This is a genomic window from Kitasatospora sp. DSM 101779 (genome assembly GCF_025655475.1).
GTDB lineage: Bacteria > Actinomycetota > Actinomycetes > Streptomycetales > Streptomycetaceae > Kitasatospora.
This window is the reverse complement of the sequence record NZ_JAHTIK010000001.1, coordinates 1,677,734-1,723,258: the sequence shown is the minus strand read 5'-3', so window position 1 is coordinate 1,723,258 and position 45,525 is coordinate 1,677,734. Positions and strand designations below refer to the sequence as shown.

Annotated in this window: 42 protein-coding genes and 1 pseudogene; 18 read left to right on the top strand and 25 right to left on the bottom strand. The window is 74.2% G+C overall.

Translation table 11 applies throughout. The features are described from left to right. Nucleotides 1-118: 118 nt before the first annotated feature. The 8 genes from KSNIM_RS08030 to KSNIM_RS07995 form a co-directional block, all read right to left on the bottom strand. Complete coding sequence (locus KSNIM_RS08030; protein WP_263102526.1) at nt 119-1,579, bottom strand: aminopeptidase P family protein; 1,461 nt, start codon at nt 1,577-1,579, stop codon at nt 119-121. Nucleotides 1,580-1,798: 219 nt separating this feature from the next. Then, nucleotides 1,799-2,173, bottom strand: coding sequence for a hypothetical protein (locus tag KSNIM_RS08025; protein WP_263102525.1), 375 nt, complete (start codon nt 2,171-2,173; stop codon nt 1,799-1,801). A 59-nt stretch (nt 2,174-2,232) separates the two neighbouring features. After that, nucleotides 2,233-2,667, bottom strand: coding sequence for a roadblock/LC7 domain-containing protein (locus KSNIM_RS08020; protein ID WP_263102524.1), 435 nt, complete (start codon nt 2,665-2,667; stop codon nt 2,233-2,235). A 37-nt stretch (nt 2,668-2,704) separates the two neighbouring features. Beyond that, nucleotides 2,705-3,703 carry a transcriptional regulator gene (locus KSNIM_RS08015; protein ID WP_263102523.1) on the bottom strand — a complete coding sequence of 333 codons (999 nt, stop codon included), beginning with the start codon at nt 3,701-3,703 and terminating at the stop codon, nt 2,705-2,707. Then, nucleotides 3,700-4,083, bottom strand: a complete 384-nt coding sequence (locus KSNIM_RS08010; protein ID WP_030268693.1) for a hypothetical protein — start codon at nt 4,081-4,083, stop codon at nt 3,700-3,702. Before KSNIM_RS08010 ends, KSNIM_RS08015 begins: the two co-directional genes overlap by 4 nt. A 167-nt stretch (nt 4,084-4,250) precedes the next feature. Then, entirely contained in the window at nt 4,251-5,648 is a 1,398-nt protein-coding gene (locus KSNIM_RS08005) for an MFS transporter (RefSeq protein WP_317633999.1), read from the bottom strand. Continuing rightward, entirely contained in the window at nt 5,645-6,319 is a 675-nt protein-coding gene (locus KSNIM_RS08000; protein WP_263102522.1) for a winged helix-turn-helix domain-containing protein, read from the bottom strand. The genes KSNIM_RS08005 and KSNIM_RS08000 overlap by 4 nt, the downstream gene beginning before the upstream one ends. 64 nt (nt 6,320-6,383) lie before the next feature. After that, on the bottom strand, nt 6,384-7,895 hold the full coding sequence (locus KSNIM_RS07995) for an FAD-dependent monooxygenase (protein WP_263102521.1): 1,512 nt from the start codon (nt 7,893-7,895) through the stop codon (nt 6,384-6,386). Nucleotides 7,896-8,031: 136 nt separating this feature from the next. Here KSNIM_RS07995 and KSNIM_RS07990 point away from each other — a divergent pair, with 136 nt between their 5' ends. Continuing rightward, nucleotides 8,032-8,658, top strand: coding sequence for a TetR/AcrR family transcriptional regulator (locus tag KSNIM_RS07990; RefSeq protein ID WP_263102520.1), 627 nt, complete (start codon nt 8,032-8,034; stop codon nt 8,656-8,658). 235 nt (nt 8,659-8,893) lie between these two features. Here the strand turns inward: KSNIM_RS07990 and KSNIM_RS07985 are convergent, their stop codons facing one another. The 3 genes from KSNIM_RS07985 to KSNIM_RS07975 form a co-directional block, all read right to left on the bottom strand. Continuing rightward, complete coding sequence (locus tag KSNIM_RS07985) at nt 8,894-11,260, bottom strand: immune inhibitor A (RefSeq protein WP_263102519.1); 2,367 nt, start codon at nt 11,258-11,260, stop codon at nt 8,894-8,896. 175 nt (nt 11,261-11,435) lie between these two features. Next, on the bottom strand, nt 11,436-11,765 hold the full coding sequence (locus KSNIM_RS07980; RefSeq protein WP_263102518.1) for an ArsR/SmtB family transcription factor: 330 nt from the start codon (nt 11,763-11,765) through the stop codon (nt 11,436-11,438). Nucleotides 11,766-11,809: 44 nt separating this feature from the next. Next, nucleotides 11,810-12,184 carry a hypothetical protein gene (locus tag KSNIM_RS07975; RefSeq protein WP_263102517.1) on the bottom strand — a complete coding sequence of 125 codons (375 nt, stop codon included), beginning with the start codon at nt 12,182-12,184 and terminating at the stop codon, nt 11,810-11,812. A 468-nt stretch (nt 12,185-12,652) separates the two neighbouring features. On the opposite strand from KSNIM_RS07975, the gene KSNIM_RS07970 reads away from it, so the two are divergent. Further along, on the top strand, nt 12,653-15,490 hold the full coding sequence (locus tag KSNIM_RS07970) for a DEAD/DEAH box helicase (protein WP_263102516.1): 2,838 nt from the start codon (nt 12,653-12,655) through the stop codon (nt 15,488-15,490). 87 nt (nt 15,491-15,577) lie between these two features. Here the strand turns inward: KSNIM_RS07970 and KSNIM_RS07965 are convergent, their stop codons facing one another. The 3 genes from KSNIM_RS07965 to KSNIM_RS07955 all read right to left on the bottom strand — a co-directional run bounded on the left by KSNIM_RS07965 (nt 15,578) and on the right by KSNIM_RS07955 (nt 18,512). Then, on the bottom strand, nt 15,578-16,489 hold the full coding sequence (locus KSNIM_RS07965) for a 5'-3' exonuclease (protein ID WP_263107866.1): 912 nt from the start codon (nt 16,487-16,489) through the stop codon (nt 15,578-15,580). Nucleotides 16,490-16,546: 57 nt separating this feature from the next. Beyond that, entirely contained in the window at nt 16,547-17,608 is a 1,062-nt protein-coding gene (locus KSNIM_RS07960) for a cation diffusion facilitator family transporter (RefSeq protein ID WP_263102515.1), read from the bottom strand. A gap of 175 nt (nt 17,609-17,783) precedes the next feature. Then, nucleotides 17,784-18,512, bottom strand: coding sequence for a gamma-glutamyl-gamma-aminobutyrate hydrolase family protein (locus KSNIM_RS07955; RefSeq protein ID WP_263102514.1), 729 nt, complete (start codon nt 18,510-18,512; stop codon nt 17,784-17,786). Nucleotides 18,513-18,704: 192 nt separating this feature from the next. Here KSNIM_RS07955 and KSNIM_RS07950 point away from each other — a divergent pair, with 192 nt between their 5' ends. Both KSNIM_RS07950 and KSNIM_RS07945 read left to right on the top strand, forming a co-directional pair. Then, entirely contained in the window at nt 18,705-19,310 is a 606-nt protein-coding gene (locus tag KSNIM_RS07950; protein WP_263102513.1) for an SDR family oxidoreductase, read from the top strand. A 73-nt stretch (nt 19,311-19,383) separates the two neighbouring features. Then, nucleotides 19,384-20,448, top strand: coding sequence for a DUF2510 domain-containing protein (locus KSNIM_RS07945; RefSeq protein WP_263102512.1), 1,065 nt, complete (start codon nt 19,384-19,386; stop codon nt 20,446-20,448). 28 nt (nt 20,449-20,476) lie between these two features. On the opposite strand, the gene KSNIM_RS07940 is transcribed toward KSNIM_RS07945, so the two are convergent. Continuing rightward, entirely contained in the window at nt 20,477-21,697 is a 1,221-nt protein-coding gene (locus tag KSNIM_RS07940; RefSeq protein WP_411543673.1) for an amino acid deaminase/aldolase, read from the bottom strand. A gap of 487 nt (nt 21,698-22,184) precedes the next feature. On the opposite strand from KSNIM_RS07940, the gene KSNIM_RS07935 reads away from it, so the two are divergent. Continuing rightward, complete coding sequence (locus tag KSNIM_RS07935) at nt 22,185-22,928, top strand: SseB family protein (protein WP_263102511.1); 744 nt, start codon at nt 22,185-22,187, stop codon at nt 22,926-22,928. Nucleotides 22,929-23,088: 160 nt separating this feature from the next. Here the strand turns inward: KSNIM_RS07935 and KSNIM_RS07930 are convergent, their stop codons facing one another. After that, complete coding sequence (locus KSNIM_RS07930; RefSeq protein WP_030268655.1) at nt 23,089-23,460, bottom strand: DUF1844 domain-containing protein; 372 nt, start codon at nt 23,458-23,460, stop codon at nt 23,089-23,091. Between the two features lie 419 nt (nt 23,461-23,879). Here KSNIM_RS07930 and infC point away from each other — a divergent pair, with 419 nt between their 5' ends. From infC to KSNIM_RS07885, 9 genes are all read left to right on the top strand, one after another. Next, nucleotides 23,880-24,617, top strand: coding sequence for a translation initiation factor IF-3 (gene infC, locus KSNIM_RS07925; RefSeq protein WP_263107864.1), 738 nt, complete (start codon nt 23,880-23,882; stop codon nt 24,615-24,617). Between the two features lie 129 nt (nt 24,618-24,746). Continuing rightward, nucleotides 24,747-24,941: a 50S ribosomal protein L35 gene (rpmI, locus tag KSNIM_RS07920; RefSeq protein WP_263102510.1), complete on the top strand. Its 195-nt coding sequence runs from the start codon at nt 24,747-24,749 to the stop codon at nt 24,939-24,941. A gap of 103 nt (nt 24,942-25,044) precedes the next feature. Continuing rightward, a complete protein-coding gene (rplT, locus tag KSNIM_RS07915; RefSeq protein ID WP_263102509.1) occupies nt 25,045-25,431 on the top strand; it encodes a 50S ribosomal protein L20 in 387 nt (128 codons plus the stop codon). 164 nt (nt 25,432-25,595) lie between these two features. Beyond that, nucleotides 25,596-26,471, top strand: coding sequence for a TrmH family RNA methyltransferase (locus KSNIM_RS07910; RefSeq protein ID WP_263102508.1), 876 nt, complete (start codon nt 25,596-25,598; stop codon nt 26,469-26,471). A gap of 47 nt (nt 26,472-26,518) precedes the next feature. Beyond that, entirely contained in the window at nt 26,519-27,622 is a 1,104-nt protein-coding gene (locus KSNIM_RS07905; protein WP_263102507.1) for an ATP-binding protein, read from the top strand. Between the two features lie 233 nt (nt 27,623-27,855). Further along, nucleotides 27,856-28,977, top strand: coding sequence for a phenylalanine--tRNA ligase subunit alpha (gene pheS / locus KSNIM_RS07900; RefSeq protein WP_263102506.1), 1,122 nt, complete (start codon nt 27,856-27,858; stop codon nt 28,975-28,977). Next, entirely contained in the window at nt 28,977-31,490 is a 2,514-nt protein-coding gene (pheT, locus tag KSNIM_RS07895) for a phenylalanine--tRNA ligase subunit beta (protein ID WP_263102505.1), read from the top strand. The genes pheS and pheT overlap by 1 nt, the downstream gene beginning before the upstream one ends. A gap of 261 nt (nt 31,491-31,751) precedes the next feature. After that, a complete protein-coding gene (locus KSNIM_RS07890) occupies nt 31,752-32,630 on the top strand; it encodes a chitosanase (protein ID WP_263102504.1) in 879 nt (292 codons plus the stop codon). 97 nt (nt 32,631-32,727) lie between these two features. Beyond that, nucleotides 32,728-33,462 (top strand): hypothetical protein, encoded by a 735-nt coding sequence (locus tag KSNIM_RS07885; RefSeq protein ID WP_263102503.1) that lies wholly within the window; start codon nt 32,728-32,730, stop codon nt 33,460-33,462. 449 nt (nt 33,463-33,911) lie between these two features. Here the strand turns inward: KSNIM_RS07885 and KSNIM_RS07880 are convergent, their stop codons facing one another. The 3 genes from KSNIM_RS07880 to KSNIM_RS07870 form a co-directional block, all read right to left on the bottom strand. Next, on the bottom strand, nt 33,912-34,367 hold the full coding sequence (locus KSNIM_RS07880; protein WP_263102502.1) for a hypothetical protein: 456 nt from the start codon (nt 34,365-34,367) through the stop codon (nt 33,912-33,914). A gap of 101 nt (nt 34,368-34,468) precedes the next feature. Continuing rightward, nucleotides 34,469-34,696 (bottom strand): hypothetical protein, encoded by a 228-nt coding sequence (locus KSNIM_RS07875; RefSeq protein ID WP_263102501.1) that lies wholly within the window; start codon nt 34,694-34,696, stop codon nt 34,469-34,471. A gap of 109 nt (nt 34,697-34,805) precedes the next feature. After that, nucleotides 34,806-35,675: a 3-hydroxybutyryl-CoA dehydrogenase gene (locus KSNIM_RS07870; protein WP_263102500.1), complete on the bottom strand. Its 870-nt coding sequence runs from the start codon at nt 35,673-35,675 to the stop codon at nt 34,806-34,808. A gap of 232 nt (nt 35,676-35,907) precedes the next feature. On the opposite strand from KSNIM_RS07870, the gene KSNIM_RS07865 reads away from it, so the two are divergent. Beyond that, nucleotides 35,908-36,726 (top strand): SDR family NAD(P)-dependent oxidoreductase, encoded by an 819-nt coding sequence (locus tag KSNIM_RS07865; RefSeq protein ID WP_263102499.1) that lies wholly within the window; start codon nt 35,908-35,910, stop codon nt 36,724-36,726. Between the two features lie 9 nt (nt 36,727-36,735). Here the strand turns inward: KSNIM_RS07865 and KSNIM_RS07860 are convergent, their stop codons facing one another. The 5 genes from KSNIM_RS07860 to KSNIM_RS07840 form a co-directional block, all read right to left on the bottom strand. Next, nucleotides 36,736-37,746: a ketopantoate reductase family protein gene (locus tag KSNIM_RS07860; RefSeq protein ID WP_263102498.1), complete on the bottom strand. Its 1,011-nt coding sequence runs from the start codon at nt 37,744-37,746 to the stop codon at nt 36,736-36,738. A 63-nt stretch (nt 37,747-37,809) separates the two neighbouring features. After that, nucleotides 37,810-38,574 (bottom strand): alpha/beta fold hydrolase, encoded by a 765-nt coding sequence (locus KSNIM_RS07855; protein ID WP_263102497.1) that lies wholly within the window; start codon nt 38,572-38,574, stop codon nt 37,810-37,812. Next, complete coding sequence (locus KSNIM_RS07850) at nt 38,567-39,430, bottom strand: arylamine N-acetyltransferase family protein (protein WP_263102496.1); 864 nt, start codon at nt 39,428-39,430, stop codon at nt 38,567-38,569. Before KSNIM_RS07850 ends, KSNIM_RS07855 begins: the two co-directional genes overlap by 8 nt. Nucleotides 39,431-39,490: 60 nt before the next feature. Continuing rightward, nucleotides 39,491-40,144: a GNAT family N-acetyltransferase gene (locus KSNIM_RS07845; RefSeq protein ID WP_263102495.1), complete on the bottom strand. Its 654-nt coding sequence runs from the start codon at nt 40,142-40,144 to the stop codon at nt 39,491-39,493. A 92-nt stretch (nt 40,145-40,236) separates the two neighbouring features. Continuing rightward, the gene (locus KSNIM_RS07840) at nt 40,237-41,214 is read right to left on the bottom strand and encodes a DMT family transporter (RefSeq protein WP_263102494.1); all 978 of its coding nucleotides are present in this window, start codon (nt 41,212-41,214) and stop codon (nt 40,237-40,239) included. Between the two features lie 113 nt (nt 41,215-41,327). Between KSNIM_RS07840 and KSNIM_RS07835 the strand changes: the two genes are divergently transcribed. Then, nucleotides 41,328-42,710 (top strand): PLP-dependent aminotransferase family protein, encoded by a 1,383-nt coding sequence (locus KSNIM_RS07835; protein ID WP_263102493.1) that lies wholly within the window; start codon nt 41,328-41,330, stop codon nt 42,708-42,710. A 363-nt stretch (nt 42,711-43,073) separates the two neighbouring features. Here KSNIM_RS07835 and KSNIM_RS07830 read toward each other — a convergent pair. Further along, nucleotides 43,074-43,586 (bottom strand): annotated as a pseudogene (locus KSNIM_RS07830) (GNAT family N-acetyltransferase); the annotation flags it as partial. A gap of 169 nt (nt 43,587-43,755) precedes the next feature. On the opposite strand from KSNIM_RS07830, the gene KSNIM_RS07825 reads away from it, so the two are divergent. After that, nucleotides 43,756-45,339, top strand: coding sequence for a serine/threonine-protein kinase (locus KSNIM_RS07825; protein WP_263102492.1), 1,584 nt, complete (start codon nt 43,756-43,758; stop codon nt 45,337-45,339). Next, on the top strand, nt 45,339-45,525 hold a 187-nt coding region (locus tag KSNIM_RS07820; RefSeq protein ID WP_263102491.1), incomplete at its 3' end, for a hypothetical protein. The genes KSNIM_RS07825 and KSNIM_RS07820, both read left to right, overlap by 1 nt.

Sequence of the window (45,525 nt, the reverse complement as noted above, 5' to 3'; positions counted from 1 at the left end):
GGGGACGGGTGCGGGTGCGGGTGGGGGAGCGGGTGAAGGAGGGGACGGGTGCGGGCGGGGCGCCGAGGACCGGCGCCCCGCCCGTGGTGGGAGTTCGGGGGACGGAGGTGTCCGTCCGTCAGCCCAGCAGGGTGCCCATCCACTCCTCGATGCCGGTGACCGTGCGCGGCAGTGCGGCCGACATCAGCCGGGCGCCGTCCGCGGTGACCACCAGGTCGTCCTCGATCCGGATGCCGATGCCGCGCAGCTCCGGCGGCAGCGTCTCGTCGTCGGGCTGCAGGTAGAGGCCCGGCTCCACGGTGAGCACGTGGCCCTCCTCCAGGCGGCCGTCCAGATAGGTCTCGGCGCGCGCCCTGCCGCAGTCGTGCACGTCCAGGCCGAGCATGTGACCGCTGCTGCAGAGCGTGTACCGGCGGTGCAGGCCGCTGTCCGACCGCAGTGACTCCTCGGCGGACACCTTCAGCACGCCCCACTCGGCGAGCCCCTCGGCGATCACCGTCATCGCCGCCCGGTGGAAATCGCGGAAACTCGCTCCTGGCCGGACGGCTGCCATGCCCGCGTCCTGCGCGGCCAGGACCAGCTCGTAGACGTCCCGCTGGGCGCTGGTGAACCTGCCGCTCAGCGGCAGGGTGCGGGTGATGTCCGCGGTGTAGAGGGAGTCGGTCTCCACGCCGGCGTCGAGCAGCAGCAGTCGGGACGGGTCGAGCGGCCCGTCGTTGCGGATCCAGTGCAGCACGCAGGCGTGCGCGCCCGAGGCGACGATCGTCTCGTACCCGGTGCCGTTGCCCTCCAGCCGGGCCCGCCGCTCGAAGGTGCCCTCCAGCCAGCGCTCGCCGCGGTGGTGGCGGAGGGCCTCGGGCAGGGCGCGGACGACGTCCTCGAAACCGGCCGTGGTGTGGTCCACCGCGAGTTGGAGCTGGTCGACCTCCCAGGCGTCCTTGACCAGGCGCAGCTCGGAGAGCACAGCGGCCAGCCGGTCGTCCCCGGCGGTGCGGTCCGCGGCCGGGCGGCCGGTCAGCGCGTCCACCGCAGGATCCACCCCGGCCAGCACCCGGGCCTGCGGGCCGACGGACTTAGCGAGCGCGTCCAGGTGGACGGTGCGGATGCCGGTCAACTGCTCGGCCTCGGCGAGGTCCGGCCGCCGTCCGACCCAGAACTCACCGTAACGGCGGTCCCGGTAGAACTCGGAGCCGCCACTGCGCGGCGAGCGCGGGCGGACGTGCAGCACCGCCTCGCCGTCGGGCTCGATCACCAGCACATGGCCGACCTGCTCCTCGCCGGTGAGGCCGGTGAGCCAGGCGTACGCGCTGTGCGGGCGGAAGCGGAAGTCGCAGTCGTTGCTGCGGACCTTGAGCTGCCCGGCGGGCACGACCAGGCGCTCCCCCGGGAAGGCCGCGGCCAGGGCGGCCCGGCGGGCCGGCGTCACCGCGTGGGCGGCGACCCGGTCGGAGGCGGGCAGCGGGCTGGGCGCCCAGGCGGTGCCCATGAAGGCGTCGAGGGCGGGGGAGACCGGGAGGTCGTGGCTGCCGGTGTTCGGCGGGGCGGGGACGGCGTCGGTGGTCACGGCGTCGGTGGTCACGGCGGGCTGGCTCTCCTTCGGGGGTGCGGGGTCGGGCGCTGCGGGGCGACCTCACGGCATGTGCAATTTCACATTGCCATGTTATGTGTGACACCTCAATGCCGGCCAGGGTTCTGCCCGTTCCTTTCGCGGCCCGGACGACCCCGGACGGACCCGGACGGACCCGGACGCACCGGCGGGCCGGGGGATCGCCCCGGCCCGCTACCCGTTGTGCTGCCGTCAGACCTCCAGCTCGGCCTCGATGCGCTTGAGCTGGTGGCGGGCCATCGCCAGGTTGGAACGCTGCTTGTCGATGGCGAGGTAGAGGAACAGGCCCTTGCCCGAGCGACTGGTGAGCGGTCGGATCAGGTGGTACTGCGTCGACAGGGTGATCAGGATGTCCTCGATCGCTTCCTTGAGGTTCAGCATCTCGATCGCCCGGACCTTGGCCCGTACGACGTCGGTGTTGCCGGCCGCGGCGACGTTCAGGTCGAGCTCCGCGCCGCCGCCGATGGTGCCGAGGGCCATGCCGCTGTTGTAGTCGACGAGGGCGACGCCGATGGCGCCCTCGATCGAGCTCATCGCGTCCTTGAGGGCGTGCTCCGTGCTGGCCATGGTGGTTCCTTCCGGAAAGGTGGATTGACGGTGTGTCGGTGATGCGTGGTGAAACGTGGTCAGGAGCGGTCCTGGCGCTCCAGGGCCGCATCGGCGATCGCGGCGATCCGGCCGCCGGCCCGGCGGGCCTCGAAGTGCAGCCGGCCGACGTTGGCGTCCGGCCCGGCGAACAGCGTCAGCACGACGTATCCGCCGGCCGCGTACGTCGCCGTGTAGCCGTGCTCGCCCCGGGTGAGCAGTTCGCGGAAGCCGCCCTGGCCGCTGGCCTCGATCAGCCGGGAGCCGACGCCGAGGGCGGCCGCGGTCAGTGCCGCCAGACCCTCCGGCTCCAGGCCGTTCGTGTCGTGTGCGACCACCAGCCCGTCGGTGGTGGCGACCAGCCCGCCGGTCAGGTGCGGCACGGTGGCGCGCAGCCCGCGCAGTTCGCTGAGCACCTCCGGCTCTGGCAGGGCGGGTGTCCGCTTCGCCGTGAACTGGCGCAGGGCGCGCTTCATGACGCGGCCCGGAACGGCGTACGGGCGGGTGGGACGCTCACAGTCGGGCCTCCAGGGCGGCTCGGATCCGGAGCAGCAGGGCGATCTCCGGATCTGGCGGGAAGTCGTGCATCGCCGGCGACGGCAGCAGTACCTCCGGGTGGGCCGGGGGCGGCCCGGCCTGCGGTGGCACTCCGCCCGGCCGTACCGGTGCGGACGACGGGTCGGGTGCGACCACCGGGCCGGCGGCCGCGCGGGCTGCGGCGACCGGGGCGGGCCCGTCCCTCGGCGCCGGGGTCTCGATGAGCCCGGCGGCCGCCAGGTGCCGGATGTCGAGCAGCGTGGTGTAGGCGGACCGGCCGAGCAGCCGGGCGATCTGGGCGGGCGTGCGGTACCCGTCGGCCGCCGCGAGCACAGCCCGGCGGCGGCCGCTGCAGGCGGCGGCCCGACGGTCGGCGCCTGCCGGTTCGGTGCGGGCGTGGACGGGGGAGACGTCCAGGCACGCAGCCGGGTGGGTGCGGTCGAGCAGCGCCCGGCGCTTGCCGACCGCGAGGCGCATGGCCCCGGCCTCCAGCGGCCGGGTCAGTGTCAGCCCGGGCCGCACCCCGGGCAGGAAGCCGATCGGGCCGTCGTTCTGCGGCAGCGCGAAGAAGGCCGCGTCCAGGACGGCGGTGAGGTGGCAGAGCTCCAGCTCGCCGCGGCCGATCGCCCCGGCGGCGACCAGGTGCTCGGCGGCGGTGCCGCTGCCGCGGGTCGCGGCCATCGCGTCCGCCCAGGTCCGGGCGGACAGCCGGCCGGCCGAGGTGAGCAGGGTGCCGACGTCCGGGGTGGCCGGGCTCTCGGCATGCACCACCTCGCCGTCGACCAGGTGGACGGTGCCGGCGGAGCCGTGCAGGGCGCCGGTGGCCAGGTCGGCGGCGAGGTCGGTCAGGGCGGCCTCGAAGACGGTGGCCGGGGCGAAGCCCGACCGGTGCCTGCGGGGCAGCCTGGTCGTGGGTCGGTGGGCGACCGGCTCGGGGGCCGGTGGCAGCATCGGCTGCAGGGTCGGCTGCATCATGCGAGCACCAGTCCGTCGGCGATGGTGGCAAGGCGCAACCGGGCCATGGCGAGGTTGGCGGTGGCCCGGTCGAGCCGCAGGTAGAGGAAGACGCTGCTGTCGAACGCCGTCTCCACGAAGCGGATCAGGTGGTACGTGCCGGCCGAGGTGACGATCACGTCCTCGGCTGGGGCGGTTCTCGCGGCCGGGTCGGCGAAGGACGAGGTCTGGGTGATGGCCCGGGCCACCTCGGTGGCGTCGGCCGCCCCGGCGTCGTGGTCACCGCCGGGGCCGGCGCCGGCGGCGCCGAGGGCGAGCCCGCTGGTCCAGTCGACCAGGCTGGCACCGAGAGCCCCGGTGATGGTCATCGCCTCGATCAGGCAGTCGTCGATCCCCGGCAATGGTGTGCACCCCTCCTCAGCGCCCCCGTGACGCGTCCGTGGCCACGCCCTTACTGGCTGTAGCCCCAACGGGGCGTAACGCTACCGCGCCGTGGACGGCGCGGGGGAGGGTTCCGGCAGTTTCCTCGGGCATATGCCCGACTCCCCGGAATTTCCCTGACGATGGGTCAGAGTCCCTTCTCCTCCTGCGCGTCGGGCAGGGTGCGGAGGCCGGGGATCGGCGACGGCAGCAGCCAGAGGAACGAGGTGAGCGCACCGATGGCGGCGACCCAGAGTGCCGGCCGCAGGCCGAGCGTGCTGCCGAGCACCCCTCCCAGAAGCGAACCTAGCGGACGGATGCCGTAGTTCACCGCCTGATAGGCGCCGGAGACCCGGGATCGGAGCCGATCCGGGATTACTGCCGCGAAGAGCGAGCCGACTGTGATATCGAGGAGCATCACGCCCATGCCTGAGCCGAAGACCGCGGCCAGCAGCAGCGCGACCACCGGCAGGGTGGTGCCGTGTGCCGCGGGGACGAGCAGCAGCGGCGCCGGGTAGGCGATCAGCCCGAGCACCACCGCCCGGCCGATGCCGATCCGGCGGCTGATCCGGCCGGTCACCGCGGCGCCGATCAGGCCGCCGAGCGCGCCCGCGCTGAGCACGGTGCCGAGCAGGCCCGCGGACAGGCCGAGTTCGGTCGTCGCGTACAGCACGAACAGTGCGGCGATCATGAAGGTGAAGAGGTTCACCGTCGCCGTGCCCAGCAGCGCCGCCCGCATGATCGGGGTGGTGGCGATGAACCGCAACCCTGCCGATATCCGGCCGCGGGCCTGCGGCTCGGCGGGCGGCTCGGTCGGCCGGATGCTGCCGAGGGCGAAGGCCGAGGCGAGGAAGGAGACCGCGTCGGCGACCAGCGCCAGCGGTGCCGCGAGCAGCTGCACCAGGCCGCCGCCCATGCCGGGCCCGGCCGCCGAGGACATCGCCCGGCTGCCGTTGACCAGCGAATTGCCCTCCACGTAGCGGCTCTCCGGGACGACCGCCACGAACAGCGGCGCGTTGCAGACGTCGAAGAGCACTGCGAAGGTGCCCATCGCGAAGGCCACCACGAACAGCTGGGTGAGCGTCAGGACGCCCAGCAGGTAGGCGAGCGGCACGGTGAGCAGCAGTACGGCCCGGGCGACGTCGGCGACGATCATCACCCGGCGGCGGTCGGAGCGGCCGTCCGCCCAGGTGCCCGCGTGCAGGGCGAACAGCAGGCTGGGCAGCCAGCCCGCGGCGGTGAGCAGGCCCATCCGGCCGGCGTCGGCGTGCAGCGTGCTGACCGCGACCAGCGGCAGCACGATGGTGGTGATCTGGTCGCCGACCGCCGAGATGGTCTGGCCCGTCCAGTAGCGGCGGAACTCGGTGACCCGGAGCAGGGCGGGTATCAGCTGCCGGCCGCAGCGGTCGGGACGGCCGGGGCGGTCCGGTTGGCCGACTACGGGGCCGACTGCGGTGCCGACCGCGGGGCCGGCTGTGGGGTCAGCTGCCGGGTCGGCGGTCGACCCGGAGGCGTGTGTCCCGGTGGGCTCGGTCGTGGCGGTCACCGCGCCTCCTCCTCGGTGGGGCCCTGCGGTGGGGCGGTGTCGTGCGGGTGGTGGCCGGGGGGCGGCCGGTCGGCGGTGGGCGGGAGGTCGACCGGAAGTGCCATCCGGACGACCAGGACGGGCCGGCTGCCGGCCGGGCGCTCGGCGCCGGCGCCGAGCCGGTCCAGGTACGGGCGGGTCAGTTCGTCGATCCGGGCGCCGAGTTCGGTGAGCTCCTCGGCGGTCAGGTGCAGCAGGGTGTCGCCGATGCCGGCGGCGCTGCGCCAGGCCGGCGGCTCGTCCGGCTGGACCTCCAGCCAGCGGACGGCGAGTGCGGCGTACCGCTCGACCACCGTGCGCTGGAGGGCGCCGACCGCCTCGGCGGCAGCCGGGTCCGCGGCGGCGGTGTCCCAGCTGGTGAACAGGGCGGTGGCCCGCCACGGCTTCTCGCGGCCGCGCCCGCCGCCCGCCTCCTCCACCAGCCCGTACTTGGCGAGCTGGCGGAGGTGGAAGGAGCAGCTGGCGACCGACTCGCCGACCAGTTCCGCGGCGCGGGTGGCGGTGAGCGGGCCCTCGCGGCGGAGCAGTCCGACCAGTGCCATCCGGGTGGGGTGGGCGTAGGCCTTCAGCGCCCGCGGGTCGCTGAGCTGCACGGTCGGCGGCACCTCCGGCGCCGGATGCTCCTCGGTCATGCTTCTAAAGTTATCTTTAGAAAGAACTCTTTACAAGCGAGACCGGCACCCGGGGGGAGACGCTTCACAGGCGTCCGAGGTAGTCGAGGACGGCCTTCTCCTCGCCCTGTCGTGCGACGAGCGCCACGTGGTTGTCCGGCCGGACCAGCACCAGCGCCCCGCCCTCGACGCCGTACGCCCGCCGGGCGTGTCCCCCGGTGTCCCGCAGGCCGGCCGGGTCGCCCGCGTCGACCGCGACCGTCCGGACGTGTCCGGGCAGGTCGGCGGAGGGGCGGTGGCCGAAGGCGAGCAGGGTGAACCGGTCGCCCTCGAACGTCTCCAGGAGCCGTGTCGGCTGCCCCTTGGCGTCGGTGCAGGGGGCGTCCGGTGCGCGGTCGCCGGCCTGCAGGGTGCCGCCGAGCCGGTCCTCGGCGAGCCGGCTCCAGCGGTAGCCGAGCGCCAGGCCGGTGAGGTCGTCGACCCGGACGGCCTCCAGCCCGACGCCCGGTGTGCGGGCGCCCTCCGCCACTGCGGCCATCCCGGCGGTGGAGGTCCGCAAGGTCCAGGCGGCGATCGGCTGCCGCTCCTCCTGGTAGCTGTCGAGCAGGGCCGGCCGGGCGCGACCGGTCAGGACGTGGCCGAGCTTCCAGCCGAGGTTCCACGCGTCCTGGATGCCGGTGTTCATCCCGAGCCCGCCCGCCGTCGGGTGGACGTGCGCGGCGTCGCCGGCCAGCAGCACCCGGCCGACCCGGTACTGCTCCGCCACCCGGACGTTGACCCGCCAACTGGAGAGCCAGCCGGCCCGGTGCACCGTGATGTCCTCGCGGCCGGTGTGGTGGGCGACGATCCGGCGGAAGCCCTCCAGCGAGGGGGCCAGCGCCGTGCCGTCGGGCCCGGTCTCGGGTGTGGCCTGCACCTGCCACCGGTCGTCCTCCCCGCCGAACGGGCAGAGCAGCAGCGCGCCCTCCGGGCCGAACCACTGGTGCCACGCGGAGGGCTCCAGACCGCTGATCTCGAGGTCGCCCACCACCATGGCCGGCTCCGGCTCGCTGTTGCCGGTGAAGGCCACGCCCAGTCGCTTGCGCACGGTGCTGCGCCCGCCGTCGCAGCCGATGAGGTACTGCGCCTCGACCGCCCGCCCGTCGGCGAGGCGGGCCGTCACCCGCTCGTCGTCCTGCGCGAAGTCGACGAGCTCGGTGCCGAACTCGACCGATCCGCCCAGCTCGGCCAGTCGGGCGCGCAGCAGCGCCTCGACCCTGTCCTGCGGCAGGAAGAGCGAGCTGGGGAACGGGGCGGACGGGGTCGGCGGGGTGTCGGCCGCCGGGTTCGACTCGGCGGCGAAGGTGCCCTCGAAGTAGCGGCGGAACGGCAGGTCGGTGCGGCCGGAGGCGAGCAGGGCGTCGGCGATGCCGAGGTCGGCGAGCACCTCCAGGCTGCGGGCGTTGAGTGCCTTGCCGCGGGAGCCGGAGTGCGGCTCCGGTGCCAGCTCGACCACCCGGACGGCCACGCCCTGGCGGGCCAGCAGGCAGGCGAGCGTCAGGCCGGTCGGCCCGGCGCCGGAGATCAGGACGGACGTGTCGCGGACGGTTGCGGACATGGTGGAGCTCCTCCCCCTGGGACCCGGGCGCGGCTTCGGGAAGGCCCGGACGACACCCATGGAACAGCAACCCGGTCAGAAATGCAACCAGGTAACAAAAGAGCCCGAGTCAGTTCTTCGGGTTAGAATCTCCGCCATGAACGAGCCGCCCGGTCTGCGGACCCTCAAGAAGGAGCGCACCCGGCAGGCGATCGCCGACACGGCGATCGGCCTGTTCCTCGCGCACGGCTTCGACGGGGTCTCGGTACTCGAGATCGCCGCCGCCGCCGAGGTCTCCAAGCCCACCCTGTTCCGCTACTTCCCGACCAAGGAGGAGCTCGTCCTGCACCGGATCGCCGACCACCTCGGCGAGTCCGGGCGGGTGGTCGCCGGCCGCGATCCGCATCAGACCCCGCTGGACGCCCTGGAACGCCACCAGCTGGAGCGGCTCGCCGCCCGCGACGCGGCCACCGGCCTGTGCGCCGATCCCGAGGTGCTGGCCTTCCACCGGCTGGTCTACGGGACTCCCAGCCTCTCCTCCCATCTGCTCGACTGGATCGCCCGGGACACCGAGCTGCTCGCCGAAGCCCTCGGCGGACCGGGGGAGCTGACCGCCCGGCTGCTCGCCGCCCAGTTCGTCTCGGTCCGGCAGGACCTCACCCGCACCAACTGGCGGCGGCTCTCCGAGGGCGTGCCGGAGCCGGACGCCCACCGGCAGGCCGTCGAGGACACCGGGACGGCCTTCGCCCTGCTGCGCTCCGGCGCCGCCGGCTTCGGCTACTGAGCCGGGCCGCCCCGGCCGTCCGGCCCGGCCCCACCGGGCGGGCGGCCCGCCGGGAGAGCGGCCACCGGCCGGGCGGCACGGCAACGCCACCGGCCCCGGCGGGGATCCGCCGGGGCCGGTGGGTCGGTCGTCCCGTCACTCGGCCGTGCTTCCACCCGACCGCGCTGTCATGGCGCCCGTGTCGCCGTGCGGCCGGGCAGCTGCGCCGTGGTGCGACGACCGTCGGGCGCCGTGATCAGGAGGCCGGGCCGACCCGGACGGTGGTGATCCGCCCGCCCTGGCTCTCCCGGACGACCTCGATCCTGGTGTTGGTGTCCGGCACGGCGACGGCGAGCTGCGGCAGCGCCGGGTCGGTGTACGTCCCGCGGTGGTCGTCGAAGGCCGGTACGGCCGGTTCGGCGCCGATCCGCACGGCCTCCCCCGCCTTGTGGAGGGTGAAGGCGGTGGTGGGCCGCAGCGAGAAGACCGCGTCGTAGGTCTGGGCCCGCCCGTTCACCGGGGTGCCGTCCTTGAAGCGGATCGCCCCCGGGTGGGCGTCCACCGGCAGGATCAGTCCGGTGCCGGGGTGGTCCTTGGTGTTGTTGTCGGAGTAGGCGGTGTCCCAGAGCCAGACCAGCACGCCCTCCTGGTACGGGTAGGTGTCGATCACCCCGGCCCTGCCGGCCACCCCGGTCCACCCGAAGTTGTACGGCCCGGTCCGCAGGTAGGCGCCGTAGCCCGCGTACCGCCGGTTCTCCACCAGGTAGGCCCGCGGGTGCTCGCGCACGGCCGCGCGGCCCTGCACCACGGAGAAGCCGGTGGCCGTCCAGCCGGGGTCGCCGCCGTGCTCGGCGCCGTCCGCGAGGAGTTCGGTCCCGTCCGCGGTGATCCGGACGGCGTCGACGAGTGCGCCCTTGCCGTGGGTGTTGGAGTCCGAGGTGGTGTGGAATCGCAGGCCGACGCTGCCGCCGACGAGGCCGTCCAGCGGGACGTGCAGCTTCTTCCAGCCGCCGGAGGCGCCGCTGAGGCCGGGGGTGCCGGCCGGGGTGGCGGGGATCGGCGCACCGTCGGCGGTGCCGGGCAGCGGCCGCCAGGTCTTCCCGCCGTCGGTGGAGGCCTCGACGGTGAGGAAGTCGTAGTCCTGCTCGAGGTCGTACCAGGCTGCGGCGTCCAGGGCGGCGGGTCCCGTCCGGCCGGTGAGGTCGACGGTGCGGGTGAGGGAGCTGTCGAGGTTGTCCCCGGTGTCGCTCCACCACTGGGCGCCGCCCTCGTACGGGTCGGCGAGGTCGGTGGTGGTGCGGCCCGGCGGCAGGTGCACCAGCACGGCCTGGGCCTGGTCGGTGTTGTAGCCGCTCACCCCGAGGGCGTGGCTGGACCGGGTGGCGGCCTGTGCCTCGTCGTAGTTCAACCAGCCGAGCTGGAGGCGGCTCCAGGCGTCGAGATCGCCCGGGTACTCGCCGGTGGTGTTCTTCCGTCCGGTGCCCAGGTACGAGCCGGAGGACATCAGCGACCAGAAGTTGACGGAGTTGTCGCCGCCGGTCAGCGGGTAGAGGTCGGGCAGGCCGAGGTTGTGGCCGTACTCGTGGGAGAAGAGGCCCACCCCGCTGTTCTCGCCGGCCTGCAGGTAGTCGTAGACGTAGAGCCCGCTGTCCCCGACCGGCACGCCGCCGATCCGGTCACCGGCCGGGCCGGTGCTGCCGGTCGGGTCGGGGAAGGCCCAACTGCGGTGCGCCCACAGGGCGTCGGTGCCCTGGGCGCCGCCGCCCCAGGTCTCGTCGACGCCGGCGTGCACCACGATCACGTTGTCGAGGTAGCCGTCCGGCTGGTCGAAGTCGCCGTCCTTGTCGTGGTCGTAGCGGTCGTGGACGTCGTACTGGGCGAGTTCGGCCTTCACGGCGGCCGGGGTGCGGCCCTTGGCGATCTCGCCGTCGTACCAGGCCTTGACCGCGTCCCGGACGAACTCCTGGGTCTGCGTCCAGGCGCCGCTGCCCTGCGGGCCCTTGTTGCTGCCGTACCGGGCCTCGTTCCAGGGGACGGTCACCCAGTCGCTGACGGTGCCGTCGATGTCGTACCGGCCGGAGGACTGGGTCCGGTAGTAGTTGCGGACGGAGTTGGCGCCGGGCGTCGCGTCGAAGAACATCCGGCGGTAGTAGTCCCGGTCGAAGTCCGCCTTCCAGAAGGTGTGGGTGTCGCTCGCGTCCGGCCGGGGGATCGCGTTGTGGCGGGGGCCGGGGGTGCCGCCGTAGCGCGGCTGGCCGTTCCACTGGGTGGTGGTGTCCACCTGGTCGCCGAACTGGGCGAGGATCACGAACACCTTGTCGCGGCGCTCCAGGCCGAGCTGGACGTAGTCGTCGCCGATCCGCACCCGTGAGGGTGCGCGGTGGTCGGGCGTGCGGGCGACGGTGCCGCGGTTCAGCTGTTCCAGCGCCTCGGTGCGCAGGGCCTGCCGCCGGCGCTCCTGCGGGACGGGTTCGGGCTGCGGGCCTTCGGCGCCCTGGGCCTGCTCGGCGGCGGCGAGCCGCGGGGCGGGGGGTAACGGCGCGGCCGAGGCGCCGGGTATGCCGACGGCGAGGGCGCCGAGGGTGAGCACGGCCGCGAGGGCCGTGGAGGGTGTGCGCTTCAACGGGACCGGTCCTTCCGGGCGGGGGTGGTCGGATGAGCGCGGGTAATATTTCACATGTCATCGGTCACATGGAAGACGTGTGAACGTGCGTCATCGAGCCCCCGCCCGGCGGACGGTGGTCGTCGAGGTGCAGTGGAGGAGGGTGTGCGCGGCGGCCGTGGGCCCGCCGGTCGGCTCAGTCGGAGGCTCTGAGCTCCGCGAGCAGCACGCCCTGGTCCTGGATGAGCTCCGTCAGAATGCGGCGGGCCGCCCGGAGCAGGTCGGCGACGTCGGCGCCGGCCAGTGCGTAGACGACGGTGGAGCCCTCCCTGGTGGCCGTCACCAGCCCGGCCCGGCGCAGCTGGCCGAGCTGTTGGGAGAGGCTGGACGGCTCGATCTCGATGTCCGCGAGCAGCTCACGGACGGGTGTGGGGCCGGTCTGCAGCAGTTCGAGAACCCGGATGCGGACGGGATGGCCGAGCATCCGGAAGAACTCCGCCTTGGCCTGGTACAGCGGTACGGGCACGCGGCCCCCTCTCCGGCTCCGGGTCGGTACGGCCCAGGGTGGGCTCAGACCTCAAGGCCGGCCTCGATCCGCTTCAGCTGGTGGCGGGCCATGGCGAGGTTGGACCGGCTGCGGGCGAGCGCCAGGTAGAGGAAGAGTCCGCGGCCGCTGGAGGTGGTGAGCGGCCTGATCAGGTGGTACTGACTGCTGAGGGTGATCAGGATGTCCTCGATCCCGTTGTCCTGCAGGTTGAGCATCTCCATCGTCCGCATCTTGGCCCGGACAAGGTCGGTGTTGCCGGCGGCTGCCACGTTGAGGTCGAGCTCGGCGGAGTCGCCGAGCGTCCCGAGGGCCATGCCGCTGCCGTAGTCGACCAGGGCGACGCCGATCGCGCCCTCGATCGTCATGGCCTCCTTGAGCGCGGTCTCCGGGTTCGCCATCGTCTTCCTCCTGCTGTCGCGGTGCCCGCACCGTTCGGGCGGGTTCGGCAACGACTGTAGGGAGACGGTCGGGAATCTTCGCTGGATGACCGGAATCGATCGTGGATGAGTGAGTGTCGGTCATTTGACGTCGATTCGGCGGCGACTTGAAGACATTTGCAACTAAGGATGTGATTGAACTGCCAGTTCCGGGCCCGCCGCCGAACGCGCCTGCGACCCGTCGCAGCGGTTCGACCGCACCCGGTGACCACCCGCCGCAGCGGCCCCGCAGGACCCGGAAAAGGGTGCTATCGATGTCGGCCACGCCGGGTAACCTCTGGGCGAGATGCTCGATCACCACACCCACCACACCCGCTGCGCCCCGGTCGGACGGACAGTCCGGACGGCCCCGCAGCCGCAGGCGTCGCCGTCTGCGCACCCGTCCGGCCCGCACGGGCAGCACTCCCACGGGAAGAGAAGGTGACGCCGATGAACGCCCCCCTGCCCGAGGAGCAGCTCAGTCCCGCCGAGGCCTACGCGGCCTCCCGCCGCCGGGCCGCCGAGCAGGCGACCGCGCTGTACGGCTTCCAGCAGCTGTACGAATTCCCGCTCGACCCGTTCCAGATCGAGGCCTGCCGGGCCCTGGAGGCCGGCGAGGGCGTCCTGGTCGCCGCGCCGACCGGCTCCGGCAAGACCATCGTCGGCGAGTTCGCCGTCCACCTGGCCCTGGCGAGCGGCCGCAAGTGCTTCTACACCACGCCGATCAAGGCGCTCTCCAACCAGAAGTTCGGCGACCTGGTCAAGCGCTACGGCGCCGCCAAGGTGGGCCTGCTCACCGGCGACAACAGCGTCAACGGCGACGCCCCGGTGGTGGTGATGACCACCGAGGTGCTGCGCAACATGCTCTACGCGGGCTCCAGCGCCCTCAACGGCCTGGGCTACGTGGTGATGGACGAGGTGCACTACCTGGCCGACCGCTTCCGCGGCGCCGTGTGGGAGGAGGTCATCATCCACCTCCCCGAGTCGGTGGTGCTGGCCTCGCTCTCCGCCACCGTCTCCAACGCCGAGGAGTTCGGCGACTGGCTGGACACGGTGCGCGGCGGCACCCGGGTGATCGTCTCCGAGCACCGCCCCGTGCCGCTGTGGCAGCACGTCATGGCGGGCAACCGGATGTACGACCTGTTCGCCAACCCGGACCGCGACGGCCGACCCAAGGACGCGCCGCGCAACCCGGCCAAGGCGGTCAACCCCGAACTCGTCCGGCTCGCCCGCTCCGAGATGGACCGCGGCGGTGGCCGGGACCGCTTCGCCAAGGGCCGCGGCCGCTCCATGCCCGCCGGCCGGCCCGGCCGGGTCTGGACACCGGGCCGGATCGACGTCATCGAACGCCTCGACGCCGAGGGCCTGCTGCCCGCGATCACCTTCATCTTCAGCCGGGCCGGCTGCGAGGCCGCCGTCCAGCAGTGCCTCGCCTCGGGCCTGAGACTCAACCGCGACAGCGAGCGCCGCCAGGTCCGCGAGATCGTCGAGCAGCGCTGCTACGACATCCCCGACGAGGACCTGCACGTCCTCGGCTACTTCGAGTGGCTGGACGGCCTGGAGCGCGGCATCGCCGCCCACCACGCCGGCATGCTGCCGCGGTTCAAGGAGGTCGTCGAGGAGCTCTTCGTGAAGGGCCTGGTCAAGGCCGTCTTCGCGACCGAGACCCTCGCCCTCGGCATCAACATGCCCGCCCGCTCGGTGGTCATGGAGAAGCTCGTCAAGTGGAACGGCGAGACCCACGCCGACATCACCCCCGGCGAGTACACCCAGCTCACCGGCCGCGCCGGCCGCCGCGGCATCGACGTCGAGGGCCACGCCGTGGTGCTCTGGCAGCGCGGCCTGGACCCGGAGGCGCTGGCCGGACTCGCCGGCACCCGCACCTACCCGCTCAAGTCCTCCTTCCGCCCCTCGTACAACATGGCGGTCAACCTGGTCGGGCAGTTCGGCCGGCACCGCTCCCGCGAGCTGCTGGAGACCTCCTTCGCCCAGTTCCAGGCGGACCGCTCGGTGGTCGGCATCGCCCGCCAGGTGCAGCGCAACGAGGAGGGCCTGGAGGGCTACCGGGAGTCGATGACCTGTCACCTCGGCGACTTCGACGAGTACATGGCGCTGCGCCGGCAGCTGAAGGAGCGTGAGAACGAGCTGGCCCGCGAGGGCACCAGCCAGCGCCGGGCCGCCGCCGTCGAGGCCCTCGAGCAGCTCAAGCCCGGTGACGTCATCCACGTGCCCACCGGCAAGTTCGCCGGCCTCGCCCTCGTCCTCGACCCCGGGCTGCCGCCGGTCGGCCGCGGCGGTCCCCGGCACCCCGACTACCAGGACGGGCCCCGCCCGGTGGTGCTCACCGCCGAGCGACAGGTGAAGCGGCTCGCCATGATCGACTTCCCGTACCCGGTGGCCGCCGTCGAGCGGCTGCGGATCCCGAAGTCCTTCAACCCGCGCAGCCCGCAGTCCCGCCGGGACCTCGCCTCCGCCCTGCGCACCAAGGCCGGCCACCTCGAACCCGAGCGGCACCGCCGCGGCCGCGCCGCCGCCGCGGACGACCCCGAGATCACCCGGCTGCGCGCCGACCTGCGCCGGCACCCCTGCCACGGCTGCGACGAGCGCGAGGACCACGCCCGCTGGGCCGAGCGCTACCACCGGCTGCACCGGGACACGGAGCTGCTGGAACGCCGGATGCGCTCGCGCACCCACACCATCGCCCGCACCTTCGACCGGGTCTGCGGCCTGCTCGCCGACCTCGGCTACCTGCAGGGCGACACCGTCACCGACGACGGCAAGCGGCTCGGCCGGCTCTACGGCGAGCTCGACCTGCTCGCCTCCGAGTGCATCCGCGAGGGCGTCTGGAAGGGTCTGTCCGCCGCCGAGCTCGCCGCCTGCGCCTCGGCGCTGGTGTACGAGGCCCGGCAGTCCGACGACGCCGTCGCCCCGCGCGTCCCGGAGGGCGCCGCCAAGGACGCGCTCGGCAAGATGATCCGGATCTGGGGCCACCTCGACGCCCTGGAGGAGCAGCACCGGATCTCCACCGCCGAGGGCGTCGGCCAGCGCGAGCCCGACCTCGGCTTCGCCTGGGTCGCCTGGCGCTGGGCCCTCGGCCACAACCTGGACGCCGTGCTGCGCGACGCCGACCTGCCGGCCGGCGACTTCGTCCGCTGGACGAAGCAGCTGATCGACGTCCTCGGCCAGATCCAGGACGCCGCCGGTGAGGACGCCGACCTGCGGAGCACCGCCCGCAAGGCGGTCGACGCCCTCCGCCGCGGCATCATCGCCTACTCCTCGGTCGGCTGACCCCGGCCGCCGGGCGCGCGGGCACCCCCGTGCGCCCGGCGGGACGGAGACCCGTTCCCGGACCGCTCACGCGGCCCCGGAGCGGCATCAGGACGCGGCGTCCGCCAGGACGGCGACGACGCGTTCGAGCGAGCCGCCGAGGCCCCAGCGCTCGGCGAGGGCCTCCAGCGCCATCGGGTCGAGCGGCTCGGCGGGCAGCGCCGGGTCGAACTCCGGCAGCGGCACGTCGGTGGCGACCCGGACGACCGCCGGCGCGACGTCCAGGTAGGCCGCGCCCTCGAGCAGGTTCTTCCGGCGGGCCGGGGTGAGCTTGGAACCCGGGTCGGCGGCGGCCGCGCGCACCCCGGCCAGGTCTCCGTACGTCCGGATCAGCTGGGCGGCGGTCTTCTCGCCGATTCCCCTGACCCCGGGCAGGCCGTCGCTGGCGTCGCCGCGCAGTGCGGCCATGTCCGCGTACGAGGCCCCGTCGACGCCGTACTTCTCCAGCAGGTGGGCGTTGTCGACCGGCTGCGCCGAGCCGACGCCCTTGACGGGGTAGAGCACCGTCACCCCGCGCTCGTCGTCCACCAGCTGGAAGAGGTCCCGGTCGCCGGTGACGATCTCCACCGGGCCGGTGGCGCGGGTGGCGAGGGTGCCGATGACGTCGTCCGCCTCGTAGCCCGGGACGCCGACCCGGGCGATGCCGAGGGCGTCCAGCACCTGCTCGATCACCGGCACCTGCGGTGCCAGGGTGTCGGGGACCTCCTCCTCGCCCTCGACGGCGGGTTCGGCGGCGAGCCGGTGCGTCTTGTAGGTGGGGATGAGGTCGACCCGCCACTGCGGGCGCCAGTCGGCGTCCATGCAGGCGACCAGCTGGTCCGGCCGGTGGTCCTGGACGAGGCGGGCGATGAAGTCGAGCAGCCCGCGGACGGCGTTCACCGGCTCGCCCGCGGGGGACTTCAGGGACTCCGGGACACCGAAGTAGGCACGGAAGTAGAGGCTCGCCGTGTCGAGCAGCATCAGGCGCGGTGCGGTCACCCTCCGCATCATGCCGTACCGGTCCGTCTCCGGGGGCGGTCAGTGCGGGTGCGGGCCGCTGCGGTGCACCGGGCCGTGGGCCTCCGCGCAGTGCTCCTCGTCGCCGGCCGCGGCCGGCGCGCTGGTGATCTGCAGCAGCTCCTGCGGCCCCTCCTCGCCGACGTGGTCGACCTGCAGGGTGGCGTGGGCGATCCCGTACTCGTCGCGGACCCGGCGCTGCAGCTCGCGCCGGACGGCGTGGCAGTCGCCACCGGGGGCGACCAGGATGTGTGCGGACAGCGCCGGCTCGCCGGAGGTGATCTCCCAGATGTGCAGGTCGTGGATCTCCTCGACCAGCGGCACCGCGACCAGCCGGTCCGCCACGGTGTCCGGGTCGACGCCGGCCGGGGCGGCCTCCAGGAAGATCCGGGCGGAGTCGCGGACGAGCCCGATGCCGGCCCGCAGCATCAGCGCCACCACCACCAGCGAGGCGATCGCGTCCGCCCGGACGAACCCGGTGAGCATCACAAGCAGGCCGGCGATCGCCGTCGCGATGAAGGCGTACAGGTCGGTGAGCACGTGCTGGAAGGCGCCCTCGACGTTGAGCGAGGTCCGGTCGGCCCGGGACATGCACCAGGTGGCCGCGAGGTTGACCACGATCCCCACCAGCGCGGTGATCAGCACCAGCGAGCCGTGCACCTCCGGCGGATCGATGAGCCGGGTGACCGCCTCGTAGCCGAGCCACGCGGAGAGCACCAGGAGGGTCACGCCGTTCGCCTGGGCGGAGAGGATCTCGGCCCGCTTCAGGCCGTAGGTGTAGCCGCCGCGGGCCGGCCGCGCGGCCAGCCGCATGGCGACCAGGGCGAGCGCGATCGAGGCAGCGTCCGTCAGCATGTGCGCCGCGTCGGAGATCAGTGCCAGCGAGGAGGCCGCCAGGCCGACCACGACCTCGCCCGCCATGAAGACGGTGATCAGCACGAGCGCGGAGACCAGCCACCGCCGGTCGGCGTCGGCGGACACCCCGTGGCTGTGCGCATGGCCCTTCGCACCGTGCCCGTGCCCGCCGTGCCCGCGCCCGCGGTCGCTGTGCCCGTGGTCGTGCTCGTGGTGGTCGCCGGCCATCGGAGTCCTCTCGTGCACGTGCTGCCCGTGCGGGCGGCGGACACCGCCCGCACCCGAAGTGAACCCCAGAACCGACGAAGATCCAAAGCCTGCACTGGTGACCGTTGTCGTTGCCGCGCACGGCCGTTCGGGCCGCCGGGCGCGAATCCGGGCGGGCGGCCGCGCGCGGAGACGGTCAGGCGGTGACGGCGGCCTGCGCGCGCACCGCGGCCGCGGTCCGCACCAGTGCGGTCATCAGCCGCAGGTCGTCGCCCTGCTCGGGGTGCCACTGGACGCCCAGGGTGAACCCGGCGCCCTCGATCGCCTCGACCGTGCCGTCCTCGGCCCAGGCGGACACCGACAGCCCCTGGCCGAGCCGGTCCACCGCCTGGTGGTGGTAGGTGGGGACGTCCACCGAGGGGTCCGGCAGCAGCTCGCCGAGCAGGGTGCCGGGCACCGGCCGCACCGGGTGGCGCCCGTAGGTGCCGGGTGCGCCGATGTGGCCCTGGTGGCCCACCACGTCCGGCAGGTGCTGCAGCAGGGTGCCGCCGCGGACCACGTTGAGCAGCTGCATGCCGCGGCAGATCCCGAGCACCGGCAGCTCGGCGGCCAGTGCGGCGCGCAGCAGCGCGGACTCCCAGACGTCCCGCTCGGGCTCGCCGCCGTCGGTCTCGGGGTGGCGCGCGGCGCCGTACCGGGCGGGGTCGACGTCGGCGCCGCCGGCGATCACCAGAGCGTCGATCCGGGCGACGGCGTCGGCGGCGTGCTCGGCGGCGTCCGGCGGCAGCAGCACGGCGAGCCCGCCGGCAGCCTGCACCACGGACGGGTAGCGCTCGGCCAGCAGGACGGTGCGGATGCTGTCCCAGCGGCCCCAGGCCGCGTCGAGGACGGAGGTGCTGATGCCGATCACGGGCCGAGGAGTCATGGCGGGCATTCTGCCTCCTCACGGGCCGCCGCGGCACGATCGGGGAGTGCGGCACGCGCCACACCGCCGCCGTCGGCGGTACGACGTACGGTAACCGTGTCGTGTCGGAACGTGCTCGGCGAGTGGCGGAGGTGCCCGATGGCGGGAGCGGAACCGGGGGTGCCCCGGCGGTTGGCCGGAAAGGTCGCGGTGGTGACCGGCGTGAGCGGCTTCGCGGGGGAGGCCGGGGCGGCGGCGGCCCGGCGGCTCGCCGCGGAGGGCGCCCGGGTGGTGTGCGCGGACCCGGACGAGAAGGCGGGGCAGGCGGTCGCCCGCTCGGTGGGCGGTCCGTTCGTGCACACCGACCCGCTGGACGAGTACATGGTGGAGGCGCTGTTCGACGAGGCGTACGAGACCTTCGGCGGAGTGGACGCGGTGGTGAACGGCCCGTCCGGGGCGCCGCCCGCCGACGGCCCGGTGCTGGACGTGCCGCCGGACGCCTGGCGGGTCGTCCAGGGCACCCGGTTGACCGCTGTCTTCCTCTGCTGCCGGGCCGCGCTGCCCTACCTGCGGCGGCACGGGCGCGGCTCGGTGGTCAACCTGGCGGGCCCGGCGGCGGAGGGCGGGCTGGCCGCCGCGGTCGCCGCGGCGGGCGTCGGCACGCTGACCCGGGAGCTCGCGGACGCCTTCGGGCCGGAGGGCATCCGGTTCAACGCACTCGGCGGCGGCGACGCGGAACGGCTCGCCGCCGCGGCGGCCTGGCTGGCGAGCGACGAGTCGGCCGGGGTCAACGGCAGCCTGATCCGATTCTCACCGTAATCTCATCGGGAACAGGGCGTTTCGACCCTCCTGCTGATATGGCGCTTATCCGCCCGCCCTTAGATTCGATGGCGTGAGCGAGCAGATTCCCGCCGGGTGGTACCCGGACCCGAAGGACACCACCAGCGACCCCCGATCCGAGCGCTACTGGGACGGCAAGGGCTGGACGGCGACCACCCGTCCCGCCCCCGGCGCCGAGGCGCCCGTGCCGGGTTCCGAGGCGCCCGCCGGCGAGGACGAGCCCACCGTGATCGAGGGGCGCGTCCTGGACGACGGGCCGACGGTCCGCTACCCGGAGATGCCGACGGCCGTCGCGGCCGCGCCGAAGGCCCGCCGGCGCCCCTCGCGCCCGGTGGTCGTCGCGGCGGCCGTGGCCGCGGTGGCCGGCCTCGCGGTCGGATCCGGCGTCACCTACCTGGCCATGGACCACGGCGACGACCGGACGTCGGCGGCCCGCCCCTTCGACGGCCGCTACCGCCCCGGCGGGAACGGTTCGGACGGCTTCGGCTTCCCGGGCTTCCCCGGTCAGAACGGCGGCCAGGGCAGCGGCAGCGGCCAGGGCGACGGGGGCGGCAACGGTCAGGGCGGCGGCAACGGTCAGGGCAACGGCCAGGGCAACGGCCCCGGCCGCGGCGGACGGAACGCCTCGACCGCGATCGACATGGTGAACGGCATCAGCCTGCCGGTTCCCGCCGGGTGGCAGGGGGCCACCACCCCCGACGGCCACGCCGCGCTCTCCATAGGCTCGTACACCTGCCCCAACGGCAAGGACGGCTGCTCGCTCGGCGGCGCGTCCACCGACAGCATCGAGGGCAGTGACGCCAAGCAGGCCGCCCTCACCGACATCGCCGCCGCGGCCAAGGAGGCCTACGGCGACGTGAAGTCCCATGAGGAGCTGAAGTCGGAGGCGGTCACCGTTGCCGGGCGCAGCGGCTACCTCGTCCGCTGGAAGGTCGACGCCCCGCAGGGCAACGACGGCTACGTGGAGACGGTGGTCTTCCCCAGTGTGAAGGCGGGCAGCCTGGTCACCGTCCACCTCGGCTTCGACATCGCCGATAAGGCGCCCGACGTCGCCCAGATGGACACGATCGTCAAGGGCATCGCCGCCGCGAAGGCGACCGGCCCCGGCGGCACCTGACGGATCCCCGGCCCCGGCGGGGCGCGCCTCAGAGGAAGGTGCGCCCCTCGCCGCGGTACGTCGGCACCGTCTCCACCACCCGGTCGCCCTCCACCAGGTGCAGCTCCGCGAACCGCTCGCACAGCTCGCCGGCCTTGGCGTGCCGGAACCACACCCGGTCACCGATCAGCAGGTCGTCCGCGGCCGCGCCGAGCAGCGGCGTCTGCACCTCGCCGGCGCCCTCCTGCGGGTCGTAGCGAAGGCCCTCCGGCAGGTACGGCACCGGGGAGCGGTCGGTGCCGGCCGGGCCCGAGGCAGGGTACCCGCCGCCGAGCACCGTCACCGCGCCCACCCCGGGCCGGCGGACCACCGGCTGGGCGAACAGCGCCGCCGGACGCCCCCGGAACGACGAGTAGTTGTCGAACAGCCGGGGCTGGTACAGGCCCGAGCCCGCGGCGACCTCGGTGACGGCCGACTCGGCCACCGTCGACTCCACACTGCCGGTGCCGCCGCCGTTCACGAACTCCAGCTCGGCGACCTGCCGCAGCCGCCGCACCACCGCGGCCCGCCGTTCGGCCAGCTCGGCCCGGGCCCGGGTCTGCATCATCCGCACCAGCCGCGAGCGCACCGGCCGGCCCGCCACCCGGTCGCCGACGCCGGCGATGTGCCCCTCGTACGCCATCAGGCCGACCACCCGGTAGCCCGGCCGGTTCTGCACCAGTTCGGCGAAGCCGCCCAGCGCCTCGGGGGTGCGCAGCGGCGAGCGCCGGGCGCCGAACCGGACCCGCCCGCCGAACAGCTCCAGCGAGGTGTCCAGCTCCAGGCAGACCCGGACGGTCTCCGACCCCTCGCGGGAGGAGTCGATCAGGTCCAGCTGCGCGGGGTCGTCCAGCAGGACGGTGATCGCCCCGGCGAGCTTCGGGTCGTCGGTCAGCTCGCCGAAGCCGGCCCGGTCGGCGGACGGGTAGGCGAGCAGGACGTCGGTGAAGCCCTGCCGGGCCAGCCAGATCGACTCGGCCAGGGTGAAGCTCATGATCCCGGCGAAGCCCTCGGTGGCCAGCACCCGCTCCAGCAGCGCGCGGCAGCGCACCGACTTGCTCGCCACCCGGATCGGCTTGCCGTTCGCGCGGCGCACCAGATCCGCCGCGTTGGCGTCGAACGCGGCCAGGTCGACGATCGCGAACGGCGCGTCGAGGTGCGCGGTGGCCCGGTCGTACCGGGAGCGGTCCGAGACGGCGCCGGACACGGCGGAGGCGAGGTCGGTGGCCATGGCGGCAGCGTCCCACACGGCGCCTACTGCTGGGTAGAGGCGGCCGCCGGGGAAGCCGCCGGACCGTTCGCCGCGGCGGACGGGGCACCTTGACGATGCCGGCGGTGACGAGCCGGTCCGTGCCGTACGCCGCACCCGCCCCGGAGGCGGTGTCCAGTACGGCGACCGCCAGGTGGCCGCCGCCGTCCCGCACCGCGGCCGCCGGCTCCGCGTCCAGGTCGACCGCCGGGGTCGCCGACACCGCGGCCGCCGCCACCGGCACCGTGCCGTCCGACCGCTCCCGGTGCAGCCGCACCGCCGTGGCGGTGAGGGCGAGCACCACCAGGAGGCGCCACTGCGCTGCCGGCGGCGGCGCCGGCTGGCCGCGGTTCGGGTCCGTCGGGCTGAGGTCGTGCGGGCGATCCTGGGCCGGACTCCTCGGGGTCAGGTGAGTCCGGGGTGAGCACCGTCTGAGAAGCCGGACATATGGGTGGCATACCCTCGACGGGTGGAGCGCAAGAACATTCCGAACCCCGGATTCGCCGACGACGACGGCACCGCCGACCCGCGCCTCGTCCGGGCCCTCGACGCCTGGGCGCAGGACCCGTCGCAGGAGCCCGAACTCCTCGAGGCCCTCACCCCGAGCCGGCTGATGGTGCCGATCGTCGCCCTGCTCGGCGAGGTCGAGACCGACGCGAACGGGCTGAAGCACGAGAAGACCAGCGACATGGCCGTCCCCGTGATCGAGGCCCCCGACGGGCGGCGCGCCCTGCCGGCCTTCACCTCGCTGGAGACCATGGCCCGCTGGCGAGCGGACGCCAGGCCGGCACCGGTCGCCGCCCCGCAGGCCGCGATGGTGGCCTTCTCGGAGCGCGCCGACACCCTGCTGGTCGACCCGGCCGGGCCGGTCACCTTCGTGCTGAACGGGGCACGGCTGCGGGCCGTCGCCGAGAACCGCCGGTACGTCCGGCCGGCCGCCGATCCGGACGTGCACCGGGCCCTGCGGGAGCTGCTCGCGGCGGAGCCGGCGGTGGCCCGTGGGTACCTGCGGCCGGACGGCGACGCGGACGCGGTGCTCGCGCTGGTGCCGGCGGCCGGGGCGGGGGAGGAGGAGCTGCGGGGCGCCGTCGACCGACTGGTCGCGGGACTCTCCGGCGACGCCACCCTCCGGGTCCGCCTAGACCGGGGCCTCCAGCTCGCCGTGCTCCGCACGGACCTCCCCGAGGAGCCGTTCTACACCGTGGGGGAGTAGGGCGAACGACGAGGGGCGCGGGGAACTGCGCGGGACGGAAGTGACGGTGTCGCGCCTTCCGCCTCGCGCAGTTCCCCGCGCCCCTCAGGGGTCACCCACTCGAAGCGGGCGAGCCCCTGTTCCGGGTCCGCCCCGTGTGTCAGGAGCAGACCGGGCCGTGTCAGGAGTAGACCGGGCCGGTGAACTTCTCACCGGGGCCGGCGCCCGGGGCGTCCGGGACGACCGAGGCCTCGCGGAAGGCGAGCTGCAGGGAGCGCAGCCCGTCCCGGAGCGGTGCGGCGTGGAAGTTGGAGATCTCGGGGGCTCCCGCGGTGACCAGCCCGGCCAGCGCGGTGATCAGCTTGCGCGCCTCGTCGAGGTCCTTGTCGGCCTCGCCGCCCTCGGCGAGCCCGCACTTGACGGCGGCCGCGCTCATGAGGTGGACGGCGACGGTGGTGATCACCTCGACCGCCGGGACCTCGGCGATGTCGCGGGTGAGGTCGTCGAAGCCGACGGCCTGCTCGTCGTCGTGCTCGTGGGGCTGGCTGGTCAAGGTGGCTCACTCCGTCTGGCCGGTGGACGTACACAGGGAGCGTACAAGGCGGCGTGACCGGGGCCGGAATAACGGTGTCCACCGAAACGCTGCTATGCTTCGAGACTGACCGGCCAGGAGTCCGTAGGGACACCCGGCCAGCAAGTGGAGGCTCCACCCAGGAGGCCCGAGAGGGCAACCGCGACAGTCTCCCACCTGATCGGCCCCCGGGTCGACGGGTCCGGTCCGCGACGTACGCCGTCAGGTGTGCGCTCGCCAGCGGTGTCCCGCCAGGGACACCCCGGTTGTGTGGAGCCCCGCCTGTACCGTGCGGGGCTTTTTTCGTGCGTTCGGTGCCTTTTCGGGCAGCGGAGCATGAATGAAGCCCCGCCCAGTGGTCGAAACCACGACGTGCGACCGCCGCCCGACGGCCGCACTGAATTAGGTGCAACCGAGGAGGCCCCATCAGCACCGAGCCCCGCATCAACGACCGGATTCGCGTCCCCGAGGTGCGACTCGTCGGTCCCAGCGGCGAGCAGGTCGGCATCGTGCCGCTTGCCAAGGCGCTGGAGCTTGCCCAGGAGTACGACCTCGACCTGGTCGAGGTTGCGGCGACCGCACGGCCGCCGGTCTGCAAGCTCATGGACTACGGCAAGTTCAAGTACGAGTCGGCCATGAAGGCCCGTGAGGCGCGCAAGAACCAGGCGCACACGGTCATCAAGGAGATGAAGCTCCGGCCGAAGATCGACCCGCACGACTACGACACCAAGAAGGGTCACGTCGTCCGGTTCCTCAAGCAGGGCGACAAGGTCAAGATCACGATCATGTTCCGCGGTCGTGAGCAGTCCCGCCCCGAGCTGGGCTTCCGACTGCTGCAGCGTCTCGCGGAGGACGTCCAGGACCTGGGCTTCGTGGAGTCCTCGGCCAAGCAGGACGGCCGTAACATGATCATGGTTCTCGGCCCGCACAAGAAGAAGACCGAGGCGATGGCCGAGGCGCGTGCCCTCGCGGACGCCCGCAAGGCCGAGCGTCAGGGCCGCACCCCCGGTGCCGCCGCGGACGCCCAGGCCGACGAGGTCGAGGAGGCCGTCGAGGAGGCCGCCGAGGCCGTCGAGGCCGTCGAGGCCGCGCCCGCCGCCGAGGTCGAGCAGCCGGCCGACACCGAGCAGGAGAGCTGAGCCGAAAGGCCCGGCCCCGCACGGACGGCCACATCGGCCGGGGCTCCCGCCCCGGCCGGGAGATCAATCCACTCCCGGCCCGCACAGCAGTGTGCGGGCCGGGGCGGACCGACGAGGAGATACGGCGACATGCCGAAGCAGAAGACGCACAGCGGCGCCAGCAAGCGCTTCAAGATCACTGGCTCCGGGAAGGTGCTGCGCGAGCGTGCCGGCCGTCGCCACCTCCTGGAGCACAAGCCCTCGACGCTGACCCGCAAGCTGGCCGGCAACGCCGAGATGGCCCCCGCCGACGCCAAGAAGATCAAGAAGCTTCTCGGCAAGTGATCGCCCGCCCGCGGCACCCCCGCGGGACCGGCTGATCCTTCCCGACCCAATCGATTGACGGACCGCCAGGAGCCATCCGCGGTCCAACCCAAGGAGTAATCAAGTGGCACGCGTCAAGCGGGCAGTCAACGCCCACAAGAAGCGCCGGGTCATCCTCGAGCGGGCCAGCGGTTACCGCGGCCAGCGCTCCCGCCTGTACCGCAAGGCCAAGGAGCAGGTCACCCACTCGCTCGTCTACAACTTCAACGACCGCAAGAAGCGCAAGGGCGACTTCCGTCAGCTCTGGATCCAGCGCATCAACGCTGCGGCCCGTGCCAACGGCATGACCTACAACCGCTTCGTGCAGGGCCTGAAGGCCGCGGGCGTCGAGATCGACCGCAAGATGCTCGCCGACCTGGCCGTCAACGACGCCGCCGCGTTCGCCGCGCTCGTCGAGGTCGCCAAGAAGGCGCTGCCGGAGGACGTCAACGCCCCCAAGGCCGCCGCCTGATCCAGGCGAAGCCTCGGTAGTTGAGCTCTTCGGGCCCGCAGGTTCACCACGCCTGCGGGCCCGATGCGCATTCCGGGCCCTGCGGCCCGCCGGGCGCCGGGCCGTGGCGCCCGCGCACCGAGTACGCCTCCTCAGAGTCGTCAGAGTCCTCAGAGAACGAGAGCATGCAGAGCACCGACACCCCCCTGCTCACCTCCCTGCGCTCCCCGCGCGTCGTCGCCGCGCGCCGGCTGGCCAGGCGGAACCAGCGCGGCAAGGACCGCCGATTCCTGGCCGAGGGCCCGCAGGCCGTCCGCGAGGCCGTGGCGTACGGGCGGCTGCCGGGCTCGGACGAGCACGCGGTGGTCGAGATCTACCTCACCCAGCAGGCGCTGGAGCGGCACGCCGACATCGCGGACGCCGCCCGCGCGGCCGGGCTGCCGCTGATCACCGCCACCGAGGAGGTGATCGCGGAGATCTGCGACACCGTCACCCCGCAGGGCATCGTCGCGCTGTGCCGCTTCATCGACACCCCCTTCGAGGAGGTGCTGAAGTCCCGGCCGCGGCTGGTCGCGGTGCTCGCCCACGTCCGCGACCCCGGCAACGCCGGCACCGTACTGAGGACGGCCGACGCCGCCGGTGCGGAGGCGGTGGTGCTGACCGACGCCTCGGTGGACCTGTACAACCCGAAGGCCGTCCGGGCCTCGGTGGGCAGCCTCTTCCACCTGCCGTTCGCCACCGGGGTGCCGATCGCGGAGGCCGTCGCCAAGCTGCGCGGGGCCGGGGTGCGGGTGCTCGCCGCGGACGGCGCGGGCGAGCGCGACCTCGACCAGGAGCTCGACGAGGGCACCCTCGGCGCGCCGGTCGCCTGGGTCTTCGGCAACGAGGCCTGGGGCCTGCCGGAGGAGACCCGCGCACTTGCCGACGAGGTGGTGCGCGTGCCCATCCACGGACACGCCGAGAGCCTCAACCTGGCCACGGCCGCCGCCGTCTGCCTCTACGCCTCGGCCCGCGCGCAGCGCTCGCCCGGAGGGTGTCGCACACGGCCGCAGGAGCGCTAGGGTCGGCCTCGGCGGGGAGCACGGTGGTGGGTCAGGGGAGGACACCCATGGTCGGCAGCGGGGCGGAGCTGGACCCGGACGACCTGCCCGACGGTCTGGTCGTCGCGGACGCCGTCGGCCGGGTGGTCTGCTTCAACCGGGCCGCGGCCCGGCTCACCGGGCGACGCCCCGACGCGGTGCTCGGCGGCCCGCTGGAGGACGCCCTGCCGCTGGAGGACCTCGACGGCCGGCGCTGGTGGAAGCTCACCGACCCGTACGGCGGCCTCGCGGTGCGCACCGGCCAGCCCGAGCGGAACCTGCTGCTGCCCGGCGGCTGCGAGGTGCTGGTCTCCGCCCGGTACGTCCGGGAGCGGCCCGGCGGCCCGGTGCAACGGGTGGTGGTGGCCCTGCGCGGCACCGAGGCGAGGCGGCGCACCGAGCGCAGCCACGCCGAGCTGATCGCCACCGTCGCGCACGAGCTGCGCTCGCCGCTGACCAGCGTCAAGGGGTTCACGGCGACCCTGCTGGCCAAGTGGGAGCGGTTCAACGACGGGCAGAAGCGGGTGATGCTGGAGACCGTCGACGCCGACGCCGACCGGGTCACCCGGCTGATCGCCGAGCTGCTCGACATCTCCCGGATCGACGCGGGCCGGCTGGAGGTCCGCAAGCAGGTGGTCGACCTGGCGGCGGCCGTCCGCCGGCACGTGGACGGCAAGGTGGCGGCCGGCATCCCGGCGGAGCGCTTCGACATCCGGGTCGCCGAGGGACTGCGCCAGCAGTGGGCAGACCCGGACAAGATCGACCAGGTGCTGGCCAACCTGCTGGAAAATGCCGTGCGGCACGGCGAGGGGACTGTCACCATCGAGGTGGCCCCCGCCGTCGAGATCGTCGAGGCGGCCGGCCGGCAGCATCCGGGCACCCCGCCGAGGACGGTGGAAGGGACAGCGGTCACCGTGAGCGACGAAGGCAGCGGCATCCCCGAGGAGTCGATGCCGCGCGTCTTCACCCGGTTCTGGCGCGGCTCCAAGCGCGGCGGCACCGGTCTCGGCCTGTACATCGTCAAGGGCATCGTGGAGGCGCACGGCGGCGTCATCCGGATCAGCCGGGCCCCCTCGGGCGGCGCCCGGTTCCGATTTATCCTGCCCGCGGGCGTGCCGGACTTCATGCTGTAGGTCCGCGCCCGGCGGGCTCCTCGCGCACACGGCCACGGACGGCGAACCGGCCGTCGGCGTGCTGCGACTACACTCGACCTTTGGCGTTGTGGGACGCCCTGCGCGGCCGTGCCGCGGCCACCCCTCCCGGCACCTCCCGGCACCGGTCAGGGGCTGCCCGTGTTCCGGCCACGCCGGGCGTAGCGCAAGGGCGAGCCATCCACTTCACGAGCAGGAGCACGGGAAAGATAGAGATGTCGGCACCCAACAAGTCGTACGACCCGGTCGAGGTCGAGGCCCTCAAGCCCGAGGTGGTGGAGCAGGCCCGGGACGAGGCGTTCGCCGCGTTCGCCGCCGCCGCCGACCTCGACGCGCTGAAGCAGGCCAAGGTCGCCCACACCGGCGACCGCTCGCCGCTCGCGCTCGCCAACCGTGAGATCGGCGCCCTGCCGCCGCACGCCAAGGCGGCGGCCGGCAAGCTGATCGGCCAGGCCCGCGGAGCCGTCAACCAGGCCCTGGCGCGCCGCCAGACCGAGCTGGAGGCGGAGCGGGACGCCCGCGTGCTGGTCGAGGAGGCGGTGGACGTCACCCTGCCGTACGACCGCGCGCCGCGCGGCGCCCGGCACCCGCTCACCACCATGGCCGAGCGCATCGAGGACACCTTCGTGGCCATGGGCTACGAGGTCGCCTCCGGCCCCGAGGTCGAGGCGGAGTGGCTGAACTTCGACGCCCTCAACCTGCACCCGGACCACCCGGCCCGCTCCATGCAGGACACCTTCTTCGTGCAGGCCCCGGACGGCTCCGCCGACTCCGGCGTGGTGCTGCGCACCCAGACCTCCCCGGTGCAGATCCGCACCATGCTCGACCGCCAGCCGCCGCTGTACGCGGTGAGCCCCGGCCGGGTGTACCGCACCGACGAGCTGGACGCCACGCACACCCCGGTCTTCCGCCAGGTCGAGGGCCTCGCGGTGGACGAGGGCATCACGTTCGCCGACCTCAAGGGCACCATCGAGGTGCTGGTCGAGAAGCTGATCGGCGGCCACCTCGAACTGCGCTGGCGCCCCTCGTACTTCCCGTTCACCGAGCCGAGCGCCGAGGTGGACCTGCAGTGCTTCGTCTGCCGCGGTGAGAGCGTCGGCAACCCGGACCGCCCGTGCCGCACCTGCTCCTCCGAGGGCTGGATCGAGCTCGGCGGCTGCGGTGTGGTCAACCCCCGGGTGCTGGTCGCCGCCGGTGTCGACCCCAACCGCTACAGCGGGTTCGCCTTCGGCCTGGGCCTGGAGCGAATCCTGATGAACCGCCACAACGTCGCCGACATGCGCGACATGGTCGAGGGTGACGTCCGCTTCACCCTCCCGTTCGGGATGGAGATCTGATGCGCGTCCCGCTTTCCTGGCTGCGCGAGTACGTCGACCTGCCGGCGGGCGAGACCGGCCGCGACGTGGCGGCCCGGCTCGTCCGGGCGGGCCTGGAGGTCGAGACCGTCGAGCAGCTCGGCGGCGATCTCAAGGGCCCGCTGGTGGTCGGCGAGGTGCTCTCCATCGAGGAGCTGTCCGGCTTCAAGAAGCCGATCCGGCACTGCTTCGTCAACGTGGGCGACGCGAACGGCACCGGCGAGCCGCAGGAGATCGTCTGCGGCGCGACCAACTTCCAGGTCGGCGACAAGGTCGTCGTGGTGCTCCCGGGCGCCGTGCTGCCCGGCCCCTTCCCGATCGCCGCGCGGCAGACCTACGGCCACACCTCGGCCGGCATGATCTGCTCCGCCCGCGAGCTCGGCATGGGCGACGACCACAACGGCATCCTGGTGCTGGAGTCGCACCTGGAGCCCGGCACCGACGCGATCGAGCTGCTGCAGCTCGTCGACGAGGTGCTCGACATCGCCGTCACCCCGGACCGCGGCTACTGCCTGTCCATGCGCGGCGTCGCCCGCGAGGCCGCCGCCGCGTACGGGCTGCCGCTGGCCGACCCGGCGCTGCTCGACGTGCCGCCGGCCAACGCCTTCGGCTACCCGGTCAAGGTCGCCGACCCGGCCGGCTGCGACCGTTTCGTCGCCCGCACCGTCACCGGCGTCGACCCGGCCGCGAAGTCCCCGATCTGGCTGCAGCGCCGCCTGCAGAAGTCCGGCATCCGCCCGGTCTCGCTGACCGTCGACATCACCAACTACGTGATGCTCGAGGTCGGCCAGCCGCTGCACGCCTACGACCGGGGCCGCGTCCAGGGCACGATCCTGGTCCGCCGCGCGGAGGAGGGCGAAACCCTCACCACGCTGGACGGCATCAAGCGCAAGCTGTCCGCCGAGGACCTGCTGATCTGCGACGACTCCGGCCCGATCGGTCTGGCCGGTGTCATGGGCGGTGCCACCACCGAGATCATCGACCCGGTGCTGGACCCGGAGACCGGCGAGGTCACCGGCTCCACCGAGGTCGTCATCGAGGCCGCGCACTTCGACCCGATCAGCGTGGCCCGCACCGCCAAGCGCCACAAGCTGCCCTCCGAGGCGTCCAAGCGCTTCGAGCGCGGCGTCGACCCGGAGGCCGCCCGCGCCGCCGCGCAGCGCGCCGTCGACCTGCTGGTGCTGATCGCCGCCGGCACCGCCGAGGCCGGTGTCACCGACATCGCCGCCCCGCGCCCGATGCGCACCATCGCGATCGGGGCGGACCTGCCGGACCGCGTCGCCGGCACCGAGTACGGCCGCGAGACCGTCACCCGCCGCCTGCAGGAGATCGGCTGCAGCGTCGTCGGCGCCGACGTTCTCGAGGTCACCCCGCCGTCCTGGCGCCCCGACCTCACCGACCCGTACGACCTCGCGGAGGAGGTCATCCGCCTGGAGGGCTACGACAACGTGCCCGCCCGGATGCCCAACGTGCCGCCGGGCCGCGGTCTGACCGAGGCGCAGCGCTTCCACCGCCGGGTGGGCATCGCCCTGGCCGGTGCCGGCTACGTCGAGATCAACGCCTACCCGTTCATCGGCGAGGCCGCGTTCGACGGGCTCGGCCTGGAGAAGGACGACGAGCGCCGCCGCACGGTCAAGCTGGTCAACCCGCTCAACGACGAGGAGCCGGCGCTGCGCACCACGCTGCTGCCGGGCCTGCTCGGCGCGCTGCGCCGCAACGTCGGCCGCGGCAACACCGACCTGGCGCTGTTCGAGACCGGCACGGTCTTCCTGCCGAAGGCCGAGCTCACGGTCGCGCCGCGGCTCTCGGTGGAGCGCCGGCCGACCGAGCAGGAGCTCGCCGAGCTCAACGCCGCGCTGCCGGACCAGCCGCGCCGGGTCGCGGTCGCGCTGGCCGGCGAGCGCCAGCCGTCCGGCTGGTGGGGCAAGGGCGTGCCGTCCGGCTGGGCGGACGCGGTCGAGGCGGCCCGGACGGTCGCCCGCGCGGCCAACCTGGAGCTGACCGTACGGCAGGCACAGCGCGCCCCCTGGCACCCCGGCCGCTGCGCCGAGCTGCTGGTGGACGGCCGGGTGGTCGGCCACGCCGGCGAGCTGCACCCGCGGGTCGTCAAGGCGCTGCACCTGCCGGAGCGCACCAGCGCGATGGAGATCGACCTGGACCTGCTGCTCGCCGACGGCGTGCGGAAGGTGAGCGGCCCGGCCGTGTCCGCCTACCCGGTGGCGACGCAGGACGTCGCGCTGATCGTGGGCAGCGAGGTGCCGGCCGCCGAGGTCGAGGCCGCGCTGCGCGAGGGTGCGGGCGCCCTGCTGGAGTCGATCCGGCTGTTCGACGTCTTCACCGGCGAGCAGGCCGGCGAGGGCAAGAAGTCGCTCGCGTACTCGCTGCGCTTCCGTGCCGCCGACCGCACGCTGACCGCGGACGAGGCCTCGGCCGCCCGCGAGTCGGCCGTCGCGGCCGCGGCCGAGCGCACCGGCGCGGTGCTGCGCGGCGCCTGACGCCCCCGGCCCGACGGGCCCCGTTCCGGACTCCGCGTCCGGGACGGGGCCCGTCGGCGTTTCCGGCCAAGATCGCCAGGTGCCTTGTGCGGGCGGCGAGTTGGCGAACGTTAGGTGGGCCTTAAGGCGGCGTGCAGGTTGGCCCGACCCTCTTGCGGGTTGAATGCCATGGCCGCTTCAATCCTTGTTAGGAAAGTTTCCTAACCGGAGCGCCCCGGGCATCCCCATGCCTGCGCGCGAGTCGAGCCGACGGAGCGTCACATGTCCGCACAGTCCCGCACCGCCCGCACCAACCTCCGCACCCACCGGGCCCGCAGTCGGGCCGGCCGGACCGCACTCGCGGTCCTGCTCGCCGCCGTCCCGCTGACCGTCGCCACCGTGACCATCGGCGCGAACGGCGCCGGCGCGTCCGTGGTCACCGCCGCGTCGGTCGGCCTGGACGACGCCCACAAGAAGGACATCGCCATGCAGATCGTCTCCAGCGCGGAGAACTCCTCGCTGGACTGGAAGGCCCAGTACAAGTACATCGAGGACATCGGCGACGGCCGCGGCTACACCGCCGGCATCATCGGCTTCTGCTCCGGCACCGGCGACATGCTCGACCTGGTGGAGCACTACACCGACCTCAAGCCCGGCAACGTCCTCGCCAAGTACCTGCCCGCCCTGCGCAAGGTCAACGGCACCGACTCGCACAGCGGCCTCGGCACCGCCTTCACCAAGGACTGGGCCACCGCGGCCAAGGACGGCGTCTTCCAGCAGGCCCAGAACGACGAGCGGGACCGCGTCTACTTCAACCCCGCCGTCCAGCAGGCCAAGGCCGACGGCCTGCGGGCGCTCGGCCAGTTCGTCTACTACGACGCCATCGTGATGCACGGCCCCGGCGACAGCTCCGACAGCTTCGGCGGCATCCGCAAGGCGGCCATGAAGAAGGCCAAGACCCCCGCCCAGGGCGGCGACGAGGCCACCTACCTCAACGCCTTCATGGACGCCCGCAAGGTCGTCATGAAGAAGGAGGAGGCGCACGCCGACACCAGCCGGGTCGACACCGCCCAGAAGGTCTGGGTCAAGGACCGCAACTTCGACCTCAACACCCCGCTGAAGTGGAAGGTCTACGGCGACAGCTACCAGATCAACAGCTGACGCCGCGCCGGGCCCGGGGGCGGTCCCCCGATCCCCGTTCCCCGGGCCGCGGTAAATCGCACGACAGCGCGGACGGGCCGCTGTTAGCCTCCCGTCCGTGGCGAAACTCAACCAGATCATCGCAGTCGAAAAGGGCGTCAAGTCCAAGTCGTTCCAGGAGCTGACGGCGGCCCACCACGGCCTGCAGAAGCCCGCCCTGCTCGCCGGGATCTCCCGTACGTACCAGCCCAAGGACGAGGAGGGCGAGCAGCTCCCGCCGGAGTCCACCCGCGTGCAGGTGCGCGCCGAGGACATCCTGCGCGACACCGCCGCCTCGCTCACCCGGCTGTTCGACGTGACCGCCACCAAGGACCACGCCAACTGCGCCGCCCGCGCGGACGTCGTGGTCGACGGCCGGCCGCTGCTGACCGACGTGCCGGTCACCTACCTGCTCTTCCTGGAGAAGCAGCTCACCGATCTCTACACCTTCGTCCGCAAGCTGCCGGTGCTGGACGCCTCCGAGTCCTGGACGCCGGACGCCTCCACCGACGCGTGGAAGACCGAGCCGGTGCGCACCATCCGGACGAAGAAGGTGCCCCGCAACCATGTGAAGGCGGAGGCCACCGAGAAGCACCCGGCCCAGGTCGAGGTGTACTACGAGGACATCGCCGTCGGGTACTGGACGACCGTCAAGTTCTCCGGTGCGCTGCCCGCCCGGCGGGTCAACGAGCTCGTCCAGCGGGTCGAGAAGCTGCAGCAGGCGGTGCAGTTCGCCCGCGAGGAGGCCAACGCGACGGAGGTCGTCGACAAGCGGGTCGGCGACGCCGTCTTCGGTTACCTGTTCGGCCAGTAGCAGGCCGGACCCACGATCCCCCTCCTTGAGCGGAGGGGTGCGCGACAGCGCAGAAGCTGACACTGAAAGTGAAGCTGACACAGGGGTGACAGTGGAGGTTCGAGTCCTCCCCCCGGCACCACCGCGCCGGGGTGGCCCAAACGGCAGAGGCAGCCCCCTGAAACTCAGACTCTCGCTCAAGGCTCAGCATTCGCCGCCGAGCGCCGGATCGAACGGGTGCGGACGGAAAGCCTCGGATGCGGGTTCAAGTCCCGCCTGTGCCTCTCCCCTTGGCACGGTAGTTCAAAGGCAGAACACGAGGCTCTGAGATTGATCCGCAACCCTTAAACGTGCCGGCGCGCGCAATTGGGTGGCACCGCAGGGGCCCGGGAGCTGGATACCGCTCCCGGGCCCCGTCACGTCCGTCGTGTCACGTCCGCCGCGTCACTCCGCTGCACCACGCCGCCGTGTCACGGGCAGAGCGCCGCCTTGACGATCACCGCGATCATCTGGCCCTGCTGGTCGGTCACCTTCGCGCCGGTCGCCGCGAAGTAGGTGGTGGTGTTCTTCGCCACCGTCGCGTCGTCCTTGCCGGCCTTGATGTCCGCGCAGGTCTGCTGCGCGGCGGCAACGGTCTTCTGGTTGTCCGCGGCCAGCTTCGGGTCGATCTGCTTCAGGCCGGCGACCATCGCCAGCTGCGTCGGGTCGGCCGTGCCGGCCGCCTTGGTCGGCGCGGTGGGGGCCGCGGTGGACGCCGCCGGCGCCGGGCTGTCGGCCGCGGTCGGGGCGCTGGAGGCCGGGGCCGCCGCAGTGGCGGAGGACTTCGCCGGCTCGGCGGTGCCGCCGCCGTCGCTGCCGCACGCGGTGAGGGACAGGGACAGGGCGGCAGCGGCGGTGAGGGTGGTGACGATCATTCGAGTTCGCATGTCATCACCGTGTCAGAACGATCACCGTATGCCGAGGCCTGTGACCATGCTGTGACGGCGCTGTGCCACGGGAGTGGCGCAGGCCCGCCGGTCGGCGGGGGTCACCCGGCGGGAGCCGCCTCGTACTCGCCGAGCCCGACCCGGACGAGGTGGCCGGAGCGGCACAGCTCCATCAGGTCGCGCCGGATGATGTGCGGCTCCGGGGAGGTGTCGTACTGCGCCTCGGCCCGCCGCCAGTCCCAGCGGCCGCCCTCCTCCCGGATGGCGGCCAGCAGGCGCTGGCGACGGGCGGTGACGAGGACCCCGCGCGCGACGCTGATCCCGTTCAACTGGACTACCCCTGTGGTGAGCTGCTCGGGTGGCTGGAGACGGTGGTAAGAACGCGGCGCCCCGCCCGGAGGGGCGGCCCCGTGCGGGGGCGCCGCGGGCCCGGCCGGATCAGGCCGAGGCGGTGTAGTCGTAGAAGCCGCGGCCGGACTTGCGGCCCAGCAGGCCCGCGTCGACCATCCGGGACAGCAGCGGCGGCGCCGCGTACAGCGGCTCCTTGTACTCGTCGTACATCGAGTCGGCGATCGACACGATGGTGTCCAGGCCGATCAGGTCGCACAGCCGCAGCGGACCCATCGGGTGGGCGCAACCCGCCTCCATGCCCTTGTCGATGTCGGCCGCGGTGGCCACGCCCGACTCGAACATGCGGACCGCCGACAGCAGGTACGGCACCAGCAGGGCGTTCACCACGAAGCCGGCCCGGTCGCGGGCGCGGATCGGCTCCTTGCCGAGCGCCTGCACCGCGAACTCCTCCACCCGCGCGGTGGTCTCGGCCGAGGTGGTCAGCGTCGGGATGACCTCGACCAGCTTCTGCACCGGCGCCGGGTTGAAGAAGTGCAGGCCGATGACCTGCTCGGGGCGGGTGGTGGCGGCGGCCAGCTTCACGATCGGGATGGACGAGGTGTTGGAGGCCAGGATCGCGTCCCGGCGCTCGACCACCCGGTCCAGCGTCTCGAAGATCTGCACCTTGATGTCCTCGCGCTCGGCGACCGCCTCGACCACCAGGTCGCGGTCGGCGAAGTCGGCGAGGTCGGTGGTGAACGAGAGGCGGCCAAGCGCGTCGTCCCGATCCTCCTCGCTCAGCTTGCCGCGCCTGACGGCGGTCTCCAGCGAGTTGGTCAGCCGGGTGCGGCCGAGCTCCAGGGCCTCGCCGGTCGCCTCGGAGACGAGGACGTCCAGACCGGAGCGGGCGAAGACCTCCGCGATGCCCGACCCCATGAGGCCGCAGCCGATCACTCCGACGCGCGCGATGTCACTCACTCAGTTGCCCTTCACGGTGGTGCCGGGGGTTGCCCGGCGAGGTGCTGTTCAGCGGCCCGGCGCCGGGGCTCGGTGGGCCCCACACGCGTGTCCTGGTCGACCGTACTACTCCCGGGCTCCGGACGGTGGCGCTGGGCCGTTCGGATGACCCCGGGCCCCGACCCGGCCGGGCGGCCCGGCCCCGCGCCGGGACCGGACCAGAATGCGGTGCAGCCGCAGGAGGGAGCACGCAATGGGGACGGGATCACTCGCCGGCCAGGTCGGCCTGGTCACCGGGGCCGGCCGCGGCATCGGCCGGGAGATCGCGATCGGCCTCGCCGCCGAGGGCATGATGGTCGGGCTGGTCGGCCGCACCCACGCCACGCTCACCGAGACGCTGCGCGAGTGCGTCAGGCACGGCTCCCGCGGGGTCGCGGTCAGCGCCGACGTCACCCGCCCCGGCAACGTCCGCGAGGCGGTGCGCACCGTGCAGCGCGACCTCGGCCCGATCGACCTGCTGGTCAACAACGCCGGCGAGATCGACCACGTCGAGGTGCCGCTCTGGGAGGCCGACCCCAACCAGTGGTGGCACGTGCTGGAGACCAACCTGCGCGGCCCGTTCAACCTGCTGCGCACCGTCCTGCCCGGCATGGTCGAACGCGGCGGCGGCCGGGTGATCAACATGAACTCCGGCTTCGCACTGCGCCCCGACGGCGTCTACACCGCCTACGCCACCTCCAAGGCCGCCCTGCTCAAGCTCTCCGACAACATCGCCGACTCGCTCGCCGAGCACCACGTGGTCGTGCTCGACATCAGCCCCGGTGCCGTCCGCACCGACATGACCGCCGCCATGCCGATGTTCGCCGACAAGAAGGACTGGGGCTCGGTCGCGTACATGGTGGCCGTCGCCGTGGACGCCGCCCGGGGCCGCTTCGACGCCCTGCACGGCCGGTTCGTGCACGCCGGCCGCGACGACCTGGAGACGCTGTGCGCCCGCGCCGCGGAGATCCGCGAAGCGGACGCCCGGACGCTGCGGCTGCGCCCGTACGGGCCGGACGACCCGGTGGTCTGAGCCGCCCGGTCACGCCTCGGCGAGCGAGGCCTCCAGCAGCTTCGCCAGCTCCGCCTCCGGCAGGCTGCCCGGGGCCCGGCCCTCCCGGGCGAAGGTGTTGGCCAGCCGCTGCAGTGCGGCGTTCAGCGGGGTCGGCACACCGTGCTGCCGGCCGAGCAGCACGATCTCGCCGTTGAGGTAGTCGGCCTCGATGTCCCCGGCGCCCCGGGCCAGGCTCTGCCAGGACGAGCCGCCGCCGCGGGTCTCCCCGTCGATCGGCACCAGGGTGACCCGGTCGGGCCCGGCGGCCTTCTGCTCCGCGCGGTCGGCCCGGCCGATCCCCGCCGCGGCGAGCACCGCCTCGCCCTCCTCGACCGTCCGCCGTGCCAGCGCGAGCCGCAGCTCGCCGTCGATCGGACCGCCCACGGCCTCCAGGGCGTTGTTCAGGTTGCCGAGCAGCTTGGCGTACTTCCAGCGCATCACGTCCGCGCTCACCGGGGCGTCGAAGTGCGAGCCCGCGAGGTCCGCGGCGATCCGCTCGGCGGTGTCGTCGCTGCCCCGCGGGAAGCGGCCGATGTGCAGCACGCCGCTGAGCGGACTGCCCTGGGCGAGGACCCGGCCCGGCTCCAGGTGCGAGGACGGCAACCAGACGCACACCCCGTACACGCGGCGGAAGCGGCGCAGCGCCAGGCGTTCGTTCTCGACGCCGTTCTGCGCGCAGAGCAGCGGCAGCAGTTCGCCCGCGGTCCCGCCGCCGGCCACCGGCCGGGCCGCCCACGCGTCCAGCAGCGGCAGCGAGTGCTGGGTCTTCACGGCCAGCACCAGGACGTCCCCGGGCCGCAGGTCCAGCTCCTCCGGGCCGCCGACGGCGGGGACGTCGAGGGTGCGGCTGCCCTCCGGGGTGGTCAGCCGCAGGCCGTCCTTGCGCAGGGCCGCCAGGTGGGCGCCGCGGGCGACCAGCACCACCTCGTGCCCGCCCTCGTGGAGCCGCCCGCCGACCGTCCCGCCGACCGCACCGGCGCCGATGATGATGTATCGCATGCCCCGACCCTGGCACGACCCCGACGGGACGCGCCAGGGGCCGCACGGCCGGCCGACACCCCGTCAGTGCGCCGCGGCGACGGCCCGGGCGAAGCCGTCCGGATTGTCGAGCATGATGTTGTGCCCGCAGTCGGGGACGGCGACCAGCCGCACCCCGGCCGCCGCCAGCCGCTCGGCCCCGTCCGGTGCGCCGTCCGCCGCCGGGTGGAGGAAGGTCCGCGGCAGCGGCAGGCCGAGCAGCAGCTCGCGCATGGTGGGCACGGTGGCGCGCACCAGGTGGACGGCGCTGCGGTGCAGGGCCGTCCGCCCGGCCAGCCGCATCGTCGACCACCAGTGCGGGCCGACGCCGTCGCGGACCTGCCGCCAGCCGCCGGCCAGGAACTCCTCCTCGGTGAACGAGGCGAGGCCGCTGCTGCCGCCGCCGGGCGGACCGGGCACCGGCACCGGGTCGAGGTTGGCGTCCACCAGCACCAGCCTGGCCACCAGCTCCGGGTGGCGGGCCGCCAGCACGATCGCGACGGCGCCGCCCATGGAGTGCCCGACCAGCTCGACGCCGCCCGCCCCGGCCGCGCGCAGAGCGGCGGCCAGCGCGTCGGCGTGCTCCTCCAGCGTGTAGCCGAAGTCCTCCGGGCGGTCGCTGAGACCAAAGCCCAGCAGGTCCACCAGCAGCGAGCGGCGCCCGGCGAGCAGCGGATGCAGGGCCGCCTCGGTGAAGTACGCGGGGGAGGAGGCACCGAGGCCGTGCACGAAGACCCGGGCCGGGCCGGTGCCGGGCAGCTCGACCCAGCGGATCCGGTCGCCGGCCGGGGTGACGGGAGCACTATGCACGGGCCGCCTCCGCCTCCGCCGCCCGCCACGCCAGGTGGACGCCGTGCACCTGCTGCCAGAGCGCGGACCGCCGCTCGGCGGGGACGTCGGACAGGTCCAGCCCGAAGTGCCCGGTCAGCAGGGCGAACCACTCCTGCTCGTCGGTGATCTCGCGGGTCTCCCGGCTCGCCGCGCCGACCTGCACCAGCAGACAGCCGCGCAGCGCCTCGAAGCCGTCGGCGCCGCGCAGCATCGCGCAGAAGACCTGGACGAAGGAGGACTCCGGCGAGGTCGACAGCCGGGTGTGCTCGCGCACGAAGTCCTCCGGCCCGGCGGGCTCCGGCGAGAACTCCATGCCCCGGAACGAGCCCTGCGGGTCGTGCTCCAGCCGCCAGCCGCCCGGCACCGCGGCGGACGGCGCCAGGCCGAAGCGCAGCGCGCCCTGCCGGTGCGTGCCGGCCCGCAGCGGCAGCGGCTCGTGCAGTCCGTCGCCGAGGCCGACGTCCACCAGCCAGGCCCCCTCCGCGGTGCGGACGGTGAGCGCCATGTGGTTCCCGGCCGCGCCGACCGGCTCCGGGTCGACCTGCCGCTGCACCCCGGCCACGTGCCGGGTGGCGTCGAAGCCCAGCGCCTGCAACAGGGCCGAGAAGGCGCCGTTGAGGTGGAAGCAGTAGCCGCCGCGGCCGCGCACGATCCGCTCCGCGGACTCGACCGGATCGACCGTCGTCGGACGGCCCAGCTGGATCTCCAGGTCCTCGTACGGCACCCGCTCGACATGGGCGCGGTGCAGGGCCGCCAGGGCGGCGGCGGTCGGTGCGGCCGGGCGCGGCAGGCCGAGGCGCCGCAGGTACCGGTCGACGAGATCGGGGCTCAGCATGCCGGGTTCACCATCTCCGTGGTTGCTGTTCGGTTCGACAACGGGACGCTCGCCGTCCGTTCACTCCTGCGGGGCGAGGCCGAAGTCCGGCAGGCAGGGCCCGAGCCCGGTCAGCTCGACCGCCGGGCGGTCCGTCCGCTCCCAGTCGGCGCGGCTCAGCCGCAGTCGCTGCGTGACCCGTGGCCGGCCCTGCACGTTGTCCCGCTGGACGCCGTCCGGCCGGTAGCCCAGCCGGGCCGACACCGCCAGCGAGGCCGGGTTGTCGGTGAACGCGGCCGAGGTCGCCTCCTCCGCGCCCAGCCCCGCGAAGGCCAGGTGCAGTACGGCCGACCGCATCTCCCGGCCGAAGCCGCGGCCCTGGTGGGCCAGGCCGAGCCAGGACCCGGTGCGCACCTCGCGGGTGACGGCGAACTCCTCGGCGCTCAGGGCCTGCACCCCGATCGGCCGGCCCCCGGCGAACACCACCAGCGTCAGCGCCCAGTGCTCCGGCGACCAGGTGCCGCGCCGCAGCCAGTGCTGCTGCACCACGGCCCGGGCGCGCTGCGCCGGGGGCACGTCCGTCCAGGCGCTCAGGAACGGCATCCGGTCGGGTTCGTGGAGGCCGGCGGCGGCCACGTCGCCCAGTTCGGCGAGCTCCTCGTCGGAGGGCAGCCGCAGTTCGAGTCGGCCGGTGCGCAGTCGCAGCCCCAGCAGAGGCCAGTGGTCGGTGAGCATTCCGGCATTCTGACCCGCCGTCGGGCCGCGCCGCACCCGGTTTCCGCCGTACCCGACCGGGTTCCCGCCGCCGTGCCGTGCCGAGGCCGTCCTCACCGCGCCACGGGCTCACCTGCCGCTGCGGCCCCGACCGCCGCGTGTCCGTCGTCCCCCGTCCGCCCGGTCCCCACGGAGGGCGGTACGGAGCGCCCGGCCGGCTCGGGCCGCCGCCCGCGCAGGCCGAGGAAGACCCCGACACCGACCAGCACCGCCCCCGACAGCTCGCCGGCCCGCGGCACCCCCTCGCCGAGCGCGGCCCCGGAGAGTGCGGCGGTGATCGGCACCAGGCCCGCGAACAGCCCCGCCCGCTCCGGACCGAGCAGCTCCAGTGCCCGGTACCAGAGCAGGAAGGCCACACAGGTCATCAGCACCGCCAGGTAGAGCAGCGCGGCCAGCTCCGAACCGTCCGGCACCCGCAGGGCAGCCCGCCCGTCCAGCAGCGCCGCCGCCCCGGCGAACATCGGCACCGCCAGCACCGTCACCCACGCCGACACCCCGACCGGCCCCAGCCGCGGCAGCAGCGGTACCGCCAGCAGCGAGAACCCCACCTCGCACCCGAGGGTGCCCAGCGCGAGGACCGTGCCGACCGCATCCCCCGCGCCGAACCCCTGCGCGGTCGCCGCCCCGGCCGCCACCACCCCCGCCGCCACCACCGCCCGCCGGCCCGGCCGGCGTCCGGCGAGCAGCGGCCCGAGCACCGCCATCAGCAGCGGCGCGGCCCCGACCACACTGCCCACCGCGGCCGGCCCCGAGTGCCGCAGCGCCTGCACCAGCAGCACGTTGAAGCCGACCAGTCCGGTCGCCGCCAGCAGCGCCAGCCGCCCCCACTCGCGCACCGTGGGCCGCAGTGCACCGGGCGCCGCCCGCAGCGCGAGGGGCACCAGCAGACCGGCCGCCAGCAGGTAGCGCAGCGCCTGGCCGCCCAGCAGCGGGTAACCGGCGAAGGCCGCGCTCACACCGGTCGAACAGCCGAGCATCGTCATCGCGGCCGCGCCGCGCAGGCCGCCGGAGGCGGTGGGGGAGAGAGGCATGACCGCCACGCTAGGAGGCGGGTGGTCCGCCGCCCAGGTCCACTTGAGCACCCCGTCCGTGGACCACTTCACGGCACCCGGCCCGGGTACCCTCGCGGCATGGAGGTGCCCCGGTGACCGAACTCCTGCTGCTGCTCGACCCGTCCCAGGGCAGCGGCCTCACCGCCCGGCTCACCGCAGCCCTGCGCGAGGCCGTTCGCCAGGGCCGCCCGCCCGCCGGCGGCCGACTGCCCGCCACCCGCACCCTCGCCCGCGACCTCGGAGTGGCCCGCGGCACCGTGGTCGAGGCCTACGCCCAACTCGTCGCCGAGGGCTACCTGGTGAGCAGGCCCGGGGCGGGCACCCGGGTCGCCGACGGCATCGCCCCGCCGCCGCCCGCACCGCCAGCAGGCCCGGCCGCCCCCGCCGTCCGGTACGACCTGAAGCCCGGCACCCCCGACCTCTCGCTCTTCCCCCGGGCAGCCTGGCAGGCCGCGCTGCGCCGCGCCCTCGCCTCCGCCGAACACACCGCCCTCGGCTACGGCGACCCCGCCGGCCACCCCGTGCTGCGCACCGAACTCGCCGCCCACCTCGGCCGGGTACGGGCCGCCGTGGCCGACCCCGGACGCCTCACCGTGGTCGGCGGCGTCGCCCAGGGGCTCGCCCTGGCGGCCCGTCAGCTCGTCCGCCACGGCCACCGCGCCATCGCCGTCGAGGACCCGGGCTCGCCGGGCACCTTCGGCCTGCTGCGCGCCCACTGCCTCGAACCGGTCGGCGTCCCCGTCGACGCGCACGGCCTGGACGTCGACGCGCTCGCCCGGACAGGCGTCCGCGCCGTCCTCGTCACCCCGGCCCACCAGTACCCGACCGGCGTGGTGCTCGCCCCCGAACGCCGGGCCACCCTGATCGCCTGGGCCCGCCGCGCCGGCGGCGTGGTCGTCGAGGACGACTACGACGCCGAGTTCCGCTACGACCGCGAGCCCGTCGGCTGCCTGCAGGGGCTCGCCCCCGACCTGGTCGTCCACCTCGGCTCGCTCAGCAAGTCGCTGGCACCGGGACTGCGCCTGGGCTGGGCCGTGCTGCCGGAGCCGATGGTCGAGGAGTTCCGCACCGACAAGCAGTACAGCGACCTGGGCTGCTCCGCCCTCGACCAGCTGGCCTTCGCCCGCCTGCTCGCCGACGGCGGCCACGACCGGCACCTGCGGGCGGTCCGCGCCCGCTACCGCGCCCGCCGCGACGCCCTGGCCGGGGCCCTCGCCCGGCACCTGCCGGACGCCGCCGTCCGGGGCGTGGCCGCCGGCCTGCACCTGTACCTCGACCTGCCGCCGGGCTGCGCCGAACGGCGCGTGGCCGAGGCCGCCGCCACCCGCGGCGTCCGGGTCGAACCGGTCGCCCCGACCCGCCTCACCGCCCCCGGCCCGCCCGCCCTCGTCCTCGGTTACGCCGCACTGCCGGAGCGCCGGCTCGCCCGGGCCGCGCAGCTCCTGGCCGAGGCCGTCGCCGAGGCCCGCTCCTGACCGCGGGCCCGTGCGGCCACGCCCCCGGCCCGCAGCGACCCGGGAGCTGTCGTCAACGGGCAGCCGGGCAGCCGATCTGGGGCGCGGCGCGGGGAACCGTGCAGCCCGGACCGGTGCTTCGACGGCACGGGCCAAGCCGCAGCCCGCACGGCGGCCCACACCTGAATGTGCGCAGTTCTCCTCCCAGCCCTCGGCCGGGAGGTGCCCCACGCGCCCCTTCTTGGGGCTGCCGCAACCTTTGAAGACGTCCGCGTTGTCGGCCCCGCGCGCTCAGCCCCGGGTGCGCCGCCGGAGTCTGAGCCGCCGCAGGGCGGCCCGCGCCGCGGTGCGCCGCCGCCCCGACGACGGCCGGTCGGTCGGGGCGAGTTCCTCCGCCAGCAGGTCCATCAGCAGGCCGTCGTGCCAGGTGCCGTCGGCCCCGCGTTCGTACTGCCGCATCACCCCGACCGGGCGGAAGCCGACCTTGCGGTAGCAGGCGATGGCGGGGGTGTTGTCGGCGGCCGGGTCGATCACCAGCCGGTGGTGGCCCAGTTCCGTGACGAGGTAGGTGGCGAGGGTGCGTACGGCGTCCGTCCCGAGACCGCGGCCGTGCACCGCGGGGTCGAGGTAGACGTCGATGCCGGCGTGCCGGTAGTCCGGCTCGTCCTCCTCGTGCCACTGGATCGCGCCGACCACCTGCCCGCGGTACTCCACGGCCAGCACCGGCGTCCGCTCGTCGGCGAGGTCCGACCGCACCTCGGCGACCATGTCGGGCCCGCCCCGCCAGCGGGCCCGCACCTCGGGCGTGGCCCGGATCCCGGCCAGCGCGGGTACGTCGGCGGGGGTCGCCGGGCGCAGGAGGACGGCGGCGCCGGGCAGGGTCGGCCTGGTCTGCATGCAGGCACGGTACCGGCCCGCGCCCGGGGTGACGGCCCGTCGGCGGATCCGGCACGACTTGTCCGGAGCAGCCACCACACGTCACCCCCCGACGGCATACTGTCGCCCGGCCGCCCGCGCGGCCGACCAGGGGCAGCGCAGGACGACAACGGTTGGGGGCCGCCGGGCCATGCAGGAGCTCCGCGGGGGAGAATCCCGCCGGATCGGCCGGTACGAGGTGCTGCGCCCGCTCGGCGCCGGCGGCATGGGCGAGGTCTTCCTGGCGAGGTCGCCCGGCGGCCGCCAGGTGGCAGTGAAGATCGTCCACCCGGACCTGCAGGACGACCCGGAGGCGCTGCCCCGGTTCCGCCGCGAGGTCGCCGTCGTCCGCGGGATGCGCAGCGCCTTCTCCGCCGCCCTGGTCGACGCCGAGACGGAGCACGCCCCGTACTGGCTCGCCACCGAGTACCTGGCCGGCCCCACCCTGGCCGCCGCGGTCGCCGCGTACGGACGCCCGCTGCCGGCCGCGACCTGCCGGCGGCTGCTCGCCGCCCTCGCCGAGGCGGTCGCCGACGCGCACCGCCAGGGCGTCCTGCACCGGGACCTGAAGCCCTCCAACGTCATCCTCGCCGCCGACGGCCCCCGGCTGATCGACTTCGGCATCGCCCGCAGCCCGGCCCACACCGCGACGGGCGACCCGCAGCGGATCGCGGGCACGCTCGGCTACCTCGCCCCCGAGGTGCTCTCCGGCCGCGAGCGCGGCGGTCCGCCCGCCGACGTCTTCGCGCTCGCCGGCACGGCCGCGTTCGCCGCGACCCGCCGTCCCCCGTTCGCCGGGAACGGCGCACCCGCGCTGATCTACCAGGCGGTCGCCGGCGGACTCGACCTGGACGGCGTGGAACCGGAGTTCGCCGCCCTGTTGCGGCGCTGCGCCGCGCGCGAGCCGGCCGACCGGCCCACCGCCGCGGACATCGTCCGCGACCTGAACGTCGACGGCTCGCTGGTCGACGACCCGGTCTACCGGGAGCTGACCGGCGGCGCCGGCACGACCGCGCCGGACGGCGCCCCGGCGGGCGTGCCCGGCACCGTGCACGTCCGCCCGCCCGGCCGGCTGACCTCGGCCGTCGGCGGCACCTCGGCCGTCCTCGGCGCCGCCCTCGCGCTCGTCCTCTCGCTGGCCGCCGGACGGCTGCCGCCCGCCGCACCCGGCGCCGCCGCCACCTCGGCCGCCACCTCGGCCGCCACGACCTCGCCGAAGCCCGCGCAATCCGCGACAGGTTCCACCACGCCCCTGACCGGCGCCGACGGCCGCCCCGGCCCGGTCGCCCCGGAACGCATCCCCGTCGCCGACCGCGACCTCGCGTACTCCTCCGCGAGCGACCGTTGCAACCACCCTGCCACCGGCGACGGCACCCCGATCGACGGGCCCTACACCGGCGACTGGACGTTCCCCCGCGGGCCGGACGAGAACCGCAAACGGCTCTTCGGCTCGCTCCGGCAGAGCGAGGACGGCCGGCCCGAGTACACCGTCGTCGAGATCCGCACCCCGGCGCAGTCGGCCGCCCACGAGCACCCGGCGGCCCAGCTCAGCAAGGTCCTGAAGGTCGGCCGGCCGGACGGCGGTATGCCCCCCGAGAGCTTCGCCGCGTACCCGGAGGACTTCCCCGGTGCGGCCGCCCTCGACCGGAAGGGCGACTGGACGGTGGTGTACTACAAGGTCCGGCCGGACGGATCGCTCGTCTCCAGCACCTGCGGCGGATTCAGGATCGGTTGATGACAGACCTCGTACGCCCTTCGGGCGGCGCCACCATGACCGCCGGCGCCCGCCGCCGACTGGCCGCCGTCGGCACCGGCAGCGCCGCCGCGGCCTTCGCGCTCACCTGGATCGCCGCCCCTGCCCTGTGGCCCGCCACCGGTGCCGGCGCGGGCGGCCGGCCGAGCCCCGCGGCGAGCAGCCCCG

Coding starts and splice junctions, on each gene's coding strand:
- KSNIM_RS07840 (WP_263102494.1), bottom strand. CDS start 41,214: ATGCCTCTCTCCCCCACCGCCTCCGGCGGCCTGCGCGGCGCGGCCGCG.
- KSNIM_RS07880 (WP_263102502.1), bottom strand. CDS start 34,367: ATGCGAACTCGAATGATCGTCACCACCCTCACCGCCGCTGCCGCCCTG.
- KSNIM_RS07825 (WP_263102492.1), top strand. CDS start 43,756: ATGCAGGAGCTCCGCGGGGGAGAATCCCGCCGGATCGGCCGGTACGAG.
- KSNIM_RS07965 (WP_263107866.1), bottom strand. CDS start 16,489: ATGCTGCTCGACACGGCGAGCCTCTACTTCCGTGCCTACTTCGGTGTC.
- KSNIM_RS08015 (WP_263102523.1), bottom strand. CDS start 3,703: ATGATGCAGCCGACCCTGCAGCCGATGCTGCCACCGGCCCCCGAGCCG.
- KSNIM_RS07860 (WP_263102498.1), bottom strand. CDS start 37,746: ATGCGATACATCATCATCGGCGCCGGTGCGGTCGGCGGGACGGTCGGC.
- pheT (WP_263102505.1), top strand. CDS start 28,977: ATGCGCGTCCCGCTTTCCTGGCTGCGCGAGTACGTCGACCTGCCGGCG.
- KSNIM_RS08000 (WP_263102522.1), bottom strand. CDS start 6,319: ATGACCGAGGAGCATCCGGCGCCGGAGGTGCCGCCGACCGTGCAGCTC.
- KSNIM_RS07960 (WP_263102515.1), bottom strand. CDS start 17,608: ATGGCCGGCGACCACCACGAGCACGACCACGGGCACAGCGACCGCGGG.
- KSNIM_RS07995 (WP_263102521.1), bottom strand. CDS start 7,895: ATGTCCGCAACCGTCCGCGACACGTCCGTCCTGATCTCCGGCGCCGGG.
- KSNIM_RS08020 (WP_263102524.1), bottom strand. CDS start 2,667: ATGAAGCGCGCCCTGCGCCAGTTCACGGCGAAGCGGACACCCGCCCTG.
- rpmI (WP_263102510.1), top strand. CDS start 24,747: ATGCCGAAGCAGAAGACGCACAGCGGCGCCAGCAAGCGCTTCAAGATC.
- KSNIM_RS07910 (WP_263102508.1), top strand. CDS start 25,596: ATGCAGAGCACCGACACCCCCCTGCTCACCTCCCTGCGCTCCCCGCGC.
- KSNIM_RS07845 (WP_263102495.1), bottom strand. CDS start 40,144: ATGCTCACCGACCACTGGCCTCTGCTGGGGCTGCGACTGCGCACCGGC.
- KSNIM_RS07865 (WP_263102499.1), top strand. CDS start 35,908: ATGGGGACGGGATCACTCGCCGGCCAGGTCGGCCTGGTCACCGGGGCC.
- KSNIM_RS07970 (WP_263102516.1), top strand. CDS start 12,653: ATGAACGCCCCCCTGCCCGAGGAGCAGCTCAGTCCCGCCGAGGCCTAC.
- KSNIM_RS07975 (WP_263102517.1), bottom strand. CDS start 12,184: ATGGCGAACCCGGAGACCGCGCTCAAGGAGGCCATGACGATCGAGGGC.
- KSNIM_RS07990 (WP_263102520.1), top strand. CDS start 8,032: ATGAACGAGCCGCCCGGTCTGCGGACCCTCAAGAAGGAGCGCACCCGG.
- pheS (WP_263102506.1), top strand. CDS start 27,856: ATGTCGGCACCCAACAAGTCGTACGACCCGGTCGAGGTCGAGGCCCTC.
- KSNIM_RS08025 (WP_263102525.1), bottom strand. CDS start 2,173: ATGGCCAGCACGGAGCACGCCCTCAAGGACGCGATGAGCTCGATCGAG.
- KSNIM_RS07905 (WP_263102507.1), top strand. CDS start 26,519: ATGGTCGGCAGCGGGGCGGAGCTGGACCCGGACGACCTGCCCGACGGT.
- KSNIM_RS07850 (WP_263102496.1), bottom strand. CDS start 39,430: ATGCTGAGCCCCGATCTCGTCGACCGGTACCTGCGGCGCCTCGGCCTG.
- KSNIM_RS07890 (WP_263102504.1), top strand. CDS start 31,752: ATGTCCGCACAGTCCCGCACCGCCCGCACCAACCTCCGCACCCACCGG.
- KSNIM_RS07955 (WP_263102514.1), bottom strand. CDS start 18,512: ATGACTCCTCGGCCCGTGATCGGCATCAGCACCTCCGTCCTCGACGCG.
- KSNIM_RS07940 (WP_411543673.1), bottom strand. CDS start 21,697: ATGGCCACCGACCTCGCCTCCGCCGTGTCCGGCGCCGTCTCGGACCGC.